Below are 55,463 nucleotides of genomic sequence, written 5' to 3' on the forward strand. Positions count from 1 at the left end.
TTCGCGTACTGGGCGTACGTGGTCGCCCCGGCAGTGCGGCCGGGCGCGGTGCCGGGCGTCGCGGGCCCGGCAAGATCCGGAAGAGACGGCCTAGGTGCCGCGCGGCCTCGTCCGCCCGGCCGGCCCCGCGCAGGGCGGTGACCCCGGCGGCCCGGACCATCGGGAGGCGCCCGCCCAGCAGGGTGTCCACCACCACGTCGTCCGGTCCGGCGGTGGCCATGGTCCGCAGTGCCGCGTCGGTCCACAGCTGGGCCGCGGCCGGGTCCAGTTCGCGGGCGGCCTGCCGCGCGAGCTCCCGTACGCCCGTCCCGCCGGCGGCGACGGCCAGCCGGGCGGCGAGCCGCCGGGCCGGCAGGTCGGTGCCGTCCCGCAGCGCGGCGAGGGCGCCGGGCTCCTCCCGGAGCGCGCCCTCGAACAGCTCCAGCGCCCAGACGCCGTGCTCGCGCCGGCCGAGCCGCAGGGCGAGCGGGGTCAGCCGGACCAGGTGCCCGGCGGGGTCGCCGGCGACGATCCGCAGGAGGATCCGCCGGGCGCGCTCGCGGACCGGCGGGGCCCAGTCGGCGCAGCGGATCAGGACCAGCTCCGGCACCGGGTCGTCCGACGCGATCAGGGCGCCCTCGCGGACCCGTCCGTCGGGGGCGCACAGCCGTGCCTCGATCCGGTCGGCGGCCGGCGGGCGGTACCAGGAGCGGGCCCGGGCGCGCACCTCCTCGTCGAAGGCGGTCCAGGCCTCGGGCCCGTACCCGGCGAGCACGTCGGCGACGGGTCCGTCGGCGGGTCCGTCGACAGGTCCGGCGGCCGGTCCGACGACCTGCCCGACGGCCGGCCCGGATTCCCCGTCGCTCAGCGCCGCCGCGGCCTTCCGGCCCGCGCGCGCGTTCTCCCGTGCACCGGCTCCCATGTGCCCTCCCCGTCTCGTTCGTCGATGGTAGAGGCCGTCATGAATCGCCGCCGCCCTTATTCACGCTGGTCAGCGAGGTCACCCCGCAGTTCGATTGACGAAACATACGGAGTCCTGCATAGTTATGCCTATCGCTGGATGCACCGTGTAAGGAGAACCCCGTGGCCGAGCGCGTCGTACTCGCCTATTCAGGCGGTCTGGACACCTCCGTCGCCATCGGCTGGATCGCCGAGGAGACGGGCGCCGAGGTCATCGCCGTGGCGGTGGACGTCGGTCAGGGCGGCGAGGACCTGGACGTCATCCGCAAGCGGGCGCTCGCCTGCGGCGCGGTCGAGGCCGAGGTCGCCGACGCCCGGGACGAGTTCGCCGACGAGTACTGCCTCCCGGCGATCAAGGCGAACGCCCTCTACATGGACCGCTATCCGCTGGTCTCGGCCCTCTCGCGGCCGGCCATCGTCAAGCACCTCGTGGCCGCCGCCCGCAAGCACGGCGCCACCACCGTCGCCCACGGCTGCACCGGCAAGGGCAATGACCAGGTCCGCTTCGAGGCCGGCATCGCCGCCCTAGGCCCCGACCTCACGTGCATCGCCCCGGTCCGCGACTACGCGATGACCCGCGACAAGGCCATCGCCTTCGCCGAGAAGGCGGACCTGCCGATCGCGACCACCAAGAAGTCCCCGTACTCCATCGACCAGAACGTCTTCGGACGCGCCGTCGAGACGGGCTTCCTGGAGGACATCTGGAACGCGCCGATCGAGGACATCTACGAGTACACCGCCGACCCCGCCCTCCCGCGCGCGGCCGACGAGGTCGTCATCTCCTTCAAGGAGGGCGTCCCGGTCGCCATCGACGGCAAGGCCGTCACCGTGCTCCAGGCGATCCAGCAGCTCAACGAGCGCGCCGGAGCCCAGGGCATCGGCCGGATCGACATCGTCGAGGACCGCCTCGTGGGCATCAAGTCCCGCGAGGTGTACGAGGCCCCGGGCGCGATCGCGCTGATCACCGCCCACCAGGAGCTGGAGAACGTCACCGTCGAGCGCGAGCTGGCCCGCTACAAGCGGCAGGTCGAGCAGCGCTGGGGCGAGATGGTCTACGACGGCCTGTGGTTCTCCCCGCTGAAGCGGGCGCTGGACGGCTTCATCAACGAGGCCAACCAGCACGTCACCGGTGACATCCGGATGACCCTGCACGGCGGCCGCGCCGTCGTCACCGGCCGCAAGTCCGATGAGTCGCTGTACGACTTCAACCTCGCGACCTACGACTCGGGCGACACCTTCGACCAGTCGAAGGCCCAGGGCTTCATCGAGATCTTCGGCCTCTCCTCGAAGATCGCCGCCCGCCGCGACCTCGCCTGATCTGACACCGTAGTACGGACCGTCTCCCCGTCACCTCCGCGACGGGGAGCCGGTTGCACATCCGAAGCCATGCACGTTCTTGAGGAGCAGTAGCTGTGAGCAGCAACAACGGTGGTGACGTCCGGCTCTGGGGCGCCCGGTTCGCCGACGGTCCCGCCGAGGCCCTCGCGAAGCTGTCCGCGTCGGTCCACTTCGACTGGCGCCTGGCCCCGTACGACATCGCCGGTTCCAAGGCCCACGCCCGTGTGCTCGCCAAGGCGGGCCTGCTCACGGCCGAGGAACTCGGCCGCATGATCGCCGGGCTGGACCAGCTCGCGGTCGACGTGGAGAACGGCTCCTTCACCGGCACCATCGCCGACGAGGACGTCCACACCGCACTGGAGCGGGGCCTGCTGGAGCGGCTCGGCGCCGACCTAGGCGGCAAGCTGCGCGCCGGCCGGTCGCGCAACGACCAGATCGCCACCCTCTTCCGGATGTACCTGCGCGACCACGCCCGGATCATCGGCGGTCTCGTCGCCGACCTCCAGGACGCGCTGGTCGGCCTCGCCGAGGCACACGCCGACGTGGCCATGCCGGGCCGCACCCACCTGCAGCACGCGCAGCCGGTGCTCTTCGCCCACCACGTACTGGCCCACGTGCAGGCCCTGTCCCGGGACGCGGAGCGGCTGCGCCAGTGGGACACCCGCACCGCGGTGTCCCCGTACGGTTCGGGCGCCCTCGCGGGCTCCTCGCTCGGCCTGGACCCGGAGGCGGTCGCCGCCGACCTCGGCTTCGAGCGCGGCTCCGTCGGCAACTCCATCGACGGCACGGCCTCGCGCGACTTCGTCGCCGAGTTCGCCTTCGTCACCGCGATGATCGGCATCAACCTGTCGCGGATCGCGGAGGAGATCATCATCTGGAACACGAAGGAGTTCTCCTTCGTGACCCTGCACGACGCCTTCTCCACCGGGTCGTCGATCATGCCGCAGAAGAAGAACCCGGACATCGCGGAGCTGGCGCGCGGCAAGTCGGGCCGCCTCATCGGCAACCTGACCGGCCTGCTGGCCACCCTGAAGGCCCTGCCCCTGGCCTACAACCGGGACCTCCAGGAGGACAAGGAGCCGGTCTTCGACTCCTGCGACACCCTCGAAGTCCTGCTGCCGGCCTTCACCGGGATGATGGCCACCCTCACGATCAACCGGGAGCGGATGGAGGCCCTGGCCCCGGCCGGCTTCTCCCTCGCCACCGACATCGCGGAGTGGCTGGTCAAGCAGGGCGTGCCGTTCCGGGTGGCGCACGAGGTGGCCGGCGAGTGCGTCAAGGAGTGCGAGGGGCTCGGGATCGAGCTCGACGAGCTCACGGACGAGCAGTTCGCGAAGATCTCGGAGCACCTGACCCCGGAGGTCCGCAAGGTCCTCAACGTCAAGGGCGCGCTGGCCTCCCGCGACGGCCGCGGCGGCACCGCCCCGTCGGCGGTGGCGATCCAGCTCACGGAGCTGAAGGCCGACCTGGTCATCCAGCACGCCTGGGCGACGCACAAGAACTGACCGCCGTGCCCGGAGGGGCGGTACGGGCCGCACGGCCCGTACCGCCCCTCCGGCGTTCGGCGATCAGTAGCCGGCGTGCTGCCCGGCCCAGCCCGCCAGCGCGTCGAAATCGGCCCGGACCAGGCCGATCCGCTCGTCGATCCGCAGCAGCAGCGCGTGCGCGGGATGGCGCTGCTCCACGTAGGCGCGGTCCAGGTCCGAGATGTCGTCGTCGATCCAGGCGAAGGGCCGCTCGCCCGCGTACTCCAGGATGTACTGGGTCTTCCAGAACGTGCCCGCCGGTGCGCGCCCGTGCATCCGGGGCCACTCGATCCAGGGCAGCTCGGGCAGGCCCAGGTGCGGGCCTATCCACTCGTTCGCCTCGCCCTTCCACGTGGTCGCCCACACGAGCTCGTACGCCTCCGCGAGCGCGAGCAGCTCCGCCCCGTGGTCCGGATTCAGCCAGACCCGCAACGGCTTCGCGCTCTCGGCGCCGGTCCAGCCCGTCGGGCGCATCCGGTGGGTGCGGTAGCCCTCGGGGCGCCGCTGGGCCTTGGCCGCGTAGGGGTTCAGCGGGCCGTCCACGTCGATCAGCAGCAGGGGCTTCGGGTTCATCACGGCAGGATTCCTTTCGGTGCCCGAGGGGGCACTCCATTTATTAAATGAGACACCGACGTCTCATTCGGGTTATGCTTGTCTCATGGCTATGGACCGTGACCAGGTGCTCCGCGCCGCCGCCGCGCTGCTCTCCCGCAAGTCGACCGCCACGATGGACGAGGTCGCGAGGGCCGCAGGCATCGGCCGCGCGACCCTCCACCGGCACTTCGCCGGGCGCGACGCCCTCGTACGGGCGCTCGAAGAGCTCGGCATCCGCGCGTTCGAGGTGGCCTTCGACAACGCCCGCCTCGACGAGGGCACGGCGATCGACGCGCTCCGCAGGCTCGTCGCCGAAGCGGAGCCCAACGCCGAGCTGCTGGCCTTCCTCGTCACCGAGAACCAGCTCTTCGAGGGAGACCAGGTCAACGAGGGCTGGGCCCGCCTCGACGCCCGCGTGGGCGCCCTCTTCCGGCGCGGCCAGCAGGAGGGCGACATCCGGATCGACCTGAGCCCCGCCTGGCTCACCGAGGCCCTCTACGGGCTCATCGGCACCTGCGCCTGGGCCGTCATGGACGGCCGGGTCGCGGCCAAGGACTTTCAGTACATGATCATCGAGTTGCTGCTCGGTGGCGCACGACGGAGTGTGGAGAAATGAGCCGTACCGAACAGCTGACCCGGACCCCGGGGGCGGAGGGCCGCCGCCGCGGGCGCTGGCTCGCCCTCTCCGTGCTCGTGCTCGCCGTCCTGCTGGTCGCCGTCGACGCCACCGTGCTCGGCCTCGCCACGCCCGCCCTCAGCGAGGACCTGAAGCCCTCGGGCACCCAGCTCCTGTGGATCGGCGACATCTACTCCTTCGTCATCGCCGGCCTGCTCGTCTCCATGGGCTCCCTCGGCGACCGGATAGGCCGCAAGAAGCTCCTCCTCGTCGGCGCGACCGCCTTCGGCGCCGTCTCGGTCCTCAACGCCTACGCCACCAGCCCCGAGATGATGATCGTCGCCCGGGCCCTGCTCGGCGTGGCCGGCGCGACCCTGATGCCCTCCACCCTCGCGCTGATCCGCAACATCTTCCACGACCCCAAGGAACGCAGCCTCGCCATCGGCATCTGGGGCGCCACCGCCTCGGCCGGCGCGGCCGTCGGCCCGGTGGTCGGCGGAGCCCTGCTCCAGCACTTCTGGTGGGGCTCGGTCTTCCTCATCAACCTCCCCGTGATGATCGTCCTGGTCATCGTCGGCATCAAGCTGCTGCCCGAGTCGAAGAACCCGGTCGCCGGCCCCTGGGACCTGTTCAGCGTCGGCCTCTCCCTCGTCGGCATCATCGGCGTGGTCTACGCCGTCAAGCAGATCGCCACCCACGGCCCGGGCTGGGAGGTCTGGGTGGCCGCCGCCATCGGAGCCGGCGCGCTCTACACCTTCGTACGGCGCCAGTTCACGCTGCCGTCCCCGCTCCTCGACATGCGGCTCTTCCGGCACCGCGGATTCTCCGGCGCGGTCCTCGCCGACCTGCTCACCGTCTTCGGCCTGTCCGGACTGGTCTTCTTCCTCTCCCAGTTCCTCCAGCTCGTCCAGGGCCGCGACCCGCTCGAAGCGGGCCTGGCCGAACTGCCCGCCGCCGTCGGCGCCGTGGTCACCGGCCTGGTCGCGGGCAGGTACGCCCGCAAGTACGGGGTACGGGTCATCGTCACCGGAGGCCTCGCCGCCATCGGCATCGCGCTGGCCGCACTGACCGTGATCCACAAGGAGACCGGCTACCCGCTGCTCGGCGCCGCCCTGCTCGTCGTCGGCCTCGGCGCCGGCTTCTCCTTCACGGTCACCGCCGACGTGATCCTCTCCAGCGTCCCCAAGGAGCAGGCCGGTTCCGCCTCGGCCGTCTCCGAGACCGCCTACGAACTGGGCGCCGCCCTCGGCATCGCCCTGCTCGGCTCGGTCGTCACCGGCGTCTACCAGAGCTTCACCGCCCCAGCCTCCGTCTCCGGCCCCGTCGCCGACGCCGCCCACGAATCGCTCGGCGGCGCCGTCGAAGCGGCCAAGTCACTGGACCCGCAGACCGCCCAGCAGATGGTCGGCGCCGCCCAGGACGCCTTCGTGGACGGCCTGCGACTGGCCTCCGGCGTCGGCGCGGCCGTCCTGCTGGCCACCGCGGTGGCCGCCTGGTTCCTCCTCAAGGGGCAGGAGCTCCAGGACGGCATCGAGCACTGACGCCGCGTGGCGGATCGTCAGGGGGTGATGTCCCGCAGGCAGTTGACAGTCCCTCGGCGTGCGGGACACCATCCCGGCGATGGAGATCACCGATCTGACCCCGGCCGAACGCCGCGTACGGGACGCCTTCCCCCTCGGGGAGCGCGTCGACTTCTGCGAGGGCCCCGACGAGGACGCCTCCGAGGGGGCCGGCTGGGGCCCGGAACGGACCGTACGCGCCGAGGTGCTCACCGCCCTGCTGCTGAACGGCAGTTCCGCCAACGGCCAGGTCGCGGGCCTCAACGTCCGGGGCGCGCGGATCACCGGCAAGCTCAACCTCAAGTACGCCGTCGTCGACCACGCGATCCGGCTGCGCGGCTGCTGGTTCGAGCGCAAGCCCCTGGTCTACGGGGCCAAGTTGCGGGCCCTGGTGCTGTCGGACTCCGCGCTGCCCGGACTGACCGGAGCCACCGTCGCCGTCGACGTCGTGCTGCGGCTCTCCTGCTGCCGCATCACCGGGCCGGTGCGGCTCGCGGGCGCCCGGATAGCCGGCGGGCTCTTCCTCACCCGGGCCGTCATCGGCACGCCCGGCGCGGCGGAGTCCGAGGAGCCCCCGCTCCAGTTCAACCACGCCGACATCGGCACCGACGTCATCGCCCCGGGACTCACCGTCCACGGCCAGACCCGCATCAACGGCGCCACCGTCGGCGGCCAGATCAACCTCGACGACGCCCGGCTCCTCGCCCCCGGCGGCACCGCCCTGCACGCCGAGACCCTGACGCTCGGCACCGACCTGCGCGCCATGCGGCTGGAGGCCCGCGGCCGGGTCAACCTCACCGGCTCCCGGATACCGGGCCAGCTCAACCTCGCCTACGCCCGCCTCGTCAACCCCGGCGGGGTCGCCCTGCGCGCGTCGAGCTGCGTCGCCGGCGAGGTGTGGCTGCGCTCCTGCCCGACCGTCCAGGGCGGCGTGAACCTGCGCCGCTCCACGTTCGACCTGCTGCACGTCCCGCCCTCGACCTGGCCCGCGCAGATCCGGATCGACGGGCTCACCTACCGCACGCTCGCCCCGCACCTGCCCGCCGAACAGCGGCTGCCCGCCCTGGAACGCGAGGAGTCCGGCTACCTGCCCTACGCCTACGAGCAACTGGCCGCGGCCTACCGCACGGTCGGCGACGAGGCGGGTGCCCGCACCGTGCAGCTCGCCAAACTGCGCCGGCACCGCCGCACCCTGCCCCGGCACGCCAGGCTCTGGGGACTGCTTCAGGACGCCACCGTCGGGTACGGCTTCCGCCCGCTGCGCGCCGCGGGCTGGCTGCTGGCGCTGCTGATCACGGGGACCGTCGCGTACTGGTTCCACCACCCCCGCCCGCTCAAGGTGGGGGAGTCGCCGGAGTTCAATCCGGTCTTCTACACGATCGACCTGATGCTGCCGATCATCGGCTTCGGCCAGGAGGAGGCCTTCGCGCCGGACGGCTGGTACCAGTGGCTGTCGTACCTGCTGATCGTGACCGGCTGGGTCCTCGCCACGACGACCGCGGCGGGCGTCAGCCGGTCACTGCAACGGCAGTAGGGGCGCTACGCGGCCTTCGCCTTGGTCGCGTACATGTCCACGTACTCCTGGCCGGAGAGCCGCATGACCTCGGCCATCACCGAGTCGGTGACGGCGCGCAGCACGTAGCGGTCGCGGTCCATGCCCTCGTACCGGGAGAACTCCATCGGCTCGCCGAACCGGACGGTGACCCGGCCCGGGCGCGGCATGCCGGCGCCGCCGGGCTGGAGCTTGTCGGTGCCGATCATCGCGAAGGGGACGACGGGGGCGCCGGTCATCAGCGTCAGCCGGGCGATGCCGGTGCGGCCGCGGTAGAGGCGTCCGTCGGGGGAGCGGGTGCCCTCGGGGTAGATCCCGAAGATCTTGCCCTCCTCGAGGATGCGGCGGCCGGTCATCAGGGCGGCGACGCCGCCGTTGGCCCCGTCGCGGTCCACGGGGATCATGCCGGCACCGGTGAAGAACCAGGCCATGGCCCGGCCCTTGATGCCCTTGCCCGTCACGTACTCGTCCTTGCCGATGAAGTGGACCGTGCGGTCGCACACCAGCGGCAGGATCATCGAGTCGATGAAGGTGAGGTGGTTGCCCGCGAGGATCACCGGCCCGGTGCCCGGAATGTTCTCGATGCCCTCGACACGGGTGCGGAACATCAGGCGCATGACGGGTCCGACAGTGGCTTTGATCAGGCGCGTACGGAACAACGTGGGCCCTCCGGCATCGAAAAGCTAGGGTTCTCGCACCCACCACGCGGCGGTAGTGCAGGTGAGGACGATACTCGCGGGTCCGGTCTGATCGCACATCGGGTTCACGAGGTGGATACGCAGTGTTGACGCACGTTTCCGCCATGTTCCGCGGCCGCACCCCCGCCCGCCACCCGCGCTTGCCTACCATCGGCACGCGGATTCGGGCCGCAGGCCCCGGAGATCCCGGGACGCCCGGCTCTTGTCCGAGGGGGAGTGGCACTCATGACGCAGGGTGGGGCAGCACGGCGCACGGTACTGGGCGCGGCCGTCGCGGCGGCGGGCGGAGCCTTCGGCGGACTCGCGGCGGGGGCCGGTCCGGCGGCAGCCGCGGAGAGCGGCCACGGGGGAGGGCAGGGCGGCGGTTACCGCGACCTGCCGGTGCCGACGGTCATCGGCCACCGGGGAGCCAGCGGCTACCGGCCCGAGCACACGCTCGGGTCCTACCAGCTCGCGCTGGACCTCGGCGCCGACGTCGTCGAACAGGACCTCGTGCCCACCAAGGACGGCCACCTGGTGTGCCGCCACGAGAACGAGATCGGCGGCACGACGGACGTCGCCGACCACCCCGGGTTCGCCTCCCGCAAGACCACCAAGACCGTCGACGGGGTAGCGGTCACGGGCTGGTTCACCGAGGACTTCACCCTCGCCGAGCTGAAGACCCTGCGCGCGAAGGAACGCATCCCCGCCCTCCGGCAGCGCAACACCCTCTACGACGGCCGCTGGGACGTCCCCACCTTCGAAGAGGTGCTCCGCTGGGCCGACCGCGAGGGCCGGCGGCGCGGCAAGCGCGTGTGGCTGCACGTGGAGACCAAGCACCCCAGCTACTTCCGCGGCCTCGGCCTCGGACTGGAGGAGCCCCTCGCCAGGCTGCTGCGCCGCTACGGCCGCGACGGCCGGGGCGCCCCGCTCTTCCTGCAGTCCTTCGAACCCTCCAGCATCCAGCGGCTCTCCCGGCTGGTGTCCGCCCCGCGCGTGGTGCTCCTCTCGGCGGCGGGCACCCGCCCCTGGGACTTCGAGCTGGCCAAGGACCCCCGGACCGTCACCGATCTGGTCAAGCCCGAGGGGCTCCGGTGGATCGCCGGCTTCGCCCAGGGCATCGGGCCGACCATGGACCTGATCCTGCCGCGCGACGCCGCCGGCAAGCTCGGCGCCCCGACCACCCTGGTCGCGGACGCCCACGCGCAGGGGCTGATCCTGCACCCCTACACCGCGCGCAACGAGAACAGCTTCCTGCCGGCCGACTTCCGCAAGGGCACCGACCCGACGGCCTACGGGGACGCCTTCGGCGCCTTCAAGGCCTGCTTCGACCAGGGCATCGACGGGATCTTCACCGACCAGCCCGACACCGGACTGCTCGCGGCGGAGGCCTTCCGCCCGGGGCGGGGCGTGAAGGCCTAGGCACCCGCGCCCGTCCGCCGGGGCCCGTCCGCCGGGGCCGGTCCGCCGGAGTCTGACCGTCAACGTCCGACCGGAGCTTCTCGTACGAGTGGGCCGTGCCCGGCGGGGAAACCGCCCGGCACGGCCTTCGCGTCCCGCCCGGCATGGACCTGCTGAAGGCTGATCTCCCCGACCTGTTCGAAACGCTCCGCCCGCTGCTGTCGGCCGAAGCCGCCGCCGAGACCGCGGGCACCGGGGTGGACGCCGCCGACCTGGAACAAGCCGTCTGGGTCAGGCTGCTGGAGCACCCCCGCATCCCCGCCGAACCCGCCGACTGGCTGCGCCGGGCGGTGCGCGGGGAGGCCCGCCGGGCGCGGCGCCGGGCCCGGCGCGAAGTCCCGTACGACCGGCCCTCGGTGCACGGCGGGCCCGGCGCGGGGACCCGTACCAGCACGGGAGCGGAACCGGAAGACGCCCTCCTGCACGGCGAGGAGAACCGGGCGCTGCGATCGGCGGTCGCCCGATTGCCCGGAAGGTGTCCGGAGCTCATGAGGGCACTTCTGTCGCCCAGGGACCTCACTTACCGTGAAATCGCAGGAGAGTTGGGTATCTCACAAGGAAGTTTGGGGCCCGTCCGTTCCCGTTGCCTGGGATGTCTGCGCAGAATGCTGGCCGTAGAGGTTGCGGCTCCCGCCCTGCGGGGAATGGAGCGGTAGACCAGAAGGCCACCAGGTGAGCGGGAGGCATGCGCACATGGGCATGAGCGTGACCATTTCGGCGGCAACTGCCGAGGATGCCGAGCAGATCATCAAGCTGCAGTATCTGGCGTTCCAGAGCGAGGCCGAGCTGTACGGCAACTACCGCATCCAGCCGCTCACCCAGTCCCTGGACTCCCTCAAGGCCGAACTGGCCTCGGACACCGTGCTGGTGGCCCGGCTCGGCGAGGAGATCGTCGGCGCCGTGCGCGGCACCGTCGACGAGGAGGGCACCGGCAAGATCGCCAAGCTCTGCGTGCACCCGCGGCTCCAGGGCCACGGCCTCGGCGCCCGGCTGCTGGGCGCGGTCGAGGCGGCCCTGTCCGGCAACGACGCGACCACCCGCTTCCGGCTGTTCACCGGCCACAAGAGCGAGTCCAACCTGCGGCTCTACCGCAAGGCCGGCTACACCCAGGTCGGCGGACGCACCGCGTCCGACGGCGTCCGCCTGGTGATCCTGGAGAAGGAGGCCAAGGAGGCCACCGACTTCGCGGTCAGCGCCTAGCGCCTGGCGCCTAGCGCCTAGCGCTTGGCCCTGAGCCAGAGCATCCCGGTGATCGGCAGGATCACCGGGATGAACAGGTAGCCCATCCCGAAGTCCGACCACACGGTCGCGTCGGGGAAGGCCTCGGGCCGCACCAGGGTCCAGGTGCCCACGACGAGCACGCCGGCCAGCTCCGCGGCGCAGCAGATCCGCGCCGCCTTGCGGGCCGTCTCCCCGCCGCGCACCAGCGAGTACGTGATGAAGGCGTAGACCAGCGCGGCCACGGCCGACAGCGAGTACGCGAGCGGCGCCCGGTCGAACTCGGTGGAGATCTGGTAGATCGAGCGCGAGACCGCGCCGACGGTGATCACTCCGTAGAACCAGACCAGCAGCACCCCGGGCCCGGTCACCAGTCGCTTGCGCCCGGCCGGCGGGGTGGCGGCGGCCGTGGCGTCCGTGTCGGTATCAGGCACCGGTGTTTCCCCAGATGTCGTAGAGCCGTACTTCGAGGACGGCGAGGACGACCGCTCCCGCGGCCACCGTCACCGAGCCCCATTTGGTCCGCTCGCTCAGCGAGAGCAGCCCCGCCGCCGGGATGGCCGCGAAGGCGCCCACCAGGTAGGCGAGGAAGAGCACCGTGCCCTGGCCGGGCTTCTCGCCGCGGGCGAGCTGGACCAGGCCGATCACCAGCTGGGCCAGGACCAGAACGGTCACCACGGCCATGCCGATGAAATGCCAGTCCTTGGTCGGCTGGTCCCGCCAGGCGGCGAAACCGCACCAGGCGGCGAGGGCGAGTGCGGCCACGCCGATGGCGACCGTCAGGGCGTCGAGCATGCAGCGAGGGTATTACGGGCCGAAAGACCCGATGCGCTCACCCCTGCCCCCGGGCTTTCCTGGAAGGTATGAACCTGCTGCATGGGAAGCTCGGCCCGCAATTCGACGCGCTGCTGTTCGACAACGACGGCACGCTCATCTCCTCGATGGAATCCGTGCACCGCTGCTGGACCCGCTGGGCCCGGGAGTACGGGATCACCGAGGAGGACTTCGCCGCGGTGGAGCTCCACGGCCGCCCGGCCGCGGAGATCATCGCCGACCTCCTGCCCGAGGACGTACGGGCCGCCGCGCTCGCCCGGATCGAGGTGCTGGAGACCGAGGACGTGGCCGGCGGCGTGGTCCTGCTCCCCGGGACCAAGGAGCTGCTCTCGGCCCTTCCCGCGGGCCGCTGGGCCGTGGTCACCTCCGCGACCCGTCCGCTGGCCGAGGCCCGGCTGCGGGAGGTCGGCATCGACTTCCCCGAGATGGTGGCGGCCGACGACATCACCCGCGGCAAGCCCGACCCGGAGCCCTTCCTGCTGGCGGCCGCCCGGCTCGGGGTGGATCAGGCCCGCTGCGCGGTCTTCGAGGACGCCCCCGCCGGCCTGGCCGCGGGCCGCGCCGCCGGGATGACCACCGTGGCCTTGACCACAACGCACCCGGCCGCCGAACTCGACGCGGACGTGATCGTCAGGGACCTCTCGGCCGTGTCCGTACTGGTCGGAGCCGAGGGACTGACCATCGAGACGGACGATCGGTCCTGACCACACCTGTCCGGTATGCGGCCAAAATCCGTCCGCTATTCGGACACCTTTGATCGGTGACGGGGAACGTCTGGTTTACTTGGGCCCATGACCACGACGAGCAGCCGCACCCTTGCGACCGAGGCGACGATGACGCCCGGTGCTCGTTGTATGTGTCGAATGCGCGCCTTCTGAGGGCCCCTGCCCCAGGTCTCACGCCCCGAAGCGAGACCGGCCGAGCAACTCCCGGCACCCCCGTGTGACCCCGGAACGCTCCTGCCCCGCGCATGCGCCGAAGCCGTCGATTTACGTTTTTTCGGCGGGTTGCCCCGTATCGCGTCCCCAGATGTTTGCCCCGTGCCCGGCACCCGCTGCGCCGCGCACTCGACAGCGACGGAAATCCTGTGATCACCACATCGGGCCTCACGAAGGTCTACCAGTCCCGTGGCCGCGAGGTCACCGCCCTGGACGGCGTCGACCTGCACGTCCGCCAGGGCGAGGTCTACGGAGTCATCGGCCAGAGCGGTGCCGGCAAGTCCTCCCTGATCCGCTGCGTGAACCTGCTGGAGCGCCCCACCACCGGCACGGTGTCCGTCGACGGGGTCGACCTCACGGCCCTCGCCGGCCGGGGCCGCCGCGCCGGCAAGGAGCTCCGCGAGGCCCGCAGCCGCATCGGCATGGTCTTCCAGCACTTCAACCTGCTGTCCTCGCGCACCGTCCAGGGCAACATCGAACTGCCCCTGGAGATCCTCGGGGTCTCCGGCCGTGAGCGCTCCCGCAAGGCCGCCGAACTCCTCGACCTCGTCGGCCTCGCCGACAAGGCCAAGTCCTACCCCGGCCAGCTCTCCGGCGGACAGAAGCAGCGCGTCGGCATCGCCCGCGCCCTGGCCGGCGACCCCAAGGTGCTGCTCTCCGACGAGGCCACCAGCGCCCTGGACCCCGAGACCACCCGCCAGATCCTCCAGCTGCTGCGCGACCTCAACCGCCAGCTGGGCCTGACCGTCCTGCTCATCACGCACGAGATGGACGTGGTCAAGTCCGTCTGCGACTCGGCCGCCCTCATGCGGCAGGGGCGGATCGTCGAGGCCGGCAAGGTCACCGAGCTGCTGGCCACCCCCGGCTCCGAGCTCGCCCACGAACTGTTCCCGCTGACCGGGTCCGCGACCACCGCGGAGCACACGGTCATCGACGTCACCTTCCACGGCGAGACCGCGACCCAGCCGGTCATCTCCCAGCTGGCCCGCACCTACAACATCGACATATCGATCCTCGGCGCCGCGATGGACACCGTCGCAGGCCGGCAGATCGGCCGCATGCGCATCGAGCTGCCCGGCCGCTACGAGGACAACGTCGTACCCGTCGGCTTCCTGCGCGAGCAGGGCCTCCAGGTGGATGTCGTGGAAGCGGAGCCGGACGTCGACGGCGAACTGGCCGAGCTGGTCAAGGATGGTGCGAAGTGACCTGGTCCGAAATGCAGCCGCTGCTCACGCAGGGCACCTTCGACACCCTGTACATGGTGTTGTGGTCCGCCCTCGTGACCATCCTGGGCGGACTGCCCATCGGCATCCTGCTCGTCCTCACCGACAAGGGCGGACTGCTCCAGAACCGCGCGGTCAACAAGATCCTCGGCGTGATCGTGAACATGGGCCGCTCGCTCCCGTTCATCATCCTGCTGATCTTCCTGATCCCGGTCACCACGGCGATCGTCGGCACCTTCATCGGCCCCACCGCCATGATCGTCCCGCTCGCGATCGGCGCCATCCCCTTCTTCGCCCGGCTCGTCGAGACCGCCGTCCGCGAGGTGGACCACGGCCTGGTCGAAGCCGTCGAGTCCATGGGCGGCGGCATCCCGACCCTCGTCGGCAAGGTGCTCCTCCCGCAGGCGCTGCCCTCGCTGATCGCGGCCGTCACCACCACCGTGATCACGCTGATCGGCTACTCGGCCATGGCCGGCGCGGTCGGCGGTGAAGGCCTCGGCTCCAAGGCCATCACGTACGGCTTCCAGCGCTTCGAGACCGGCTTCATGGTCGCCACCGTCGTGGTGCTGATCGTGCTCGTCACGGTGATCCAGCTCATCGGCGACGGCGTGGTACGCCTCCTCGCCCGGCGTGGTCGGACAGCCTGAACCGGCCCGGGCCGGACATACACGAACTTTCCCCCAGAAAGCCCGCACTTGTCGTGCTTGGGCCGTCATCCATACAGCAAGACGCAAGAAAGGCACTCTTCGTGCGCAAGAACATCAAGCTCACCGCCCTCGCCGCCACCGTCTCGGCGCTCGCCCTCGGCCTCACCGCCTGCGGCAGCTCCTCGGACCCGTCCTCCACCAAGGCCGACGGCGGCAAGACCGACGAGAGCAAGCCCCTGGTCATCGCGGCGTCCCCGTCCCCGCACGCCGACATCCTGAAGTTCGTCCAGGACAACCTGGCGTCCAAGGAGGGCCTCAAGCTGGAGGTGAAGGAGTTCACGGACTACGTCCTGCCGAACACCGCCACCCAGCAGGGCCAGGTCGACGCCAACTACTTCCAGCACGTGCCGTACCTCGACGACTTCAACAAGAAGAACGGCACCGACATCGTGCCCGTCGTGAACGTGCACCTGGAGCCCCTGGGCCTTTACTCCAAGAAGGACAAGGCCCTCACCGACATCAAGGCCGGCCAGACCATCGCCGTCCCCAACGACCCCACCAACGAGGGCCGCGCGCTCCAGCTGCTCGCCGCGAACAACCTCATCACCCTCAAGGAGGGTGTCGGCACCGCCGCCAAGCTGTCCGACATCACCGACAAGAAGGGCCTGGAGTTCAAGGAGCTGGAGGCCGCCACGGTCCCGCGCGCCCTGAACGACGTGGACGCCGCCGTCATCAACGGCAACTACGCCATCGAGGCCAAGCTCGTCCCCGCCAAGGACGCGCTCGTCCTGGAGAAGGCCGAGGGCAACCCGTACGCCAACATCCTGGCGGTCAAGAAGGGCAACGAGAACGACCCCCGGATCCAGAAGCTCGCCAAGCTCCTGAACTCCGACGAGGTCAAGAAGTTCATCGACGAGAAGTACCAGGGCTCGGTCATCCCGGCCTTCGGCAAGCCGGCCGCCTGATTCCGGCCGCGCCACCGGCCCGGCCCGATCCGGCCGGCCCTCCGGGCCCCGTACGCCCCACCGGTGTACGGGGCCCCGGGCTGCCCGCTTCCGGGCAGCCCGGCCCTGCACATCACCAGGCCGATGCTGCATGCTGTGGCCTACGACCTGCGGCCGCGGCCCGTACACCCCCGGGTACACGGACCCGCGCCACGGTCGCCTCGCATCACGGTCGCACCACGGTCTCAGGCTTGGAGCTGCGCATGACTACCACCTTCCCGGACGTCACCATCAGCACGGACCGGCTGGTGCTGCGCCCCTTCGAGGAAGAAGACGTCACCGCGCTCGCCGAGATGATGAACGACGAACACGTCACCGCCTGGACCTCCGTGCCGCACCCCTACACCCACGCGGACGCGGTCACCTGGGCCACCAGGACCGCCCACACCGAGCGCACCGAAGGCCGCGGCATCGTCTTCGCCGTCACCGAGTTCCTCACCCAGCGGCTCGTCGGCATCGTCCACCTCCAGGACACCGACTGGCGCACCCGCACCACCGAGGTCGGCTACGTCACCGCCCCCTGGGCCCGCGGCGAGGGCTACGCCAGCGAGTCCGTCCGCGCCGTGGCCCGCTGGCTCTTCACCGACCAGCGCTTCGAACGCCTCGAACTGCGCACCGCCGCCGACAACACCGCCTCCCAGCAGGTGGCCCAGAAGACCGGTTGCATCAGTGAAGGCGTCCTGCGCAACGCCTGCATAGTGCGCACCCAGAACCCCGACGGATCCTGGTCCGACACCCGCAGCGACCTCATCGTCTGGGGCCTGGTCCCCGAGGACCTCGACGAGGACGACGACGGCTATTCCGGCTCCGCCGACGGCTACTCCGACGGGTACGGCGACACCTACGGAGACGGATACGAGGACGGCTACTCCGTGGGTTACGCGGAACCCCGCAAGCAGACGCGCGAGGACTACGGCATCCAGCCCGCGCGCGCGAACGACGCGAACGGCTACGCCCTCTTCTCGGACCGGAACTGACCGGACGACCGGGTAGTCTCACGAAGCCCGCCCCCCTCGACGAAGCTCCGCCCCGACCCGGCCGCCGCCGGGCAGGGCCCGCTCCCACACCAGGAGACTGACGACGATGGCCGACCGGGTCACGGTGATCGGCTGGGACGGCTCCCCCCTGACCGCGGCAGCCCGGTCCGCGCTCTCCGCCGCCACCCTGGTGGCCGGCGCCGCCCACCACCTCGCGCTCCCCGAAGTCCCGCCCGCCGCCGAACGCGTGCGCCTGGGCAGCCTGCCCCTCGCCGCCCGCCGGATCGCCGGCCACCGCGGCACCGCCGTGGTCCTCGCCGACGGGGACCCCGGCTTCTTCGGCGTCGTACGGGCCCTGCGCGCCCCGGAACACGGCCTGGAGGTGGAGGTCGTACCGGCCGTCTCCGCCGTCGCCGCAGCCTTCGCCCGGGCCGGGATGCCCTGGGACGACGCCCAGGTCGTCGTCGCCCACAGCCGCACCCTGCGCCGGGCCGTCAACGTCTGCCGCGCCCACCCCAAGGTCGCCGTCATCACCTCGCCCGGCGCCGGCCCCGCCGAACTCGCCCTGCTGCTCGAAGGAGTCCACCGCACCTTCGTCATCTGCGAGGAACTCGGCACCGACAAGGAACAGGTCACCGTCCTCACCTCCGACAAGGCCGCCGACCACAGCTGGCGCGACCCCAACGTGGTCATCGTCATCGGTGGTACCGGACCGGCCGCGACCGCCGCCGAGCCGGCCTGGCTGCTCGGCCGGAGCGCGGCCCCGGCCGCCGGACGGGGCTGGGCCCACCCGCAGATCGACGTCGGAGAAGGCGAGTCCACCCAGCTGCGCGCGGCCCAGCTCGCCCGGCTCGGCCCGCGCCCCGGGGACCTCGTCTGGGACATCGGCGCGGGCTCCGGAGCCCTCGCCGTGGACGCCGCCGCCCTCGGCGCCGCCGTCATCGCCGTCGACGCCGACCGGCACTCCTGCGACCGTACGGCCGCCGCCGCCCGGGCCCGCGGCGTACAGCTCCAGGTCGTCAACGGCCGTGCCCCGCACGTCCTGGAGACCCTCCCCGAACCCGACGTCGTCCGCGTGGGCGGCGGCGGAGCCCCCGTCGTCGCCGCCGTCGCCGACCGTCGCCCCGAACGGATCGTCAGCCACGCCTCCACCCGCGACGAGGCCGAGGCCATCGGACGGGTCCTGGCCGAGGGCGGATACACCGTCGAGTGCGCCCTGCTCCAGTCCGTCGGCCTGGACACCCGTACCTGGACCGAACAACAGCGCAACGTGGTGTTCCTGCTGGCCGCCGAACGCCCCGTTCACCGCCCGGACCGTACCTAGCCACGAGCCCGGGGTAGGCTGGCCGATCGTCACACCGCCCGGACGATTCGGGCACGCGGCTCCGGCTGGACGCGCGACGTGGCGCAGTCCACAGAGGACCGTGGCGGTTATGGCCGACACGGTGGCGAACGGGCAGGACAATACTTACTGGTTGTCGTGCGGGCGTACGTGAGGCCTCGTGGGCGACCGGGCAGTCGAAGAGGCAACACCGATGGGCGAGGGGTACGCATGACTGACACCGGCCAGGTTCCGGGCGAGGGTCTCCCGGACAGCACGGGCATGGTGGATCAGCAGGGCGTCCCCGCCCCGGTTCCCCCGTCCTCCCCGGCGACCGGGAGCTACGCCTTCCAGGACCTCGTGGACCACCCGGCCGGGCCGGAGGACGAGGAACTGCTGCTGATGCCGAGCAGCCAGGGCGCGTGGAGCGACCCCCAGGTCGTCCCGCCGGTGCCCGCCTTCTCGGAGTTCCCCGAGCCCTCCGCCTACGCGGACGGCCCCTACGCCGACTTCGCGGGGGCCCCGGAGTACCAGCAGCCCCACCCGGGCCGGCTCCCGGCCCCGGAGGCGCCGCTCGGCTACGAGACCGCCGGCTACCCGCAGCAGTCCTTCGGCGGGCAGCAGTTCGGGGAGCAGCCGCTCGACGGACAGCCGTTCGACGGGCAGCAGTTCACCGGGCAGCCGTCCTTCCCCGACACCTCGTTCCCCGACGCCTCCTACGCGGACGCCTCCTACGGCGGAGCCGGTGCGCACGAGGCCGGCGGCCGGGATTCCGGTTCGCTCGACCTCAGCGGCCTCGTGGCCCCGCAGGCCACGGCCCAGTCGCAGCCCCCGTCCCCGGCGGCTCCCGCCGCCCCGGCGCCGGTGCGGCGCCCGCTGCACATGGGTCCGCCCGTGCCCGAGGCCACCGGCGGAGTCGTACGGTCCCTCGCGGACCGGGGCCCTGCCGCGGCTCCGGCGCCCGCCCCGGCCCCGCTGCAGGCCCCGGCCGCGCAGGCCGCGCCCGTGCCGGTCCCGGCCGCCGCCGTGCCCGCTTCCCCGGCCGCCCCCGAGCCCGTGCCCGCCCCGGACCACGGCACCCCCGACCACGGCACCCCGGCGATGCAGGTCCCGATGCGCCAGTCCGGGCCGCCGACCACGGGGCCCGAGTACCTGGACTTCACGCAGGCCGGGGCCGAGCAGGTCCAGGTCCAGGCGCAGCAGCCCGTGGAGATCCCGGTGCAGGCCGGGACGCCGTGGGGCGTGGAGCCGGCTCCGGAAGCCCCCGTGGAGCCCGTCGCCGAGCCGCTTGCCGAGCCGGTGGCCGCGGTGGAGCCCGCTGCCGAGGCCGCGGCCGAGCCTGCTGCGGAGCCTGCCGCGGAACCGCAGGCCGGGCCCGTCGCCTTCGCCGGGCCCGAGCAGGTCCTCGTACCGGAGCCCGAGTCCGTGCCCGTGGCGGAGCCCGCGGCCGAGCCCGTGTCCGCCGCCGTGGCCGTCGAGGTCGCCGAGCCGGTCCTCGCGGAGCCCGCGCCGGAGCCCGTGGCCGAGCCCGTCGCCTTCGCGGAGCCCGAGGCCGCCGCCCCGGCGGAAGCCGGTCCCGTGGCGGCTCCGGAGCCTGCGGCCGAGGCGGCCGTTGCCCCCGCCGCCGAGCCGGAGCCCGAGCCGGCCCTGGAAGCCGGGCAGGAGCAGGCGCCGCAGTCCGCAGAAACGGTGGTCCACACCGAGGAGCCGGAGCCCCTGCCCGAGCCCGCCCCCGTCTCCGCCGAGGTCCCCGAGTCCGAGCCGGCCGCCGTCGAGCAGGGCGACGTACCGCCGGCCGCCGGAGAGGCCCCCGAGGCCGGATCCGAGCCGCAGCCCGAGCCGGCGGCCGAGCCGGACACGGAGCCGCAGGCCACCGTCACCGAGGCCCCGGTCACCGAGGCGGCCCCCGGGTACGCCGACGCCGAGCGCGAGGCCGTCCTGCGCGTCATGCGCGAGCGCCGCGACATCCGCAAGGGCTTCCGCCGCGACCCCATCCCGCACGAGGTGCTGCTGCGCGTCCTGGAAGCGGCCCACACCGCCCCCAGCGTCGGCCACTCCCAGCCCTGGGACTTCGTCGTCATCAAGTCCGCGGAGACCCGCCGGACGATGCACGAGCTCGCCGAGCGCCAGCGCGAGGCCTACGCGAAGTCGCTGCCCAAGGGCCGTGCCAAGCAGTTCAAGGAACTCAAGATCGAGGCCATCCTCGACACTCCGGTGAACATCGTGGTCACCGCCGACCCCACCCGTGGCGGCCGCCACACCCTGGGCCGGCACACCCAGCCGCAGATGGCCCCGTACTCCTCGGCTCTCGCCGTGGAGAACCTCTGGCTCGCGGCGCGCGCCGAAGGCCTCGGGGTCGGCTGGGTCAGCTTCTTCGACGAGCGCGAGATGGTCCGCGAGCTCGGCCTCCCCGAACACCTGGAGGTCGTCGCGTACCTGTGCGTCGGCTACGTGGACGAGTTCCCCGACGAGCCCGAGCTCGCGCAGGCCGGCTGGTCGCAGCGGCGGCCCCTCGCCTGGGTCGTGCACGAGGAGACGTACGGGCGCCGCGCGCTGCCCGGCGAGGAGCCCCACGACCTGCTCTCCGAGACGGTCGCCAGCATCCGCCCGCTCGACGCGAAGGCGCTCGGCGAGGCGTGGGAGCGGCAGAAGCGCATGACCAAGCCCGCCGGGGCCCTGGGCATGCTCGAAATCATCTCGGCCCAGCTGTCCGGCCTCTCGCGGGTCTGCCCGCCGCCGATCCCGGAGCCCGCCGCGGTCGCGATCTTCGCCGGCGACCACGGCGTGCACGCCCAGGGGGTCACCCCGTGGCCCCAGGAGGTCACTATGCAGATGGTGGCCAACTTCCTGGGCGGCGGCGCGGTGTGCAACGCGTTCGCCAACCAGGTGGGCGCCGAGGTCTGCGTGATCGACGTGGGCGTCGCCGGGGACCTCCCGGCCACGCCGGGGCTGCTCCCGCGCAAGGTCCGCCCGGGCACGGCCGACCTGTCGGTCGGCCCCGCGATGACCCGCGAGGAGGCGGTCGCCGCCATCGAGGTCGGCATCGAGACGGCCCGCGACCTGGTCGCGGCGGGCAACAAGGCCCTCCTGACGGGCGAGATGGGCATCGCCAACACCACGGTGTCCGCGGCCCTGATCTCGGTCTTCACCGGGGTGGACCCGGGCGAGGTCACCGGCAGGGGCACCGGCATCAACGACGAGACGCACGCCCGCAAGGTCGAGGTCGTCCGCCGCGCCCTGGAACTCCACCAGCCGGACCCGGCGGACCCGATCGGCGTCCTGGCGGCCGTCGGCGGCCTGGAGCACGCGGCCATCGTGGGCCTCCTCCTCGGCGGAGCCTCCCTGCGGACCCCGGTGATCCTGGACGGCGTCAGCGCGGGCGCGGCGGCGCTGGTGGCCCGGGCGATCGCTCCGGAGTCGCTGTCCGCGTGCATCGCGGGACACCGCAGCGCGGAGCCGGGCCACGTGGCCGCCCTCAACAAGCTCGGCCTGCGCCCCCTGGTCGACCTGGACCTGCGCCTCGGCGAGGGCACGGGCGCGCTGCTGGCGCTGCCGCTGGTGCAGAGCGCTGCGCGGGCGATGCACGAGGTGGCGACCTTCGACTCGGCGGGCGTCACGGAGAAGTAGGGCTCGCTCGCACCCCATTCAGCCCCTCCGGCATTTGAAGAGCGGGGGTCCGGGAGCGGAGCCCCCGGTCTCGGGAAGGGGCGGGGCGGGGTAGAGCCCCGCCGGGCCGGGGCGCGCAGTGTTGGCCCCGCGCCCGCGCAGCCACCCCGTCGGGAGCCCGCGCCGGAACGGGCTCGGCGGGGTGATCATGGGGCGGACCCCCCTGGCCTGCGGCGGAGCCGGGAGTGGGCCGGGTCACGGCCCGGCCAGGGCAAAGGCCCCCGAGGCGACCGCCGCGCGGGCGGGTCGTATCGTGGACCCCGGACGGGCCACCGCACGTCACCGCCCGATCAGCCGCTCCAGCGACGCAGCGGCCCGCCGTCACCGCCGCATCAGGAGCCGCAACCGCCATGGGACACCCCGCCTACCCCGTCGGTCTCCGTCTCACGGGCCGCCGCGTCGTCGTGATCGGCGGTGGCCAGGTCGCCCAGCGCCGGCTGCCCTCGCTCATCGCGGCCGGCGCCGACATCGTCCTCGTCTCTCCCTCCGCGACCCCCTCCGTGGACGCCATGGCGGAGACCGGCGAGATCCGCTGGGAGCGCCGCCGCTACGAGGACGGCGACCTGGCCGGCGCCTGGTACGCCCTTGTGGCCACCCGGGACCGGGCCGCCAACGACACCGCCTCCGCCGAGGCCGAGCGCGAGCGGATCTGGTGCGTCCGGGCCGACGACGCCGAGGCCGCGAGCGCCTGGACCCCGGCCACCGGCCGGGTGGACGGCGTCACCGTGGCCGTACTGAGCGGCAACGACCCCCGCCGCTCCGCCGCCGTCCGCGACGCGGTCGTCGAGGGGCTCAGGGACGGCTCCCTGACCGCGGCCCGCCCGCACACCCCGGGCGTGTCCCTCGTCGGCGGCGGACCCGGCGACCCGGACCTGATCACGGTCCGCGGCCGCCGCCTCCTCGCCGAGGCCGACGTGGTCATCGCGGACCGGCTCGGCCCCCGCGACCTCCTGGACGAGCTTCCGCCGCACGTCGAGGTCATCGACGCGGCGAAGATCCCGTACGGCCGTTTCATGGCCCAGGAGGCCATCAACGAGGCTCTCATCACCCACGCCAAGGCCGGCAAGGCGGTGGTCCGGCTCAAGGGCGGGGATCCGTACGTCTTCGGCCGCGGCATGGAGGAGCTCCAGGCCCTCGCCGAGGCCGGCATCCCCTGCACCGTCGTGCCGGGAATCTCCAGCTCCATCTCCGTGCCCGGCGCGGCCGGCATCCCGGTCACCCATCGGGGCGTGGCCCACGAGTTCACGGTGGTCAGCGGCCACGTCGGCCCCGACGACCCGCGCTCCCTGGTGGACTGGGCCTCGCTGGCCAAGCTCACCGGAACCCTGGTCATCCTCATGGGCGTCGACAAGATCGGCCTGATCGCCGAGGCGCTGGTCCGCCACGGCCGCTCCGCCGACACCGCCGTCGCCGTAGTCCAGGAGGGCACCACCGCCTCCCAGCGCCGGGTGGACGCCACCCTGGCTACGGTCGGCGAGACCGTGAAGGCCCAGGAGGTCAGGCCGCCCGCCGTCATCGTCATCGGCGACGTCGTGAAGGTCCACCGGCCCGCCGCCGAGTGACACCCCGGCAGTCCCGCAACCCCGCAGAGCCGTTGGCACCGCACCCAGGACAAGGCAGTATCACCCTGTGGCTGATCTCATCACCGTCGAGGACCCCGACGACCCGCGCCTGCGCGACTACACGGGCCTGACCGACGTAGAACTCCGGCGCAGGCGCGAGCCCGCGGAAGGTCTCTTCATCGCCGAAGGCGAGAAGGTGATCAGACGCGCGAAGGACGCCGGATACGAGATGCGCTCGATGCTGCTCTCCGCGAAGTGGGTCGACGTCATGCGCGACGTCATCGACGAGCTCCCGGCCCCGGTGTACGCCGTCAGCCCGGAGCTCGCCGAACGCGTCACCGGCTACCACGTGCACCGCGGCGCCCTCGCCTCCATGCAGCGCAAGCCGCTGCCCACGGCGGAGGAGCTGCTCGCCACCACCCGGCGCGTGGTCATCATGGAAGCGGTCAACGACCACACCAACATCGGCGCCATCTTCCGCAGCGCGGCCGCCCTCGGCATGGACGCCGTCCTGCTTTCGCCCGACTGCGCGGACCCGCTGTACCGGCGCTCCGTCAAGGTCTCCATGGGCGCGGTGTTCTCGGTGCCGTACGCCCGCCTGGAGGCCTGGCCCAAGGGCCTGGACTCGGTCCGCGAGGCCGGCTTCAAGCTGCTGGCGCTCACCCCGCACCAGAAGGCCTCGCCGATCGACGAGGCCGCCCCGCAGACGCTGGACCGGGTCGCGCTGATGCTCGGCGCGGAGGGGGACGGACTGTCGACCCAGGCGCTGGTCGCCGCCGACGAGTGGGTGCGGATCCCCATGGCGCACGGAGTGGACTCGCTGAACGTGGGCGCGGCCGCGGCCGTCGCCTTCTACGCGGTGGCCAGCGGCCGACCGTAGGGCAAGGGGTGTGTCCTGCCGGTCAGGCCCCGCCGGCCCGCCCTGATCGGCAGGACACCCACCTAGAGCTTCTGGGCCAGCGCGATGCCCAGCGCCACCAGCAGCGTCACCACGACGAAGACGATCAGGCGCTGGCGCATCAGCCGGGGGTCCGGCCGCGACGGCCGCCGCCCGGTGCCCGTCGTCCGGGGAGCCGGGCGGCCGCCCGTGCGTCCGGCCGTGGAGCCGGGTCCCCGCGAGCCGGTGCCGCGGGGCGAGGAGGGACGGGAGTCCGGTCCGCCGCGCTGCCCCTGGCCCGGCGCCTTCCCCTGGCCCGCTCCGGTTCCGGTTCCGGCACGTCCAGGGACCGGGGTGCCGGCGCTACGACGCTCCGTGCGCTGGTCGGCGTACCCCTCGATGTACTCCTCGGGCAGCCGCCCCGTCGGCCGCTCGGTGCGTGCCCGCTGGGCCGGCGGGCGGCTGTCGCCCATTCCGTGCGCCTCGCGGGCCGCGATCTCCTTGAGCCGCATCGACAGCTGGAGCGTGGTCGGCCGCTCGTCGGGGTCCTTGGCCAGGCAGGCCCGTACGAGGGGTGCGAGCGCGTCCGGAACACCCTGGAGGTGGGGCTCCTCGTGCACCACCCGGTACAGCATGACCTCGGAACTGCCGTGCCCGAAGGGCGAGTCGGCGGTGGCCGCGTAGGCGAGGGTGGCGCCGAGGGAGAAGACGTCCGTGGCGGGGGTGACGGCCGCGCCGCGCACCTGCTCGGGCGCCAGGAAGCCGGGGGAGCCGACGGCCGTTCCCACGTGCGTGAGGGTGCTGGCCCCGGTGGCCCAGGCGATCCCGAAGTCGATGATGCGCGGGCCCTTGGGCGACAGCAGGATGTTCGAGGGCTTGAGGTCGCGGTGGACCACCCCTGCCTCGTGGACGGCGACCAGTCCCTCGGAGAGCGCGGCGCCGATGGCGGCGATGGCCGCGGCCGTCAGGGGTCCCTCCTCGGCCACCTTGTCGTGCAGGGAGGGGCCGGGCACGTACTGCGTGGCGAACCAGGGGCGCTCCGCCTCCAGGTCCGCGGCGACCAGGCGCGCGGTGCACCCGCCGCGGATCCGCCGGGCGGCGGAGACCTCGCGGGCGAAGCGCGAGCGGAACTCCTGGTCCTCGGCCAGGTCCGGCCGGATCACCTTGAGCGCGACGCGCTGTCCGCGCCGGTCGGAGCCCAGATAGACGACGCCCATGCCGCCGGCGCCGAGGCGCCGGTGCAGCCTGAACGAGCCGACGACACGCGGGTCCTCGCGCCGGAGCCGCATCATCGCCATGTCCACCCCGCTGACCGGTCGTCCTGTTGACGTGGCACAGCTTACGGACCATCCGGCATGCGCGCTCAGAGGCCGCGCCCTCGCCGGGAGATTCGATTGTCAGTACGGGGCAGTCCACTTGGGGATTCGCCGGACCACCGGTAGGACGCATGTACGGAGCGGGGCGGTTCGGCCAAGGAGCGCCCGGGTCAAGGGAATTGGGGTACGGGCCGGGGTGGCGGGGGAGCGGTGGCCGCGGGGCCGGACGGGCCCCGTCAGTTGATCTTGGGGCTGCCTGGTCGGAGGCCGGACGTGTGCGGTGAGTGACGGAAGTGAGCGAAGTCACTACGCTCCGGTCATCCCCTCCGGGAAGACCCTCAGGGCGGGGGGCGGGTCTCCACCCAGGGGAGTACGCGTGAGGTGGGCTCCTCATCCTCCTGGAGGCCAGGCAATGGGTACGAAGGCATGAGTACAGAAGCCTTTCCCGCACCTAGTGTTGAAGACAAGCGGCGGGTGGAGCACTCGTCCCCCGAGGTCACAAACCCGCCGCTGCCAAACGACAGGGAGAGGACCATGGCGGACATCGCACGGCAGGGACGCAAGGCATTCGCGTTCAACAGCCATGAGTCCGGTCGTCGCCACCCACTGGTGGCCGCGGCCATGGTGCTCCCCCTGGCCGCCCTCCTGCTCTTCCTCTTCGGAGGCTTCGACCAGGTGGTGGCACAGGCGTCGTCCGTAAGCGTGATGCTGGGGCGCTGAGCGGCGCCCCGGGCCCAGGAGAGCGGCCTGGGCCGGGACTGTCACCGGCCGAACCCCGTGGGGACGGGGGAGCGGCCGACGGACGGCAGGTGAAGGGTGCTGCGCGTACGGCTGGGGAGCCGGACGCGCAGCACCCTTTTTCATGCCCGCGCCACCCCTCTTCACGCGCCCCTCGCGCCGCTCGGCGCCAGGGCGCCTCCCGGGCTTCGGGCCGCCGCGCCGGACTCCGTCCGTAGGTGGTCGGCGGTGCCGGTCCGGCGGTGGCCGGGCTTGCCCGTCCGGCGGTACCGCCCCTGCCGCGCCCGCCCGTGCTGCGTACGCTCGTCCCGAGGAGCACCCGCCCGGGGTGCGGAGCGCGGGGAGAGCCGAGGCGTGGTGGCGCTGGAGCGGGTGAGCGCGGCCGAGCTCGCCGCGTACGCGGGCGCGGCGGAGTACGTGCTGCTCGCGGACCGCGACGACGGCACCGTGGTCCGCTGCGGGGACGTCGTGGCCAAGGCGCACGCGGGCGACAGCGACCCCGACGCCCTGGCGGTACGGATCCGCGTGGCCGGTGACCCCGCGCTGGCCGGGGTCCTGCTGCCCCCGCTGCGCGCCGGACTCGGCCTGGTCGGCTCCCGGCCCGTCTCGCTGTGGCCCTACGGTGCTCCGGTCGCCCCGGACCGGCCCGAGGAGGCCCCCTGGGAGCCGGCCGCGGAGCTCCTGGCCGCCCTCCACCGGACCCCGCTCCACCACCTCCCGTACCCGCTCCCCCCGATGCGCGGCCCGGCGAAGCTCGCCCGCGCCCTGCACCGCCTCGACGCGGCGCACCCGCCCGGGGCCCGCGTCCGCACGACCGCCGCTCAGGACCACCCATCGGGGCCCGCTCCGTCGGCGGCCGGCGAGGGGCCCGCGGAACGGCCGTCCGCGGGCGGCGCCTCGGGACGGACGGCCGCCCGGATCCCCGGCCGGCCGGCCGGAGACGTGGACCCCGAGGCCGCGCGGATGGCCTGGCTCGTACGGGCCGCCGCGGCCACCCTCCCCGGGTGGGCCAGGGGGGAGGGTCCGCCGCCCTCCGGCGGGGCGCTCTGCCACGGCGACCTGCACCTCGGGCAGCTGGTCCGCGGCCCGGCCGGGGGCTGGCGGCTGATCGACGTGGACGACCTGGGACTGGGCACGCCCGCCTGGGACCTCGCCCGGCCCGCGGCCTGGTACGCCGCGGGGCTGCTGGACGGCGGGACCTGGCTGCGCTTCCTCGACACCTACCGGGCCGCGGGCGGCCCCGCCGCCGGTCCCGCCGGGAGCGACCCCTGGCCGGAACTCGACCTCGCGGCCCGCGCGCTCACCGTCCAGACGGCCGCGCTGGCCCTCGCCAAGGCCGCCCGCGAGCGGCGCCGACTCGACGACGTGGAGCGGCTGATGGTGGAGGCCTGTGCCCGAATTGCCTCCCTCCCGCCCGACTTGGAGCCGAAGGCTCCGTCGTAGGGTGAGCCGAACGCCACCGGGTACGCATCCGGTGTCGACGCGAACGGCGAGGAGTTGATCCGGTCATGCAGTGTCCGAAGTGTCACGCGATGATGCACACCTACAACCGCAACGGTGTCCAGATAGAGCAGTGCAGCGGCTGCCGCGGCATCTTCCTGGACTACGGCGAGCTGGAGGCGCTGACCCGCCTGGAGTCCCAGTACACCTCGCAGTACGGCCAGGTCCCGCCCCCGGCGGCCCCGCCGGCGCCCGCCCCGTACCCGCAGCAGCACGCGGCCCCCGCGCCCGCCTGGGGCGCCCCGCAGCACGGCGGCTACGGACACGGCCACGGTCACGGCCACCGCAAGGGCGGCTTCGGCCGGATGCTCTTCTCCTCCTGAGGCCGCACACGCGAAAGCCCCGGCCGTGGGAACGGCCGGGGCTTCCGGAATGCTGGTGCGCGATACTGGGATTGAACCAGTGACCTCTTCCGTGTCAGGGAAGCGCTCTCCCGCTGAGCTAATCGCGCGGGGCCACGTTCACGGTGCGAGCACCGCAGGTGGCAGGTGTGAAGCGTACTGCGTGCGCGATACTGGGATTGAACCAGTGACCTCTTCCGTGTCAGGGAAGCGCTCTCCCGCTGAGCTAATCGCGCGGGGATCCTTGCGGACCAGTGGACGATACTGGGATTGAACCAGTGACCTCTTCCGTGTCAGGGAAGCGCTCTCCCGCTGAGCTAATCGTCCTTGGAGGTGGAGACGGGATTTGAACCCGTGTAGACGGCTTTGCAGGCCGTTGCCTCGCCTCTCGGCCACTCCACCATGGAGCAAGCAGGGGGTCCTCGGGAAGATGATCCCCCACCTTTGAGCGGACGACGAGACTCGAACTCGCGACATCCACCTTGGCAAGGTGGTGCTCTACCAACTGAGCTACGTCCGCAGGTCGCCGTGTTCGCTCCGGGGTGTTCCCCCTTCGCTCCCTGGCGACGTGTTGAACTCTAGCGGATTCCCGGGCCAGCTCAAAAACGCGTTTCCGCAGCGTGCTGCCGCCCGATCACCGCCGGTCACCCGGCGGACGCCTCACCGGCGCCGGGGCGTCACCGGTCATAGACTCGCAGCCGTGCACGACCTGCCTCCCCTCGCCCGCTTCGGCGGCCTTCTCGCGACCGATCTCCGAGATGTCACCAGTGATCCCGCCGCTCTGGACTCCACCGGCTTCTGGGCGGTGACGGCCGATTTCGAAGGCCGTCTCGTCTGCGCGCGCTTCGGGGACATACGCCCCGATCCGGTGCCGGCACCCGTCCCCGGGGCCTGGCGCGGCCCCGACGCCGACGAGTGGACCTCCTCCCTCGGCCGCGCCGCGTACACCGCGGGCGTACGCCGCATCCGCGAGCACATCGAGGCGGGGGAGGTCTACCAGGCCAACCTCTGCCGCGTGATGTCCGCGCCGCTCCCCGATCCGGCGGGCGCCGATGTGGACGCCCTCACCGCCCTGCTCGCGCGCGGCAACCCGGCTCCGTACGCAGGAACGATTCGGCTTCCGGCTCACGGCGTCGAGATCGCCACCGCGTCCCCCGAGCTCTACCTGCGCCGCACCGGCCGCCGCGTCGAGTCCGGCCCGATCAAGGGCACCGGCCGCACCGCCGCCGATCTGCTGCCCAAGGACCACGCCGAGAACGTGATGATCGTGGACCTCGTGCGCAACGACCTCGGCCGGGTCTGCGCCACCGGCTCCGTGACCGTCCCCGAGCTGTGCGCGCTCGAGGAGCACCCGGGCCTCGTCCACCTCGTCTCCACCGTCGCCGGAGAACTCGCCGAGGACGCCGGCTGGCCCGAGCTGCTCGCCGCGACCTTCCCGCCCGGCTCCGTCACCGGAGCCCCCAAATCCTCGGCCCTGCGGATCATCGAGGCCCTGGAGACCGCCCCGCGCGGCCCCTACTGCGGAGGCATCGGCTGGGTCGACGCCGACCGGGGCACGGCCGAGCTCGCCGTCGGCATCCGGACCTTCTGGATCGACCGCACCGCCCCCGGCGGTCCCCGGCTGCTCTTCGGAACCGGCGCCGGGATCACCTGGGGCTCCGACCCCGACCGGGAGTGGGCGGAGACCGAGTTGAAGGCCGCCCGGCTGCTGCGGGTAGCGTCGGGAGCCGTCGGTGCGGATGCGACGGGCGTGACAGGTGTGATCGGAGCGCCCGGTACGTCCGGCACGGCGGGTACGACGGAACAGCAGACGGACGAAAGCGGGAGGACCGTACGGTGAGGATCTGGCTCGACGGAGCACTGCGGGACGCCGACGAAGCGAAGGTGTCCGTGTTCGACCACGGTCTCACCGTCGGCGACGGGGTCTTCGAGACGCTCAAGGCGGAGCACGGGACGGCCTTCGGGTTCACCCGGCACCTGGAGCGGCTGACCCGCTCCGCCCGGGGGCTCGGCCTTCCGGACCCGGACCCGGAGGAGGTGCGCCGCGCCTGCGCCGCCGTCCTGGAGGCCAACCCGGTGCCGCTCGGCCGGCTGCGCGTCACCTACACCGGCGGCGTCTCCCCGCTCGGCTCCGACCGCGGCGAGGCCGGCCCGACGCTGATCGTCGCGCTGGCCGGGACCACCCGCCGCCCCGACACCACCGCCGTGGTCACGGTGCCGTGGGTCCGCAACGAGCGCTCCGCCGTGGTGGGCCTGAAGACCACCTCGTACGCCGAGAACGTGGTCGCGCTCGCCGCCGCCCACCGGGCCGGTGCCTCCGAGGCCCTCTTCGCCAACACCGTCGGGCGGCTCTGCGAGGGCACCGGCTCCAACGTGTTCGTCGTCCTCGACGGACAGCTGCACACCCCGCCCGTGGCCTCCGGCTGCCTCGCGGGCATCACCCGGGCCCTCGTCGCCGAATGGTGCGGGGCCAAGGAGACCGACCTGCCCTTCGAAGCGCTGGAGCAGGCGGAAGAGGTCTTCCTGACCTCGTCCCTGCGCGACGTCCAGGCCGTCGTACGGATCGACGGGCGCGAGCTGGGCTCCGCCCCCGGTCCCGTCACGGCCGAGGCCATGCGGATCTTCGACGCCCGCTCCGCCGAGGACACCGACCCCCGCCCCTGACCGGGACCGTACGCATCCTCCGCGCACAAATCCCCTGTGCTTCGGGCCGCAGGGCGGGTAGAACTCGACTGATGACCACCACCCTGCGGCCGAGCGGGCCGCTTCAGCAGAGCACCGGCGGGGCGCGCTCGCGCCCGTACGAGATCCGCGTCAACAGCAGACGCGTCGGCGCCCTGCTGCTCGCCGCCGACACCCCCTTCGGGCCGACGGTCGCCGAGATCCGCGACCTCGCCGTCGAGGAGCCCGACCGCCGGCGCGGCCGGGCCACGGTGGCCGCGCTCGCCGCCGAGGAAGTACTGCGCGGCTGGGGCTGCCGCCGGGTCCGGATCTCGGTCCCGGCCGGCTCGGCGGGCGGTCTGCGGCTGGCCGGCGCCCTCGGGTACGCCGAGTACAGCCGCAACATGGCCAAGGAGCTCCCGGCCGAGCCGCCCGCCCTGTCCGAGGGGGTGGCCGGCCGGCCCATGACGGAAGCCGAGTTCGAGGGCTGGCACGCGCAGGCCCTGGAGAGCTACGCGCAGGGCTGGGTCAGCCGCGGCATGCCGGCCGGGGCCGCACGGACGAAGTCGGTCAACGACCACGCGTCCATGCTCCCGCAGGGGCTGGCCACCCCGGGCGTCAGCTTCTCCGTGCTGGAGGCGGCCGGCGTCCCCGTGGGCACGGTGTGGGTCGCGCCGAACGGCGGGGACTCGTACGTCTACGACGTCGCGGTCGCCGAGGAGCACCGGGGCCGCGGCCACGGCCGGGACCTGATGTTCCTCGCCGAAGGCACCGCCCTCGCCGCGGGCCACCGGGTGCTCGCCCTGCACGTCTTCACCGACAACGTCCCGGCCGTGCGGCTCTACGAGTCCCTCGGCTACCGGACGACCGACGTCAACTACGCCAAGGACCTGATCTAAAGGGCGTCTTGCCGGTCAGGCCGCGCCGAGCAGGCGGTCGGCGATCTCCTCGATGCGCTCGCGCAGGCCCTTCTGGCTCTTGCCGCCGTCGAGGCGCTCGCCGTCGATCACGTACGTCGGGGTGCCGGTCACGCCGATCGCCTTGCCCTCGGCCTGGTCGGCGTCCACGATCAGGATGTGCCGGCCGTCGATCAGGGCGGTGTCGAACTCCTCGGCGTCCAGGCCCAGTTCACGCGCGACCTCGACGAGCACCGGTTCGCCGGCCTTGCCGAGTTCCGCGGTGCGGGCCAGGACGGCCTCCACGTAGGGCCAGCCCTGCCCCTGCTCGGCGGCCTCCTCGGCTGCCTGCGCGGCGGCGAAGGAGTGCTTGTGCTTCTCCAGCGGGAAGTGGCGCAGCCGGATGTCCAGCCGGTCGCCGTAGCGGGCCCGCAGGGCGCGCACGTCGTCCAGGGCGCTGTGGCAGTCCGGGCACTGAAGTTCGCACCAGACGTCGAGGATCACGGAATCGGTCATACGGACAGTCTCCCAGCCCGCGGGGACGCGCACGGACCGGGACCTGGGGAGGAGGCGGGACCCGGAGATGTCCCGGAGATCCGCCCGCGGAGGGCTCCGGCCGTGGCCAGGGCGAGGGTCGCCGGTGCAGGATGGATGGGGACAGAACGCCCGGCCCGCCGGCCGGGTCCGACCGACCGAACCGCCCCTGGAGGCCCCGCATGCTCGCCGAGACCATTTGCTCCGCGGTGTCCGCGGCGGGCCTGGGCATCGCCGCGCTGACCGCCTACCGCAAGCGATTCCTCGCGGCCACGCGGATCGCGGCGTACTCGCTGGTGCCCGTCGGCCTGGTGATGACGGGCGTCGTGGCGTGGGCGACCGGGATCGTCTTCAAGCCGACCGTCTGGGCCGGCTTCGCCGTCCTGGGACTGGCCTGGCTGCTCTTCGTGACCACCCGCGCGATAGAGCGGCGCGGGGCGGGCGCGGCGGAGGGGGAGGGGAGGCGGAAGCCGCCGAAGGCCGCCAAGGGCCGCCCGGCCCGGGAGGCCGTCGCCCCGGCCGCATCCGCGCCCTCGCTCGGTGACGGTGCCCGCCCGCGGCAGGCCCCGGCGGCCGCCCCCGCCGAGGACTTCTCCGACATCGAGGCGATCCTCAAGAAGCACGGCATCTGATCCGGCGGGACCCTGTTGCACGGCCCGGTGCCTCGCGGCAGGCGATCGCGGTGATCGGGGCCGGGAACCACCTGATCTGACGGGATCCGGTGAACTCGGGCGTGCCGTCTGGCGTGTTGAGGGGTGCGGGCGGGCCCGTTGGGCCATCATCGCCCCGACATGCCCGACACAACATCGGGTGAGCCCGCCGTTCCCGCGCCGGCCACCGTCCCCGTCGCCGAGGAGCCGAGAGGCTGCCTCTTCGCGCTCTCCCAGCCGCCCCTGATGATCTTCCTAGGCGTGATCGGCGGCCTGCTGCTGCTCGCCGCCGTGCACGATCTCTTCCTGCTCTGAGCCCGGCTCCGCGCCCAGCTCCGATTTGCGCCGGGCCCGGTACGCCGCCACGTGCAGCCGGTTCCCGCAGGTACGGCTGTCGCAGTAGCGCCGGGAGCGGTTGCGGGACAGGTCGACGAAGGCCCTGCGGCAGTCCGGGGCCTCGCAGCGCCGTAGCCGCTCCTGCTCGCCCGAGACCACGATGAAGGCCAGCGCCATGCCGCCGTCGGCCGCCAGGTGATCGCCCACCGAGGCGCCCGGGGCGAAGTAGTGCACGTGCCAGTCGTAGCCGTCGTGGTTGGTCAGCTGCGGGGTGGTGCCGGCGGTCGCGACCAGCTCGTTGATCAGCACGGAGGCCGCGCGCGAGGTGGGCGCCGCGAAGACCTGGGCGAACTTGCCGCGGACGGTGCGCACACCGGCGAGATCGCGGGCGCTGAGCTCGCCGACGTCGCTGATCGCGTACTCGTGGACGAAGCCGCGCAGCGCGTTCACGTCCGCCAGGCCGTCGGACTGCTCGGTCTCGGCCGAGGTGTTCACCAGCGCGACGACGACGTCGAGCGCGCGACGGGTGTCGTGGGGGATCTGCACGGGGTCTCCCTGAAGGGCCGGGCCTGCGGTGACGGTCTGCTGCCGCCGCTGGTGGCCGACTCTAGCGGGTCACCCCACAGCGCACCGGCGCCGTCCACGCGGGTGGCTTCCGCATGAACAGCGCCGGCACTTCCGTATGTGGTTGTCCGCCGTGCACCGTCGCCCCGAGTCGGACGGTGTCGTACGGCCCCCGGGCTCAGCCGGGGGAAGGTTCCCTCTGTAGGCCTGGCTCAGGATTCGGCCAGGATGTGGGAGAGCTCCTTGTCGAGGTCGAAGTGCCGGTGCTCGGTCCCGGGTGGGACCGCGGCGTCCGTCCGCTTGAGGAACGACTCCAGTGCTCGGGCGGGTGCTTCGAGCAGTGCTTCTCCCTCCGGTGAGCTCAGGGCGATGCAGACGACCCCCTGACCGTGGCTACGGGACGGCCAGACACGGACGTCGCCGGTACCGGTGGGCCGGTGAAGACCCTCGGCGAGGAGGTCGCGGGCGAATACCCACTCGACCGTCTCCTCGGCGCCGGTGTGGAAGGTGGCGTGCACGGCGTAGGGATCGGCCGTGTCATACCGCAGGCCCGCGGGAACAGGCAGTGAGGACTCGCTCGACACAACGAGGCGCAGGTGCAGCTCGCAGCTGACCGTGGTGTTCATAAGCGCCAGGGCCTTTCGCTCAGTGTGCGCTCGGGGATTCGCACGTCGGCGAAATCGACATGCCACCTACGGTGCCGTTGTAAACCCCTCTGACCGTTTTGCGGACCTCTGGGTCCCTCGAACGGCGGATCCAAACCATCATTCACGTGTGCTGAGACCTCCGGTAGATTCGAGCCCATGAACACGGGGAGTGACCGCGAGACCAACGAGTCCGCAGCCGAGTCCGCAGCCGAATCCGCCGCCGCACCGGCAGCGGGATCCACGGCCGAATCCGCCGCCGAGGAGGCGCCGCACGTCTCCAAGGCTCCGGACTTCATCAAGGCCCGCCGGACCCTGCACCTGAGCTGGCAGGTCGGCGTCTTCATCGTCGGCCTCGCCGTCATCGGCGCCGGTATCGCCATGCTGGTGCTGCCCGGCCCGGGCTGGGTCGCGATCTTCGCGGGCCTCGCGATCTGGGCCACCGAATTCGCCTGGGCCCACTTCGCGCTGCGCTGGACCAAGCGCAAGGTCAGCGAAGCCGCCCAGAAGGCCCTGGACCCGAAGGTCCGCCGCCGCAACCTCATCCTGACCGGCATCGGGCTCGTGATCGCGGGCGCCCTCATCGGCTTCTACCTGTGGAAGTACGGGCTCGTCCTGCCCTGGCACCTCAAGGACCAGTGAGCCCGTCCGGCCATGGCGGAGAGCACCGCTGACATGCGGTAATGTTTGCGGTGCGTCCGGGCGATTAGCTCAGTGGGAGAGCACTTCGTTCACACCGAAGGGGTCACTGGTTCGAACCCAGTATCGCCCACCCGGACCAGAGGCCCGGAGACTTCACCGTCTCCGGGCCTCTGGCGTTCCAGCCGTACTTTTTCACCCGTGCGGCCCCGGCTCCGGCCCCGCCGGGCTACCTCAGCCGGCCGATGGCCTCCCGCAGCCGGCGGGCATCGCGCAGCCGCTTCTCGTAGGTGGCCCCCACCGCCAGCAGCAGCACCCCCGCCAGGGCCGGCGGCAGCCAGCGCGGCAGCGCGTCCACCACCTGGACGACGTACGGGGTCAGCTCGTGCAGGGCCACCGCCGCCAGCGCCGCCCCGCCCAGCAGCAGCGGCGCCCGGAGCCGGCCGCGGGCGCCGGCCAGGGTCACCCCGAGCGCGGCCGTCCCCAGCAGCAGCGGCCGCAGCCAGTGCGGGTCGCCCCACACCGCGAGGGTGCTCGGCAGCAGGGTCGCCGCCAGGCCCGGCCCGTAGGCCGTCCAGGACCCGGCCAGCGGGTCGCGGCGCCGCCGCAGGAACCCCACGGCCAGCGCCGCCGCCGTCACCGGCAGGGTGTACGCCTCGGGCACCGTCACCTCCGAAGCCGCCAGCCGCACCCAGGTCGCCGCGAGGAACAGCACCCCGGCGGGCCAGCCGGCCGCCGAGCGGCGCTCGGGCCGCACCGCCGCCCCCGCGCACACCACCCCGGCCAGGGCCAGGACCAGGGCCAGCACCGGGGCGTCCCCGGCGGCCAGGGCCGGCGCGAGGAGCCCCGAGGCGGCCGCGGCCACCTCGGCCGGGACCCGTACGGAGCCCAGCCGAGGCCCGAGCGCCGCCACCGCCGCCGGGACCACCAGCACCGGCGGCGCCCACCAGGCCACCGGCCACTCCAGCAGGGCGCCCAGCGCCACCGCGAGCAGCGCGGCGTACCCGACGGCGAGCGCCGCGGCCCCCGCGCGGACCCACGCCGGGGCGGGCCGGTACGCCGCTCCCGCCGCACCGGCGGCCCCCAGCAGGCCGAGCACCCCGAAGGTCGCCAGCCGGCCGTCCAGGGCGGCCACGGACACGTTCAGGGCCCCCACCAGGGCGCACAGCCCGGCGGCGATGCCGGTGATTCCCGTGATCCCCGTGATCCCCGCGAGGCCGCGGCCGGTGGCCGCGGTGGATCCGGAGCCCGCAGGGCCGATGCCACCGCCGGGGCCGCCGTCGGCGCCGGGCGCGGATCCGGAGTCTGCGGGGCCGATGCCACCGCCCTGCGCGGATCCGGAGCCCGCAGGGCCGCCGTCGCCCACGGGCGCGGTCCCGGCGGGCGCCTGTGCGGCCTTCGCGGGGGCATCGGCGGCCGACGGCCGCGCCGTGGAGCGCAGCGCGAGGAGTCCCGTGGCCAGGGTCACCGCGAGCTGGGCCGCGAACACCGGGCCCGGGGCGCCGCCGAGCACCACCGGGGCCGTGAACAGCGCCGCCCAGGCCAGGACCACGGCCGCCGCCCCCGGCTCCGGGCGTCCCGGGAGCACCCGGACCAGCCACCACGCGGCTCCGGCCGTCAGCAGCAGACCCACCACCGGAGCGAGCCCCGGGCCGTCGGCTGCCGCCGGAGCGGGCGTCGTCACGGACCAGACCTCCTCCAGCACCCGCAGCCGGCCCACCAGCACCGTCGCCACCCACGCCAGGGAGACCACCGCCTGCAGGACGGCCACCCCCGCACCGGCCAGGGCCAGGCCGCGCCGGACCGGCTCCGGGAGCGCGGGCACCCGTAGGGCCCCCAGCAGGGGCAGGGCCACGGCGAGGTACACGACCGCCGCCCAGGAAGGGCTCAGCTCCGGCCGGAACGGGCCGGCCACCGCCGCCACCGCGGCGACGCCGCCCGCCGCGGCGAAGGCGGTCCGCGGACCGGAAGCCCGCCACGCCACCACCAGGGCGAGCGCCGCCACCGCCGCCAGCCGCGCCGAGGGCGCCAGGGCCGCGCCCGCCGATTGCGCCGCCGCGGACTCGGCCAGACCCGTCAGCAGCGCGGCCCCGCCCGTCACCGCGCCCGCCGCCCCCGCCCAGCGGGACCAGCGCCCCGGCCGCAGCAGCACGAGCCCCGCGTCCAGCGCCGCCGTCCCCAGCAGGGCCCAGCCCATGTCCCGCCCTGCCGACCCGGCCGCCGCCGCCAGCGGCAGCGGGAGCTGCGCCGTCAGCAGGGCCGCGGGGACCGGGATCCGCAGCGCGGGCAGGGAACGCCCGTAGCCGGCCCACACCGCCGCCAGCACCGCGGCGGCAGCGGCCGCGTACGCAGTGCCGTCCACCTCGGGCATGCCGACGGCGTACAGCGCGTACGCGTCCAGCACCGTCAGCAGCAGACCGACGGCGGCCACCGCCTCGGCGGTCGAGCGCAGCCCCCGGCGCAGCAGCACCACCGGGGCGCCCAGCGCCGCGGCCGTCACCACGCCGAGCACCGCGCTGCGCCCGGCGATCCCCAGGGAGCCCCAGCTGACCAGCGTGAACGCCAGTGCCGCGACCGCCAGCAGTACGGCGCCCAGGACCAGCAGCACGTTCTGCGCACTGGGAGCCGAGGCCTCCGCACCCTGCGCGGGCACCGGCGGACGGGCCTGCGCACCCCACGCTCGGGGCGCCTGGGCGCCGAGCAGCCAGGCACGCCGGCTCAGCAGGAAGTGGCGCCGGGCGTCGAGTTGGACCAGTTCGCGGTCGATGAGCACGAGCTCCTCGGCCGGGGGCAGCGGGTTGTTCATGGTTCGGAGTGTGGCGCCCGTCACCCCGTCAGGACATGGGTGCGCGTACTCATCTCCGGGTGAGTTCGGGCTGAGTACCCGATGGGCGTCCGCGCCGCGCGCAAGACTGGAGGCATGGACCGAAGCAGCCGTACCGGCAGCCCCGGCGCCGCACGGGGCGGCCGCCCCGTCGCCCCTGCCGCCCCCGCCAACCCCGCCGACCGGTGGACCCGTTACCGCTTCCGCAGCGTGTGGGACCTCGACGCCGCACCCGCCCGGGTCTACGCCGTCTTGGAGCGCCCCGAGTCCTATCCCCTGTGGTGGCCCCAGATCCGCGCGGTCGCCCCCGCCGCGGACGGGAGCAGCGGCACCGCCTTCATCCGCTCCGCCCTCCCGTACACCCTGCGCGTGAGCGCGGCCGAACTCCTGCGGGACCCCGTGCGCGGCATCCTGGAGGTCGCCCTGCTCGGCGACCTGGAGGGCTGGGCACGCTGGACCGTGCGCCCGCGGCCCGGCGGAACGCGGGCCCTGTACGAGCAGGAGGTCGAGGTGCGCCGCCCCCTGATGCGGCTGCTCGCCTTCCCCGGACGGCCGGTGTTCCGGCTCAACCACACCCTGATGATGCGGGCCGGGAGGCGCGGTCTCGCCGCCCATCTGGCGGGCCGGCCGGAAGCGGTTTGAACCAGCCCCGAGCCTTCTGTATTGTTCACACCGTTCCCGGGCGATTAGCTCAGCGGGAGAGCACTTCGTTCACACCGAAGGGGTCACTGGTTCGATCCCAGTATCGCCCACCGGGACAGGCCGGTCCGTCTTATGACGGACCGGCCTTCCGCATGTACGGGCCCTTCGCGGCGTACGGGTACGGACTCCTCACGCCGCCGCGGGCAGCTCCGGCCGCAGCGGCCAGTGCGGATCCACCGACTCCGGTGTGCCCTGCCGGGCGAACCAGGCCTGGAGCCCCCGCGCCTGCGCCGCGTGCCACACCTGCTGGAGCGTGTGCAGCTCCGCCGGCGAGAGCCGCTCCAGCCGGGCCGCGAACCTGCGCCCCACGGCCCGGACGAGCTCCAGGGACGCCAGCGCGTCCGCGCCCGCGTCGTGGGCCCCCTCCAGCTCTATCCCGTAGTGCGCGCACAGGTCCGTGAGCGTCCGGCGCCCCTTGCGGTACCGGTCCAGGTGCTTGTCCAGCACCCGCGGATCCAGCACCGTCAGCGGCCGGTTGTCCAGGTACCGGGACAGCGAAGACGCCCGGTGGCGGCGCAACTCCCGGTCCAGCAGCGTCAGATCGAACGGTGCGTTCATCACCACCACCGGCCGGCCCGCCACCTGCTGCTCCCCGAGCGCGCGGGCTATCTCCTCCACCACCGGCGCGGGCCACCGGCCGTTGCGCTGAAGGTGCTCATCGGTCAGACCGTGCACTTCCGTGGCCCCCGGGGGTACCGGGATGCCGGGATTGACCAGCCAGCGCGTCGAACGGATCCGGCCGCCCGCGCACTCCTGCACGATGAGCGCGGCGGACACGATCCGGTCGCGCTCCACGTCCACCCCGGTCGTCTCCGTGTCGAATGCGGCCAGCGGGCCCTCGTACCAGCGTGTCATGGCGAACTCCTCGTCACCCGTCGGCAGATGGCCCCTCCCGGGCATCGCGCCCCAGGTCCCGCCATCCTTGCCCCGAAACGGTGATACCCGGGCCGTTTGCCCCGTACGCCGTTTGCGGGACTCCTCCTGCGGAGACAACTCAGGTGGGGGACCGCACACATGACCGGTCGTCAACCCCGACACCCTGACACGCACCCGACGCGGCCCGGCACGGCCGCCTCGAACGGGACAGCCCGGAAGGCATGGGGAGCCGGCCATGGCGCTCGCGCAGCCCGAACCGGGCGGGGTGCTCGCGGGGCAGATCGATCCGCGGACCGACCCGCGGAGCGGACCGCTGCGCGGCACGCTCGCCACCACCGCCTGCATGGAGACCCTCCAGGTGGGATACCTGCACGCCGTCGTCGCCGCGGCGGGCTGCTCGCTGTCCCAGCCCTTTCCCGACAACGGCATCGACTGGCACGTCAGCCACGGCGCCCCCGAGCACGTCATCGACGACGAAGTGACCATCAAGATCCAGCTCAAGGCGACCTACCAGATACCGCCCAGACCGGCCGGACCCAGCTTCGGCTTCACCCTCGACAACGAGCACCTGGTCAAGCTGGCCCGCTCCCCGGTCGCCGTGCACAAGATCCTCGTCGTGATGCTCGTCCCGCGGGAACGCGACCAATGGCTGAGCGCCGGACACGACCGGCTCGACCTGCGGCACTGCTGCTACTGGACCAATCTCGCCGGGCACCCCGTGACCGGCCGGCGCCGGACCACCGTACGGATCCCGACCACGCGGATCTTCGACGACCGGGCGCTCTGCGAGATCATGACCCGGGTCGGGTCGGGAGGGACACCCTGATGAACTGGCAGTCACCGCACCTGGAGCCGCTCTCCGCACCGGAGTTCGCCGCGCAGGCCCCCGATCCCGCGCAGGTCGATCCGCTCGTGCTGGGCGCCCTCCTGCACCGGCACGGCTGGCTGCGCCGCGGCGGCGCCGCCGGGCGGTACGGGCGCTGGACGCCGCCCGCCCCGTACGGCACGGGCAGCGGCGGCACCAGCCTCCTCGTCCCCGAGAGCCGGGCCTTCCCCGACTGCGCCGACCTGCTCGAAGAGGCGCTCACCGCCCTCTCGCGCAGCTCACTGCCGTCGGCGCGCGAGGTGCTGTACGGGCTCAGCGTGCCGAGCGACGAGATCCGCTGGGAGCGCGAGATCCCGCGCGGGGCGTACGGGCTCCGGGGCGAGGCCGACTGGACGGTCCAGGAACAGCTCCGCTCGGCCGCCCGCCAGCTGCTCCTCGCCGGGGCGCTGGCCGACCGGGCGCGGGCCGGGTACTACGGAGCCCGGCACCGCGGCCAGGCGGAGCGGGCGCTGGACGGGATCCTGGTCGGGCCGGCTCCGGGCGGCCGGCGGCTGACCGCGTACGTCCCCGTCGACGGGGGCCGGGGCACCGTGATCCGGCTGCACCACGCGCTGCACGCCGCCCGGGAGGCCGTGGACTACCAGCGCGCCACCGGCGGCATGGAAGCCTTCGACGCGGCGGTCGAGGCCGGGGTCAGCCGGGAGCTCGCCGAGGCGCTGATCTCGCTGGTCCGCGGCTCGGAGGGGGCCCGGGTGGCCCTCGCGTGGGCCCCGGCGGCAGGGGTCCCCGCGGGGTGCGCGGCCCGGCCGGAGCCGGTGGAGTTCTCGCCCGGCGACCTCCCCGTGCTCCGGGACGCGGCCGCGCGGTACACGAGGGACGAACCCGCGGTGCCGGTCAGGGTCGCGGGAGCGGTGGTCCGGATGCGCAGGTCCGCCCCGGGTGGTGGGGGCACGGTCCGGCTGCGGGTCCTGGCCGGGGCGGAGATCCCGTACGTCCGGATCGTGCTCGACGAGGAGTCGTACCGGGTGGCGGGCCACGCGCACCTGGTCGGACTCCCGATCCGGGTCAGCGGCCGGCTCCAGCGACGGGGCGGCTTCCGCCGTCTGACGGATGCGGCGGACGTCCGTCCGGTCCCGCTGGACGAGGTCGAGCGGGACCGGCTGATGAAGACCCTGGACGAGTCCCTCGACGCGGGGGACGTGCTGCCGTCGGACGACTAGGCCGTCTCTTTCGGATCTTGCCGGGCGGCCGCGCTAGACGTGCAGCTCGGCGGGGAAGCCCGTCCAGCACAGCTCCGGGGGCAGGTGCCGCATGTCGTTGGAGACGAGGACGGAGGCGGGCCGGTCCGGTGCGTACCGGATGACGGTGAGGGCGGCGTTGGCCTGGTTGAGGCCGAGCCAGCGCCACCGCGGGGCGTCCATGGCCTCCCGGACGAGCCAGGAGACCAGGAAGGCGTGGGTCACGACCAGCTCGTGCCGGTCCTCCCCGCCGTCCACCGGCCCGGTGAACAGGTCCAGCGCCCGCCGGGCCAGCGCCGGTCCCTGCTGCCGTTCCTCCTCGGTGACACCGGAGAGGAAGCGGAGGAAGAGGTCCGCGGAATCCGCCGGGAGCTCCTCGCGCGCCGGTACGTGCGGAACGTAGTCGCCGGCCACGTCCGAGGAGTGCAGGGGGACGTCCTCCAGCTGCTCGCCGATCAGGCGCGCGGTCTGTTCCGCCCGGGGGAGCGGGCCGTGGTGCACGGCCGCGAGCGGGACCGCGCGCAGCCGACGGCCGAGCAGCACGGCCTGGCGCCGGCCGCTCTCGGTCAGCCCACCCTCCTCCGAGACCGCCTCGCCGTGCCGCACCAGATAGAGGTGACGGGTGGCCGTACCGGTCATCACATGCTCCTCCGCACCATCAAAAGATCTTGTGCATCCGGGGACGCCGCCACCTCCCGCGGCGGTTCCTCCGCCCCCGGCGGTAACCGTTTAGCGGCGCGGCCCATCCGCTCGGTACGATTCAGACGCGCAGTGATCCGCTCGCGCACCCCCTGAGTCAGGAGCAGACCGGTGTCAGACGTCCGTGTGATCATCCAACGCGATTCCGAGCGGGACGAGCGCGTGGTGGCCACGGGCACTACGGCGGCAGAGCTCTTCGCCGGCGAGCGCACCATCGTCGCCGCGCGCATCGCGGGCGAGCTGAAGGACCTCGCGTACGAGGTGAAGGACGGCGAGACCGTCGAGCCCGTGGAGATCTCCTCTCCGGACGGCCTCGACATCCTGCGCCACTCCACCGCGCACGTCATGGCCCAGGCCGTGCAGGAGCTGTTCCCCGAGGCCAAGCTGGGCATCGGCCCGCCGGTCCGGGACGGCTTCTACTACGACTTCGACGTCGCGAAGCCCTTCACCCCCGATGACCTCAAGGCCATCGAGAAGAAGATGCAGGAGATCCAGAAGCGCGGCCAGCGCTTCGCCCGCCGCGTCGTCACCGACGAGGCGGCCCGCGAGGAGCTCGCGAACGAGCCCTACAAGCTGGAACTCATCGGCATCAAGGGTTCGGCCTCGACCGACGACGGCGCGAACGTCGAGGTGGGCGGCGGCGAGCTGACCATCTACGACAACTTCGACGCCAAGACCGGCGACCTGTGCTGGAAGGACCTCTGCCGCGGTCCCCACCTGCCCACCACCCGCAACATCCCCGCGTTCAAGCTCATGCGCAACGCCGCCGCCTACTGGCGCGGCAGCGAGAAGAACCCGATGCTCCAGCGCATCTACGGCACCGCGTGGCCGTCGAAGGAGGAGCTGAAGGCCCACCTCGACTTCCTCGTGGAGGCCGAGAAGCGCGACCACCGCAAGCTCGGCACCGAGCTCGACCTGTTCTCCGTACAGGACGAGATCGGCTCCGGCCTGGCCGTCTTCCACCCGCGGGGCGGGGTCATCCGCCGCACCATGGAGGACTACTCGCGCAAGCGGCACGAGGAAGAGGGCTACGAGTTCGTCTACACCCCGCACGCCACCAAGGGCACCCTCTTCGAGAAGAGCGGTCACCTGGACTGGTACGCGGAGGGCATGTACCCCCCCATGCAGCTCGACGGTGGTACCGACTACTACCTCAAGCCCATGAACTGCCCGATGCACAACCTGATCTTCGATGCGCGCGGCCGCTCCTACCGCGAACTGCCGCTGCGCCTCTTCGAGTTCGGCACCGTGTACCGGTACGAGAAGTCCGGCGTGGTGCACGGCCTGACCCGCTCGCGCGGTTTCACCCAGGACGACGCGCACATCTACTGCACCAAGGAGCAGATGGCGGAGGAGCTCGACCGCACGCTGACCTTCGTGCTGAACCTGCTCCGCGACTACGGTCTGACCGACTTCTACCTGGAGCTGTCGACCAAGGACCCGGAGAAGTTCGTCGGCTCGGACGAGGTCTGGGAGGAGGCCACCGCCACCCTTCAGGCGGTCGCCGAGAAGCAGGGCCTGCCCCTGGTGCCGGACCCGGGCGGCGCCGCGTTCTACGGCCCGAAGATCTCGGTCCAGTGCCGTGACGCGATCGGCCGCACCTGGCAGATGTCGACCGTGCAGCTCGACTTCAACCTGCCGGAGCGCTTCAACCTGGAGTACACCGGCCCCGACGGCACCAAGCAGCGGCCGGTCATGATCCACCGTGCGCTGTTCGGTTCCATCGAGCGGTTCTTCGCCGTCCTGCTGGAGCACTACGCGGGCGTCATGCCGCCGTGGCTCGCCCCGGTCCAGGCGGTCGGCATCCCGATCGGCGACTCGCACATCGAGTACCTGCAGGAGTTCGCCGCCGAGGCGAAGAAGAAGGGCCTGCGCGTCGAGGTGGACGCCTCCTCCGACCGCATGCAGAAGAAGATCAGGAACCAGCAGAAGCTGAAGGTCCCCTTCATGATCATCGTCGGTGACGAGGACATGGCCGCGGGCACCGTCTCCTTCCGCTACCGCGACGGTTCGCAGGAGAACGGCGTCCCGCGGGACCAGGCGCTGGCGAAGCTCGTGGACGTCGTGGAGCGCCGCGTCCAGGTGTGACCGCAGTGGCCTCGTGACCGCCGTGCGTCGGCCAGGAGCCCCCGGGGACCTCAGGTCCCCGGGGGCTCCTGCTCGTCCTGGCGGCGGAACACCTGGAGCATCCAGGAGGAGAACGAACCCGTCACCGCGCCCAGCAGCGCCAGGCCGCCCGCCATCATGAAGGCCGCGATGATGCGGCCCATCGGGGTGACCGGTGCCATGTCCCCGTAGCCCACCGTGGTCAGCGTCTCGCACACCCACCACACCGCGTCCCCGAAGGTGTGGATCGTGGCTCCCGGGGCCCGGCGCTCGAAGTGGTAGACCCCGAGCGCGCCCGCGAACCCGAGCAGCCCGGCCGACAGGCCGGCGTACGACATCACCCGCGCGTACAGCCCCTGGCGCGGGCGCTTCTGCCGGGCCTGGATCGCGTCGTGGACCTTGACCATGCGCAGCGGCCGCAGGATCGGCAGCAGCACGATCAGGGTGTCCAGCCAGTGCACGCGGACGAAGCGCAGCGGCCGCATGCGGCTCAGGAACAGCCGGGCCACGTAGTCCACGACGAAGCAGGCCCAGGTCAGTGCGACCACGATGAGGCCGATGTCCCGCCACAGGGGGTGGGCACGGTAGGCCAGTACGGAGACGGCGTAGGCGGCGAGGAAGAGCAGCGAGGCGTAGAACAGCGGCAGCTCCGTCCGGCGCTCCCAGGCCTGGTCACCGGTCTCGGGTGCATGGTTCATGGGGCCAGCATCGCGTCCCGCGCACCGGTGTTCGCCCCGGCGACACGCCGCTCGGGGCCAAGGTCATATGCTGCATCCCATGACGATTGAGCCGGAGCAGCAGATCGGTGTGGGCACGCAGGACGCGTTCCAGCGTCTGTGGACGCCCCACCGGATGGCCTACATCCAGGGGGAGAACAAGCCGACCGGGCCGGAGGCCGGGGACGGCTGTCCCTTCTGCGGGATTCCGGAGATGTCGGACCAGGACGGGCTGGTCGTGGCCCGGGGCGAGCACGTCTACGCCGTGCTGAACCTCTACCCGTACAACGGCGGCCACCTGATGGTCGTGCCGTACCGGCACGTCGCCGACTACACGGACCTGGACGCCGCCGAGACCCTCGAACTCGCCGACCTCACGAAGCGCGCGATGGTCGCGCTCCGCAAGGCCTCCGGCGCGCACGGGTTCAACATCGGCATGAACCAGGGCCAGGCCGCCGGCGCGGGCATCGCCGCGCACCTGCACCAGCACATCGTGCCCCGCTGGGGCGGGGACACGAACTTCATGCCGGTCGTGGGCCACACCAAGGTGCTGCCCCAACTCCTCGCGGACACCCGCCAGATGCTGGCCGACGCCTGGCCCACGGACTAGACCGGACCCGCCCCAGGGCGTCCCGTGCGCACGCCCGCGCGGGCTGATCGGCGCGGGCTCAGGCGTCGTAGACGTCGGCCTTGCGCGGTGCGGCGTCCTGGACCAGGCCGCTGACGATCATCGAGCGGTTGGTGAAGCGTTCGGTGTCGACCCCGTTCTCCTCCAGGACCCGCACGGCGGCCGTGTGCACCGCCCGCAGGACCGGGGTCGCGGCGCGCATCGCGTCGTCCGCCATGAAGCGGTGGCGCCACGGCTGGCCGGCCCAGACGTGGCGGACGCCGAAGGGTTCCGGGAGGACGAGCTTGCCGCCCAGGAAGTCCAGGAGCGGCGGGTACCAGGTGAGGGGCGCGCGCACGGTCAGGCGTACCACCTCGCTGGTGTCGACCACCGGCCGCTTGAGCTCCACGGTCTCCCAGAAGCGGACCGATTTGGCGACCTCGTCCACGGGTGCCGCCGACTTGGTGGTGAACAGGCCGTGGACCGGGCCGAGCGCGTGCCCGGTGACCTCCACGCGCAGGGTCTTGTAGAGCACGGTGACCGTGACCAGCATGGTGATCACGAGCTGGCCGTCCCAGAGCGGGTACTGGATGCCGAGGTAGTGCCGGTTGCCGGCGCTGAACTGCTGCTCGTTGCAGATCCGGGTGATCTCGTGCGGCTTGACCAGGAAGGTGTCCACGTCCGCCCCGCTCGGGCGGGTCACTTCCTTGGCGCCCTCGCCGACCGGGGAGACGATCCAGTGCATGATCGAGGCGGGCGGCAGGCCGCCGGTGTGCAGGGGGCCGCGTTCCAGCTTGCGCAGCTGGGTGTCGATCGCGCGTATGACGTCCCAGCTGCGGAACGGGTGGATCTCGGAGCCCTCGTTCTTGGGGACGAGCTCCTCGGCCATCTGCCAGCTGCCCCAGCGGGTGCCCATGCCGAGTATGCCCTTGGGGCCCGCGTAGAAGACGGCGTTGCTGCGGTCCTCGGCGGTGAGCTTGGCCAGGGAGTGGCGCAGGTCCTCGCGGGCCTTCTCGTCCGGGTTGCCGGGGACGGCCTCCGGGATCTTGGCGGCCACCCCGCCGCCACCCGCGAGGAGTCCGTCCCAGCGGGAGCGCAGGTCTTCGGCGGTGGCCTCGCAGAGCCGCCGGGCGAGGAACCAGCCGACGACCGGGGCGATGACCATGGCGCGGGCGTAGAGGCCGAGGAAGCCGGTCATGGGGAGCTTGAACATGAGGAAGGCGACCGCCAGGCCCACGCCGACGAGGAGCGCCGTGCCCAGCCACGAGGCCCCCTTGCTGTCGGAGGACGACAGGGCCTTGCGGACCCAGAACAGGCCGAGCCACAGCAAGAGGCCGGGGAGGAACAGCACCCCGCAGACGAGCATGATCATGCGGAGCTTGCGGTCGCGCTCCTTGCGGATGCGGGAGGCGGCCAGGCAGTGCTCGACGACGGTCTGCGGGTCGGCGCCGAAGGACTGGATGAGCGGTTTGCGGCTGGCCGGGATGGTGCGGGCCTCGACGGCGCGGCAGAAGGCCTCGCCGAGATTGGGGGCCAGCAGCGAGATCTTCGCGGGTTTGACGACGGACTCGTGGTACTCGTTGTTGGCCTTGAGTATCTCGTCGAGCTTGGTGTCGCGTCCGCCGTCCCGGTAGGCGGCGGAGGCGAGGGCGTTGGTCGCGGCGGTCTGGCCGCCGCCGCCCTGGAGCGGGATCTGTGCCCCGGGCCTGAAGTCGAATCCGTCGTCCGCCACCGCTGCCCCCATCACTGTGCGTCGTGCTCGTGTGCGGGCCTGCCCGCTCGGTCCGGATGCGTGCTCTGCCTGCTTGGTCTACCCGCTCGCACGGCCCGCCGCACGCGCGGACGAGCCTATCGGCCGATTCCTCCCCGTGGTCATGGGACAGGTAAATGCCGCCCATCGCAAGCGGGTTGGACGGGCGGCCGGGGTGACGGTATGTCAGTCAGGTTCCCTTCTCGGGCTGTTCGCGCAACTTGTCCGCTATCTGAGGCGGCATCGGCTCGTGCCGTGCGTACGTACGGCTGAACAGCCCCGTGCCGTGCGATACGGAGCGCAGTTCCACGGCGTACCGGCCGATCTCGATCTCGGGGATCTCGGCCAGGACCCGGGTCCGGCCGGTGCCCGCCGCGTCGGTGCCCACGACGCGGCCGCGGCGGCCGGCGAGATCGCTCATGACGGGGCCGACGTACTCGTCGGGCACGAGGACGGCCAGCTCGGCGACCGGTTCGAGGAGCCGGACGCAGGCCCCCGCGGCGGCCTCGCGCAGGGCGAGGGCGCCCGCGGTCTGGAAGGCGGCGTCGGAGGAGTCCACCGAGTGGGCCTTGCCGTCGAGCAGGGTGATGCGTACGTCGACCAGCGGGTAGCCGGCCGCGAGCCCGCGGGCGGCCTGCGCCCGGACGCCCTTCTCCACGGAGGGGATGAACTGGCGCGGAACGGCTCCGCCGACGACCTTGTCGACGAACTCGATCCCGCTGCCCGGCGGCAGCGGCTCCACCTCGATCTCGCAGATGGCGAACTGGCCGTGCCCGCCGGACTGTTTCACGTGCCGTCCGCGGCCGCCGGCCTTCGCCCCGAAGGTCTCGCGGAGGCTGACCTTGTGGGGGACCGGGTCGACCTGGACCCCGTACCGGGCGCGCAGCCGTTCGAGGGCGAGGTCCTGATGGGCCTCGCCGAGGCACCACAGGACGAGCTGGCGGGTGTGCGGGTTCTGTTCGAGCCGCATGGTCGGGTCCTCGGCGACCAGCCGGGCCAGGCCCTGGGAGAGCTTGTCCTCGTCGGCCTTGCTGTGGGCCTCGATGGCGAGGGGGAGCAGCGGGTCGGGCATCGACCAGGGCTCCATCAGGAGGGGGCCGTCCTTGGCGGAGAGGGTGTCGCCGGTCTCGGCCCGGGTGAGTTTCGCCACGCAGGCCAGATCGCCGGCGACGCAGTGGGTCAGGGTGCGCTGCTGTTTGCCGAAGGGGGAGGTCAGGGCGCCGATCCGCTCGTCCACATCGTGATCCTCGTGCCCGCGGTCGGTCAGCCCGTGCCCGCTGACGTGGACCGTCTCGTCGGGGCGCAGGGTGCCGGAGAAGACGCGGACGAGCGAGACGCGGCCGACGTAGGGGTCGGAGGAGGTCTTCACCACCTCGGCGACGAGCGGTCCGCCGGGATCGCAGGTCACCGCGGGGCGGGCCGCGCCGTCCGGGGTGGTGACGCCCACGGGGGCGCGCTCCAGCGGGGTGGGGAAGCCGCCGGTGATCAGTTCGAGGAGCTCTACGGTGCCCAGGCCCTTGCGGGCTCCGTCGGCGGCGGGGGCGGCCATCAGGACGGGGTGGAAGGTGCCGCGGGCGACGGCCCGCTCCAGGTCGTCGACCAGGGTCTTGAGGTCGATGTCCTCGCCGCCGAGGTAGCGGTCCATGAGGGTCTCGTCCTCGCTCTCGGCGATGATCCCCTCGATCAGCCGGGCGCGGGCCTCGGTGATCAGGGCGAGCTCGCCGGGGTCCGGGTCGCGTTCGACGCGGTCGCCGGAGGTGTAGTCGTAGACCCGCTGGGAGAGCAGTCCGAGCAGTCCGGCCACCGGGGCGTGGCCGTCGGGGGCGGCGGGGCCGTGCAGGGGCAGGTAGAGCGGGCGCACGGCATCGGGGTCGTCCGCCCCGAAGGCATCCCCGCACACGGTGGTCATCTGCGTGTAGTCGGCCCGGGCGGCTTCCAGGTGGGTCACGACGATGGCGCGCGGCATGCCGACGGCGGCGCATTCGTCCCAGACCATCCGGGTGGCCCCGGAGAGCCCGTCGCCGTCCTCGGCGGCCGAGACCACGAAGAGGGCCGCGTCGGCGGCGCGCAGTCCGGCCCGGAGCTCTCCGACGAAGTCGGCGTAACCGGGGGTGTCCAGGAGGTTGATCTTGATCCCGGCCCACTCCACGGGGACCAGGGAGAGCTGGATGGAACGCTGGCGGCGGTGCTCGATCTCGTCGTAGTCGGAGACGGTGGCGCCGTCCTCGACGCGCCCGGCCCGTTTCACGGCGCCGGCGGTCAGGGCCAGGGCTTCGACCAGGGTGGTCTTGCCGGACCCGCTGTGGCCGACCAGCACGACGTTCCGTACGGAGGCCGGGTGGTCGGCCGCCGGTGCTCTTCCGGCGGCTCCGGATTGGTGTGATGCGGCTCCCACGATGCTCGTGCCTCCCGACGTGGAGGGGATGGAGGGGAATAGCCCCCTTCGAGCTTTGCACTGCCGTCACACCGCGTCCATACGTCGTACCTCGGGCGCGGGGGAGGGCGGCTTCCGGACCTCCCGCGGAACGTGGCGAACGGCCCGAGAACCGGCCACGTCGTGTGAACCGGTGGGTGCGCGGCGCCGATGACCCGGGGCCCTGGCTACGATGGGCCAGCCGGTGGCCGTGGTGGCCGTGCGGCCCAGCGACCCTCCGGGAAGGCCATGCTGAACAAGTACGCGCGTGCATTCTTCACGCGTGTTCTCACGCCATTCGCCGCTTTTCTGCTCCGGATGGGAGTGAGTCCCGACGCGGTCACCCTCATCGGCACGGCCGGAGTGGTGGCCGGAGCCCTGGTCTTCTTCCCCATGGGCGAGTTCTTCTGGGGCACGATCACCATCACGCTCTTCGTCTTCTCCGACCTGGTGGACGGGAACATGGCCCGCCAGGCCGGCGTCTCCAGCCGGTGGGGCGCGTTCCTCGACTCCACCCTCGACCGGGTGGCCGACGCGGCGATCTTCGGCGGACTCGCGCTCTGGTACGCGGGCACCGGGAACAACAACGCCCTCTGCGCGGTCGCCATCTTCTGCCTGGCCAGCGGCCAGGTGGTCTCGTACACCAAGGCCCGCGGCGAATCGATCGGCCTGCCGGTGGCCGTCAACGGGCTCATCGAACGCGCCGAACGCCTCGTGATCACGCTGGTCGCGGCCGGTCTGTCCGGGCTGGAGACCTTCGGGGTCCCCTCCTGGATCGGCCTGCTGCTGCCGATCGCGCTCTGGGTGGTCGCGGCGGGCTCGCTCGTGACGCTGATCCAGCGCGTGGTGACCGTACGGCGCGAATCGGCCGAGGCCGACGCCACCGCGGCCGCTGCCGCCGCAGGTGCTCCCTCCGAAGGCGGTACGCCCTGATGGGCAAGGCACAGGACAAGCTGGTCGACGGGCTCTACGGACTCGGCTGGGCCGGGGTCAAGAAGCTGCCCGAGCCCGCCGCGGCCGCCCTCGGACGGCGGATCGCGGACTTCACCTGGAAGCGGCGCGGCAAGAGCGTGCTGCGCCTGGAGTCGAACCTGGCCCGGGTGGTGCCGGACGCCACGCCCGAACGGCTGCGCGAGCTGTCGCACGCGGGCATGCGCTCCTACATGCGGTACTGGATGGAATCCTTCCGCCTGCCGACCATGGCCAAGGAACGATTCAGCGCCGACGTGGAGATGAAGGACGAGCACATCCTGCGCGAGGCACTGGCCTCCGGACGCGGAGTGGTCGTCGCCCTCCCGCACCTGGCCAACTGGGACCTCGCCGGCGCCTGGGCCGTCACCCACGTCGGAGTCCCCTTCACCACCGTCGCCGAGCGGCTCAAGCCCGAGACCCTCTACGACCGCTTCGTCGCCTACCGCGAGAGCCTCGGCATGGAGGTGCTCCCGCACAACGGCGGCGCCGCCTTCGGCACGCTCGCCCGGCGCCTGCGCTCCGGCGGGCTCGTCTGCCTGGTCGCGGACCGCGACCTGTCCGCCTCCGGGGTCGAAGTCGACTTCTTCGGCTCGGCCGCCCGCATGCCGGCCGGCCCGGCCCTGCTCGCCCAGCAGACGGGCGCCGTCCTGCTCCCGGCCACCCTGTACTACGGGAACGCGCCGAAGATGTACGGCCGGATCCACGCCCCCGTGGAGGTGCCCGGGAAGGGCACCCGGCAGGAGAAGACGGCCGCCATGACGCAGGCGGTCGCCGACGCCTTCGCGCAGGGCATCGCCGAGCACCCGCAGGACTGGCACATGCTCCAGCGGCTGTGGCTGGACGACCTGGACACCAGCGGCCGCGACGGCCGGCCCGAGGAGCGCTCCGCGTGAAGATCGGCATCGTCTGCCCGTACTCCTGGGACGTCCCCGGCGGGGTCCAGTTCCACATCCGGGACCTGGCCGAACACCTGATCGGCCTCGGCCACCAGGTGTCGGTCCTGGCCCCGGCGGACGACGAGACCCCGCTGCCCCCGTACGTGGTCTCGGCGGGGCGGGCGGTGCCGGTGCCCTACAACGGGTCGGTGGCCCGCCTCAACTTCGGCTTCCTGTCGGCGGCCCGCGTACGGCGCTGGCTGCACGACGGGGTCTTCGACGTGGTCCACATCCACGAGCCGACCTCCCCCTCGCTGGGCCTGCTGACCTGCTGGGCGGCGCAGGGCCCGATCGTCGCCACCTTCCACACCTCCAACCCGCGCTCCCGCGCCATGCTCGCGGCGTACCCGATCCTCCAGCCGGCGCTGGAGAAGATCAGCGCCCGGATCGCGGTCAGCGAGTACGCCCGGCGCACGCTGGTCGAGCACCTGGGCGGCGACGCGGTGGTCATCCCCAACGGCGTCGACGTGGACTTCTTCGCCAAGGCCGACTCGAACCCGGACTGGTCCGGCCAGACCCTCGGCTTCATCGGCCGCATCGACGAACCGCGCAAGGGCCTGCCCGTCCTCATGGCGGCCTTCCCGCGGATCGCCGCGCAATGCCCGGACGTACGCCTCCTCGTGGCGGGCCGCGGCGACGAGGAGGAGGCCGTCGCCTCCCTCCCGCCCGAACTCCGCACCCGGGTCGAGTTCCTCGGCATGGTCTCCGACGAGGACAAGGCGCGGCTGCTGCGCAGCGTCGACGTGTACGTGGCCCCGAACACGGGCGGCGAGAGCTTCGGCATCATCCTGGTCGAGGCCCTCTCCGCCGGGGCGGCCGTCCTGGCCGCCGACCTCGACGCCTTCGCGCAGGTCCTGGACCAGGGGGCGGCGGGGGAGCTCTTCACGAACGAGGACCCCGACTCCCTGGCGACGGCGGCGATCGCCCTCCTGCGCGACCCGGCCCGCCGCGAGGAACTGAGCGTGCGGGGCTCCGCCCACGTACGCCGCTTCGACTGGTCGACGGTGGCGGCGGACATCCTGGCTGTCTACGAAACGGTCACCGACGGCGCGGCCGCCGTAGCCGAAGACGAACGCGTCCCCCTCCGCACCCGCCTGGGCCTCACCCGAGACACGTAGCCCGCCCCGGCTGCGGGTGTGCCGCTGCGCGGCGCGGAGTCCCCTACCCGCCCTTCGCCCGTTCCCCGGGGCTCCGCCCCGGACCCCCGCTCCTCAAACGCCGGAGGGGCTGGAAGATCCAGCCTCGCCGGCGTTTGAGGCGCGGGTCCGGGCAGAGCCCGGGGAACGGGCGAAGGGCGGGTAGGGGACCCCGCCCCGCAGGGCAACCCACCCGCACCCGCCCACCGGCCCCGCGCCGGGACGGCGGTGGCGGCAGCCCCGACCCGCCCACCGCCGGACGGAGTCCGGCGCAGCGGCGCGAAGCCGGTGAGGCCCGCCAGGGCCGCACCGCGCGAGCGGCGCGTTCAAAGGTAAAGTCGCGGCCCGTGATCGAAACCCTTGTCTGGATTGCCCTCGGCCTCGGCCTCGTCGGGGTGTACCTCAGTTGGACCGCCGGCCGTCTCGACCGGCTGCACTCGCGGATGGACGCCGCACGGGCCGCGCTCGACGCGCAGCTCGTCCGGCGGGCCTCGGTGGTGCTGGAGGTGGCGACCTCCGGGGTGCTGGACCCGGCTTCCTCCCTCGTCCTGTACGAGGCCGCGCACGCCGCCCGCCAAGCGGAGGAGGAGCACCGCGAGGTCGCCGAGAGCGAGCTCAGCCAGGCGCTGCGCGCGGTGTTCGCCGACGTGGGGCAGGTGGACGCGCTCAAGGCGGCCCCGGGGGGTGCGGAGGCGGCCGAGGAGCTCGCCGCGGCGGTCCGGCGGGTGCCGATGGCGCGGCGGTTCCTCAATGACGCCGTCCGCGCGGCCCGGGCCCTGCGCAGGCACCGCAAGGTCCGCTGGTTCCGGCTGGCGGGCCACGCACCGTTCCCGCTGGCCTTCGAGATGGACGACGAGCCTCCGGTGGATCTGGCAGAGCGGCCTTAACTTGTACCCAATGGCCAAATCGCAAAGGGCCACCGGCTGCACATTGGCCCTTGCCGTGGACTGGTCGAGGAGGTTTCCTCGGTCCAGTACCACCAGATCGCCCTGGCGATCGCCAGTAGCGCCTGAATCTTCCTTTCGAGTGAGGTCAATCCGTGAGCACGCTTCCCTCCACCCCGCAGTCCGCTGAGTCGGCGATCGGCACGTCCCGCGTCAAGCGCGGCATGGCCGAGCAGCTCAAGGGCGGCGTGATCATGGACGTGGTCAACGCCGAGCAGGCGAAGATCGCCGAGGACGCCGGCGCCGTGGCCGTCATGGCCCTGGAGCGGGTTCCCGCCGACATCCGCAAGGACGGCGGCGTCGCCCGGATGTCCGACCCGAACATGATCGAAGAGATCATCGAGGCGGTCTCCATCCCCGTCATGGCCAAGTCCCGCATCGGCCACTTCGTCGAGGCCCAGGTGCTCCAGTCCCTCGGCGTCGACTACATCGACGAGTCCGAGGTCCTGACCCCGGCCGACGAGGTCAACCACTCCGACAAGTGGGCGTTCACCACCCCCTTCGTCTGTGGCGCCACCAACCTGGGCGAGGCCCTGCGCCGCATCGCCGAGGGCGCGGCCATGATCCGCTCGAAGGGCGAGGCCGGCACCGGCAACGTGGTCGAGGCCGTCCGTCACCTGCGCCAGATCAAGAACGAGATCGCCCGTCTGCGCGGTTACGACAACAACGAGCTGTTCGCCGCCGCCAAGGAGCTGCGCGCCCCGTACGAGCTGGTCAAGGAAGTCGCCGAGCTCGGCAAGCTCCCGGTCGTGCTGTTCTCCGCCGGTGGCGTCGCCACCCCGGCCGACGCCGCGCTGATGCGCCAGCTCGGCGCCGAGGGCGTCTTCGTCGGCTCGGGCATCTTCAAGTCGGGCGACCCGGCCAAGCGCGCCGCCGCCATCGTGAAGGCCACCACCTTCTACGACGACCCGAAGATCATCGCGGACGCCTCCCGCAACCTGGGCGAGGCCATGGTCGGCATCAACTGCGACACCCTCCCCGAGTCCGAGCGCTACGCCAACCGCGGCTGGTAGTCATCACCATGACCACCCCCGTGATCGGTGTCCTGGCACTCCAGGGCGACGTACGGGAGCACCTGATCGCCCTGGCCTCGGCTGACGCCGTGGCCAGGCCGGTCCGGCGCCCCGAGGAGCTCGCCGAGGTCGACGCCCTGGTGATCCCCGGCGGCGAGTCGACGACCATGTCGAAGCTCGCCGTGCTGTTCGGCATGCTGGAGCCGCTGCGCGAGCGCGTGCGGGCCGGGATGCCGGTCTACGGCACCTGCGCCGGCATGATCATGCTCGCCGACAAGCTGCTGGACGGCCGTGAGGACCAGGAGACCCTGGGCGGCATCGACATGATCGTGCGCCGCAACGCCTTCGGCCGCCAGAA

General features: G+C 72.8%; 50 protein-coding genes, 7 tRNA genes and 2 pseudogenes (1 of these 59 running past the window's edge). 39 read left to right on the plus strand and 20 right to left on the minus strand.

What is annotated here, in order from left to right:
- Positions 1-901 (minus strand): annotated as a pseudogene (locus ACIA8F_RS25275) (hypothetical protein); the annotation flags it as partial.
- A 161-nt stretch (positions 902-1,062) separates the two neighbouring features.
- Between ACIA8F_RS25275 and ACIA8F_RS25280 the strand changes: the two are divergent.
- Positions 1,063-2,256 carry an argininosuccinate synthase gene (locus ACIA8F_RS25280; protein WP_399382062.1) on the plus strand — a complete coding sequence of 398 codons (1,194 nt, stop codon included), beginning with the start codon at positions 1,063-1,065 and terminating at the stop codon, positions 2,254-2,256.
- Between the two features lie 95 nt (positions 2,257-2,351).
- Entirely contained in the window at positions 2,352-3,782 is a 1,431-nt protein-coding gene (gene argH / locus ACIA8F_RS25285) for an argininosuccinate lyase (protein WP_399382063.1), read from the plus strand.
- Between the two features lie 63 nt (positions 3,783-3,845).
- Here argH and ACIA8F_RS25290 read toward each other — a convergent pair whose 3' ends face one another.
- Positions 3,846-4,376: an HAD domain-containing protein gene (locus ACIA8F_RS25290; protein WP_399382065.1), complete on the minus strand. Its 531-nt coding sequence runs from the start codon at positions 4,374-4,376 to the stop codon at positions 3,846-3,848.
- An 85-nt stretch (positions 4,377-4,461) separates the two neighbouring features.
- On the opposite strand from ACIA8F_RS25290, the gene ACIA8F_RS25295 reads away from it, so the two are divergent.
- From ACIA8F_RS25295 to ACIA8F_RS25305, 3 genes are all read left to right on the plus strand, one after another.
- Positions 4,462-5,013: a TetR/AcrR family transcriptional regulator gene (locus ACIA8F_RS25295; RefSeq protein ID WP_399382066.1), complete on the plus strand. Its 552-nt coding sequence runs from the start codon at positions 4,462-4,464 to the stop codon at positions 5,011-5,013.
- Complete coding sequence (locus tag ACIA8F_RS25300) at positions 5,010-6,554, plus strand: MFS transporter (protein ID WP_399382068.1); 1,545 nt, start codon at positions 5,010-5,012, stop codon at positions 6,552-6,554. Before ACIA8F_RS25295 ends, ACIA8F_RS25300 begins: the two co-directional genes overlap by 4 nt.
- 79 nt (positions 6,555-6,633) lie before the next feature.
- Complete coding sequence (locus tag ACIA8F_RS25305) at positions 6,634-8,106, plus strand: membrane-associated oxidoreductase (RefSeq protein WP_399382070.1); 1,473 nt, start codon at positions 6,634-6,636, stop codon at positions 8,104-8,106.
- Between the two features lie 5 nt (positions 8,107-8,111).
- On the opposite strand, the gene ACIA8F_RS25310 is transcribed toward ACIA8F_RS25305, so the two are convergent.
- Positions 8,112-8,732, minus strand: a complete 621-nt coding sequence (locus ACIA8F_RS25310) for a 1-acyl-sn-glycerol-3-phosphate acyltransferase (protein ID WP_267756847.1) — start codon at positions 8,730-8,732, stop codon at positions 8,112-8,114.
- Between the two features lie 315 nt (positions 8,733-9,047).
- On the opposite strand from ACIA8F_RS25310, the gene ACIA8F_RS25315 reads away from it, so the two are divergent.
- The 3 genes from ACIA8F_RS25315 (at position 9,048) to ACIA8F_RS25325 (ending at position 11,462) form a co-directional block, all read left to right on the plus strand.
- Entirely contained in the window at positions 9,048-10,223 is a 1,176-nt protein-coding gene (locus ACIA8F_RS25315; protein ID WP_399382071.1) for a glycerophosphodiester phosphodiesterase, read from the plus strand.
- Between the two features lie 143 nt (positions 10,224-10,366).
- The gene (locus ACIA8F_RS25320) at positions 10,367-10,918 is read left to right on the plus strand and encodes a sigma-70 family RNA polymerase sigma factor (RefSeq protein ID WP_399382073.1); all 552 of its coding nucleotides are present in this window, start codon (positions 10,367-10,369) and stop codon (positions 10,916-10,918) included.
- A gap of 37 nt (positions 10,919-10,955) precedes the next feature.
- Positions 10,956-11,462: a GNAT family N-acetyltransferase gene (locus ACIA8F_RS25325; RefSeq protein ID WP_383954763.1), complete on the plus strand. Its 507-nt coding sequence runs from the start codon at positions 10,956-10,958 to the stop codon at positions 11,460-11,462.
- A gap of 17 nt (positions 11,463-11,479) precedes the next feature.
- On the opposite strand, the gene ACIA8F_RS25330 is transcribed toward ACIA8F_RS25325, so the two are convergent.
- Complete coding sequence (locus tag ACIA8F_RS25330; protein WP_383954761.1) at positions 11,480-11,914, minus strand: hypothetical protein; 435 nt, start codon at positions 11,912-11,914, stop codon at positions 11,480-11,482.
- Entirely contained in the window at positions 11,907-12,275 is a 369-nt protein-coding gene (locus ACIA8F_RS25335; RefSeq protein ID WP_399382074.1) for a hypothetical protein, read from the minus strand. Before ACIA8F_RS25335 ends, ACIA8F_RS25330 begins: the two co-directional genes overlap by 8 nt.
- A gap of 68 nt (positions 12,276-12,343) precedes the next feature.
- On the opposite strand from ACIA8F_RS25335, the gene ACIA8F_RS25340 reads away from it, so the two are divergent.
- The 9 genes and pseudogenes from ACIA8F_RS25340 (at position 12,344) to ACIA8F_RS25380 (ending at position 24,532) form a co-directional block, all read left to right on the plus strand.
- Positions 12,344-13,018 (plus strand): HAD-IA family hydrolase, encoded by a 675-nt coding sequence (locus ACIA8F_RS25340; RefSeq protein ID WP_399382076.1) that lies wholly within the window; start codon positions 12,344-12,346, stop codon positions 13,016-13,018.
- Positions 13,019-13,401: 383 nt separating this feature from the next.
- Entirely contained in the window at positions 13,402-14,457 is a 1,056-nt protein-coding gene (locus ACIA8F_RS25345) for a methionine ABC transporter ATP-binding protein (protein ID WP_399382078.1), read from the plus strand.
- Positions 14,454-15,122, plus strand: a complete 669-nt coding sequence (locus ACIA8F_RS25350) for a methionine ABC transporter permease (protein ID WP_399382080.1) — start codon at positions 14,454-14,456, stop codon at positions 15,120-15,122. The genes ACIA8F_RS25345 and ACIA8F_RS25350 overlap by 4 nt, the downstream gene beginning before the upstream one ends.
- Before the next feature lie 101 nt (positions 15,123-15,223).
- Positions 15,224-16,087, plus strand: a complete 864-nt coding sequence (locus tag ACIA8F_RS25355) for a MetQ/NlpA family ABC transporter substrate-binding protein (protein WP_399382081.1) — start codon at positions 15,224-15,226, stop codon at positions 16,085-16,087.
- Positions 16,088-16,329: 242 nt separating this feature from the next.
- A pseudogene (locus tag ACIA8F_RS25360) lies at positions 16,330-16,950 on the plus strand (GNAT family N-acetyltransferase); the annotation flags it as partial.
- A gap of 259 nt (positions 16,951-17,209) precedes the next feature.
- A complete protein-coding gene (gene cbiE / locus ACIA8F_RS25365) occupies positions 17,210-18,427 on the plus strand; it encodes a precorrin-6y C5,15-methyltransferase (decarboxylating) subunit CbiE (RefSeq protein WP_399382082.1) in 1,218 nt (405 codons plus the stop codon).
- A gap of 228 nt (positions 18,428-18,655) precedes the next feature.
- Positions 18,656-22,051, plus strand: a complete 3,396-nt coding sequence (gene cobT, locus ACIA8F_RS25370; RefSeq protein ID WP_399382084.1) for a nicotinate-nucleotide--dimethylbenzimidazole phosphoribosyltransferase — start codon at positions 18,656-18,658, stop codon at positions 22,049-22,051.
- Positions 22,052-22,440: 389 nt separating this feature from the next.
- Entirely contained in the window at positions 22,441-23,652 is a 1,212-nt protein-coding gene (cobA, locus tag ACIA8F_RS25375; protein WP_399382085.1) for a uroporphyrinogen-III C-methyltransferase, read from the plus strand.
- A 67-nt stretch (positions 23,653-23,719) separates the two neighbouring features.
- On the plus strand, positions 23,720-24,532 hold the full coding sequence (locus ACIA8F_RS25380) for a TrmH family RNA methyltransferase (protein ID WP_399382086.1): 813 nt from the start codon (positions 23,720-23,722) through the stop codon (positions 24,530-24,532).
- 62 nt (positions 24,533-24,594) lie between these two features.
- On the opposite strand, the gene ACIA8F_RS25385 is transcribed toward ACIA8F_RS25380, so the two are convergent.
- Positions 24,595-25,827 (minus strand): serine/threonine-protein kinase, encoded by a 1,233-nt coding sequence (locus ACIA8F_RS25385; RefSeq protein ID WP_399382087.1) that lies wholly within the window; start codon positions 25,825-25,827, stop codon positions 24,595-24,597.
- 552 nt (positions 25,828-26,379) lie between these two features.
- Between ACIA8F_RS25385 and ACIA8F_RS25390 the strand changes: the two genes are divergently transcribed.
- The 3 genes from ACIA8F_RS25390 to ACIA8F_RS25400 all read left to right on the plus strand — a co-directional run bounded on the left by ACIA8F_RS25390 (position 26,380) and on the right by ACIA8F_RS25400 (position 28,406).
- Positions 26,380-26,565, plus strand: a complete 186-nt coding sequence (locus ACIA8F_RS25390; protein ID WP_266876567.1) for a hypothetical protein — start codon at positions 26,380-26,382, stop codon at positions 26,563-26,565.
- Between the two features lie 381 nt (positions 26,566-26,946).
- Entirely contained in the window at positions 26,947-28,026 is a 1,080-nt protein-coding gene (locus ACIA8F_RS25395) for a phosphotransferase family protein (RefSeq protein ID WP_399382247.1), read from the plus strand.
- Between the two features lie 65 nt (positions 28,027-28,091).
- Positions 28,092-28,406: a zf-TFIIB domain-containing protein gene (locus ACIA8F_RS25400; RefSeq protein WP_383954988.1), complete on the plus strand. Its 315-nt coding sequence runs from the start codon at positions 28,092-28,094 to the stop codon at positions 28,404-28,406.
- Positions 28,407-28,459: 53 nt separating this feature from the next.
- On the opposite strand, the gene ACIA8F_RS25405 is transcribed toward ACIA8F_RS25400, so the two are convergent.
- The 5 genes from ACIA8F_RS25405 to ACIA8F_RS25425 form a co-directional block, all read right to left on the minus strand.
- A tRNA-Val gene (locus ACIA8F_RS25405) sits at positions 28,460-28,534 on the minus strand.
- 54 nt (positions 28,535-28,588) lie between these two features.
- Positions 28,589-28,660: transfer RNA gene (locus ACIA8F_RS25410), tRNA-Val, on the minus strand.
- Positions 28,661-28,679: 19 nt separating this feature from the next.
- Positions 28,680-28,751: transfer RNA gene (locus ACIA8F_RS25415), tRNA-Val, on the minus strand.
- Position 28,752: 1 nt separating this feature from the next.
- Positions 28,753-28,826: transfer RNA gene (locus ACIA8F_RS25420), tRNA-Cys, on the minus strand.
- Between the two features lie 45 nt (positions 28,827-28,871).
- Positions 28,872-28,944 (minus strand) — tRNA-Gly (locus ACIA8F_RS25425).
- A gap of 180 nt (positions 28,945-29,124) precedes the next feature.
- On the opposite strand from ACIA8F_RS25425, the gene ACIA8F_RS25430 reads away from it, so the two are divergent.
- From ACIA8F_RS25430 to ACIA8F_RS25440, 3 genes are all read left to right on the plus strand, one after another.
- Positions 29,125-30,264 (plus strand): chorismate-binding protein, encoded by a 1,140-nt coding sequence (locus ACIA8F_RS25430; protein WP_399382089.1) that lies wholly within the window; start codon positions 29,125-29,127, stop codon positions 30,262-30,264.
- Positions 30,261-31,088 carry an aminotransferase class IV gene (locus ACIA8F_RS25435; protein ID WP_399382091.1) on the plus strand — a complete coding sequence of 276 codons (828 nt, stop codon included), beginning with the start codon at positions 30,261-30,263 and terminating at the stop codon, positions 31,086-31,088. The genes ACIA8F_RS25430 and ACIA8F_RS25435 overlap by 4 nt, the downstream gene beginning before the upstream one ends.
- A gap of 71 nt (positions 31,089-31,159) precedes the next feature.
- On the plus strand, positions 31,160-31,984 hold the full coding sequence (locus tag ACIA8F_RS25440; RefSeq protein WP_399382092.1) for a GNAT family N-acetyltransferase: 825 nt from the start codon (positions 31,160-31,162) through the stop codon (positions 31,982-31,984).
- 15 nt (positions 31,985-31,999) lie between these two features.
- Here ACIA8F_RS25440 and ACIA8F_RS25445 read toward each other — a convergent pair whose 3' ends face one another.
- A complete protein-coding gene (locus ACIA8F_RS25445; RefSeq protein WP_399382094.1) occupies positions 32,000-32,497 on the minus strand; it encodes a DsbA family protein in 498 nt (165 codons plus the stop codon).
- A gap of 200 nt (positions 32,498-32,697) precedes the next feature.
- On the opposite strand from ACIA8F_RS25445, the gene ACIA8F_RS25450 reads away from it, so the two are divergent.
- Both ACIA8F_RS25450 and ACIA8F_RS25455 read left to right on the plus strand, forming a co-directional pair.
- The gene (locus ACIA8F_RS25450) at positions 32,698-33,147 is read left to right on the plus strand and encodes a hypothetical protein (RefSeq protein WP_399382096.1); all 450 of its coding nucleotides are present in this window, start codon (positions 32,698-32,700) and stop codon (positions 33,145-33,147) included.
- 159 nt (positions 33,148-33,306) lie between these two features.
- Complete coding sequence (locus ACIA8F_RS25455; protein WP_383955000.1) at positions 33,307-33,480, plus strand: hypothetical protein; 174 nt, start codon at positions 33,307-33,309, stop codon at positions 33,478-33,480.
- Here ACIA8F_RS25455 and ACIA8F_RS25460 read toward each other — a convergent pair.
- Together ACIA8F_RS25460 and ACIA8F_RS25465 are read right to left on the minus strand one after the other, a co-directional pair.
- On the minus strand, positions 33,421-34,047 hold the full coding sequence (locus tag ACIA8F_RS25460) for a CGNR zinc finger domain-containing protein (protein ID WP_399382099.1): 627 nt from the start codon (positions 34,045-34,047) through the stop codon (positions 33,421-33,423). The genes ACIA8F_RS25455 and ACIA8F_RS25460 overlap by 60 nt on opposite strands.
- Positions 34,048-34,277: 230 nt before the next feature.
- On the minus strand, positions 34,278-34,691 hold the full coding sequence (locus tag ACIA8F_RS25465) for an SsgA family sporulation/cell division regulator (protein WP_030011909.1): 414 nt from the start codon (positions 34,689-34,691) through the stop codon (positions 34,278-34,280).
- Positions 34,692-34,868: 177 nt separating this feature from the next.
- On the opposite strand from ACIA8F_RS25465, the gene ACIA8F_RS25470 reads away from it, so the two are divergent.
- Together ACIA8F_RS25470 and ACIA8F_RS25475 are read left to right on the plus strand one after the other, a co-directional pair.
- Positions 34,869-35,351 carry a TIGR02611 family protein gene (locus ACIA8F_RS25470; protein WP_399382100.1) on the plus strand — a complete coding sequence of 161 codons (483 nt, stop codon included), beginning with the start codon at positions 34,869-34,871 and terminating at the stop codon, positions 35,349-35,351.
- Between the two features lie 58 nt (positions 35,352-35,409).
- Positions 35,410-35,481, plus strand: a tRNA-Val gene (locus ACIA8F_RS25475).
- A gap of 96 nt (positions 35,482-35,577) precedes the next feature.
- Here ACIA8F_RS25475 and ACIA8F_RS25480 read toward each other — a convergent pair.
- Positions 35,578-38,154 (minus strand): SCO7613 C-terminal domain-containing membrane protein, encoded by a 2,577-nt coding sequence (locus ACIA8F_RS25480; protein WP_399382102.1) that lies wholly within the window; start codon positions 38,152-38,154, stop codon positions 35,578-35,580.
- Between the two features lie 114 nt (positions 38,155-38,268).
- Here ACIA8F_RS25480 and ACIA8F_RS25485 point away from each other — a divergent pair, with 114 nt between their 5' ends.
- Entirely contained in the window at positions 38,269-38,814 is a 546-nt protein-coding gene (locus ACIA8F_RS25485) for an SRPBCC family protein (RefSeq protein WP_399382104.1), read from the plus strand.
- 38 nt (positions 38,815-38,852) lie between these two features.
- Positions 38,853-38,924, plus strand: a tRNA-Val gene (locus tag ACIA8F_RS25490).
- 79 nt (positions 38,925-39,003) lie between these two features.
- Here ACIA8F_RS25490 and ACIA8F_RS25495 read toward each other — a convergent pair.
- Positions 39,004-39,729: a 3'-5' exonuclease gene (locus ACIA8F_RS25495; RefSeq protein WP_399382106.1), complete on the minus strand. Its 726-nt coding sequence runs from the start codon at positions 39,727-39,729 to the stop codon at positions 39,004-39,006.
- A gap of 256 nt (positions 39,730-39,985) precedes the next feature.
- On the opposite strand from ACIA8F_RS25495, the gene ACIA8F_RS25500 reads away from it, so the two are divergent.
- Together ACIA8F_RS25500 and ACIA8F_RS25505 are read left to right on the plus strand one after the other, a co-directional pair.
- Complete coding sequence (locus ACIA8F_RS25500) at positions 39,986-40,576, plus strand: DUF4365 domain-containing protein (protein WP_399382108.1); 591 nt, start codon at positions 39,986-39,988, stop codon at positions 40,574-40,576.
- On the plus strand, positions 40,576-41,796 hold the full coding sequence (locus ACIA8F_RS25505) for a hypothetical protein (RefSeq protein ID WP_399382110.1): 1,221 nt from the start codon (positions 40,576-40,578) through the stop codon (positions 41,794-41,796). Before ACIA8F_RS25500 ends, ACIA8F_RS25505 begins: the two co-directional genes overlap by 1 nt.
- A gap of 33 nt (positions 41,797-41,829) precedes the next feature.
- Here the strand turns inward: ACIA8F_RS25505 and ACIA8F_RS25510 are convergent, their stop codons facing one another.
- Positions 41,830-42,453: a histidine phosphatase family protein gene (locus tag ACIA8F_RS25510; protein WP_399382112.1), complete on the minus strand. Its 624-nt coding sequence runs from the start codon at positions 42,451-42,453 to the stop codon at positions 41,830-41,832.
- Between the two features lie 171 nt (positions 42,454-42,624).
- Between ACIA8F_RS25510 and thrS the strand changes: the two genes are divergently transcribed.
- Positions 42,625-44,601: a threonine--tRNA ligase gene (gene thrS / locus ACIA8F_RS25515; protein WP_399382114.1), complete on the plus strand. Its 1,977-nt coding sequence runs from the start codon at positions 42,625-42,627 to the stop codon at positions 44,599-44,601.
- Between the two features lie 50 nt (positions 44,602-44,651).
- Here thrS and ACIA8F_RS25520 read toward each other — a convergent pair whose 3' ends face one another.
- Positions 44,652-45,317 carry a potassium channel family protein gene (locus ACIA8F_RS25520; protein WP_399382116.1) on the minus strand — a complete coding sequence of 222 codons (666 nt, stop codon included), beginning with the start codon at positions 45,315-45,317 and terminating at the stop codon, positions 44,652-44,654.
- Between the two features lie 67 nt (positions 45,318-45,384).
- On the opposite strand from ACIA8F_RS25520, the gene ACIA8F_RS25525 reads away from it, so the two are divergent.
- Entirely contained in the window at positions 45,385-45,945 is a 561-nt protein-coding gene (locus ACIA8F_RS25525) for an HIT domain-containing protein (protein WP_266876549.1), read from the plus strand.
- A 58-nt stretch (positions 45,946-46,003) separates the two neighbouring features.
- Here ACIA8F_RS25525 and ACIA8F_RS25530 read toward each other — a convergent pair whose 3' ends face one another.
- Positions 46,004-47,674 carry a hypothetical protein gene (locus ACIA8F_RS25530; RefSeq protein WP_399382118.1) on the minus strand — a complete coding sequence of 557 codons (1,671 nt, stop codon included), beginning with the start codon at positions 47,672-47,674 and terminating at the stop codon, positions 46,004-46,006.
- 208 nt (positions 47,675-47,882) lie between these two features.
- Positions 47,883-50,087, minus strand: coding sequence for an elongation factor G-like protein EF-G2 (locus ACIA8F_RS25535; protein WP_399382120.1), 2,205 nt, complete (start codon positions 50,085-50,087; stop codon positions 47,883-47,885).
- A 267-nt stretch (positions 50,088-50,354) separates the two neighbouring features.
- Between ACIA8F_RS25535 and pgsA the strand changes: the two genes are divergently transcribed.
- From pgsA to pdxT, 6 genes are all read left to right on the plus strand, one after another.
- Positions 50,355-51,038: a phosphatidylinositol phosphate synthase gene (gene pgsA, locus ACIA8F_RS25540; protein ID WP_399382122.1), complete on the plus strand. Its 684-nt coding sequence runs from the start codon at positions 50,355-50,357 to the stop codon at positions 51,036-51,038.
- Positions 51,038-51,970 carry a phosphatidylinositol mannoside acyltransferase gene (locus ACIA8F_RS25545; protein WP_399382124.1) on the plus strand — a complete coding sequence of 311 codons (933 nt, stop codon included), beginning with the start codon at positions 51,038-51,040 and terminating at the stop codon, positions 51,968-51,970. The genes pgsA and ACIA8F_RS25545 overlap by 1 nt, the downstream gene beginning before the upstream one ends.
- A complete protein-coding gene (locus ACIA8F_RS25550) occupies positions 51,967-53,130 on the plus strand; it encodes a glycosyltransferase family 4 protein (RefSeq protein ID WP_399382125.1) in 1,164 nt (387 codons plus the stop codon). The genes ACIA8F_RS25545 and ACIA8F_RS25550 overlap by 4 nt, the downstream gene beginning before the upstream one ends.
- A gap of 365 nt (positions 53,131-53,495) precedes the next feature.
- Positions 53,496-54,035, plus strand: a complete 540-nt coding sequence (locus ACIA8F_RS25555) for a hypothetical protein (protein ID WP_383955482.1) — start codon at positions 53,496-53,498, stop codon at positions 54,033-54,035.
- A gap of 152 nt (positions 54,036-54,187) precedes the next feature.
- Entirely contained in the window at positions 54,188-55,105 is a 918-nt protein-coding gene (pdxS, locus tag ACIA8F_RS25560; protein WP_030294529.1) for a pyridoxal 5'-phosphate synthase lyase subunit PdxS, read from the plus strand.
- 8 nt (positions 55,106-55,113) lie between these two features.
- On the plus strand, positions 55,114-55,463 hold the 5' portion of the coding sequence (gene pdxT / locus ACIA8F_RS25565; RefSeq protein ID WP_250744713.1) for a pyridoxal 5'-phosphate synthase glutaminase subunit PdxT. It continues 241 nt past the right edge of the window; the window shows 350 of its 591 coding nt (coding positions 1-350); the start codon lies at positions 55,114-55,116; its stop codon lies beyond the right edge, outside the window.

The sequence above is a fragment of the Streptomyces sp. NPDC051563 genome (genome assembly GCF_044454225.1).
In the GTDB taxonomy this organism is placed as follows: Bacteria; Actinomycetota; Actinomycetes; order Streptomycetales; family Streptomycetaceae; genus Streptomyces.

Bases quoted from the DNA above. Each gene is read 5' to 3' on its own strand.
- ACIA8F_RS25335 (WP_399382074.1), bottom strand. From the start codon at position 12,275: ATGCTCGACGCCCTGACGGTCGCCATCGGCGTGGCCGCACTCGCCCTC.
- ACIA8F_RS25385 (WP_399382087.1), bottom strand. From the start codon at position 25,827: ATGGCGATGATGCGGCTCCGGCGCGAGGACCCGCGTGTCGTCGGCTCG.
- cbiE (WP_399382082.1), top strand. From the start codon at position 17,210: ATGGCCGACCGGGTCACGGTGATCGGCTGGGACGGCTCCCCCCTGACC.
- ACIA8F_RS25450 (WP_399382096.1), top strand. From the start codon at position 32,698: ATGCTCGCCGAGACCATTTGCTCCGCGGTGTCCGCGGCGGGCCTGGGC.
- ACIA8F_RS25470 (WP_399382100.1), top strand. From the start codon at position 34,869: ATGAACACGGGGAGTGACCGCGAGACCAACGAGTCCGCAGCCGAGTCC.
- ACIA8F_RS25500 (WP_399382108.1), top strand. From the start codon at position 39,986: ATGGCGCTCGCGCAGCCCGAACCGGGCGGGGTGCTCGCGGGGCAGATC.
- cobA (WP_399382085.1), top strand. From the start codon at position 22,441: ATGGGACACCCCGCCTACCCCGTCGGTCTCCGTCTCACGGGCCGCCGC.
- ACIA8F_RS25440 (WP_399382092.1), top strand. From the start codon at position 31,160: ATGACCACCACCCTGCGGCCGAGCGGGCCGCTTCAGCAGAGCACCGGC.
- ACIA8F_RS25495 (WP_399382106.1), bottom strand. From the start codon at position 39,729: ATGACACGCTGGTACGAGGGCCCGCTGGCCGCATTCGACACGGAGACG.
- ACIA8F_RS25505 (WP_399382110.1), top strand. From the start codon at position 40,576: ATGAACTGGCAGTCACCGCACCTGGAGCCGCTCTCCGCACCGGAGTTC.
- ACIA8F_RS25320 (WP_399382073.1), top strand. From the start codon at position 10,367: ATGGACCTGCTGAAGGCTGATCTCCCCGACCTGTTCGAAACGCTCCGC.
- pgsA (WP_399382122.1), top strand. From the start codon at position 50,355: ATGCTGAACAAGTACGCGCGTGCATTCTTCACGCGTGTTCTCACGCCA.
- ACIA8F_RS25455 (WP_383955000.1), top strand. From the start codon at position 33,307: ATGCCCGACACAACATCGGGTGAGCCCGCCGTTCCCGCGCCGGCCACC.
- ACIA8F_RS25480 (WP_399382102.1), bottom strand. From the start codon at position 38,154: ATGAACAACCCGCTGCCCCCGGCCGAGGAGCTCGTGCTCATCGACCGC.
- ACIA8F_RS25445 (WP_399382094.1), bottom strand. From the start codon at position 32,497: ATGACCGATTCCGTGATCCTCGACGTCTGGTGCGAACTTCAGTGCCCG.
- ACIA8F_RS25400 (WP_383954988.1), top strand. From the start codon at position 28,092: ATGCAGTGTCCGAAGTGTCACGCGATGATGCACACCTACAACCGCAAC.
- ACIA8F_RS25310 (WP_267756847.1), bottom strand. From the start codon at position 8,732: ATGTTCCGCACCCGTGTCGAGGGCATCGAGAACATTCCGGGCACCGGG.
- ACIA8F_RS25465 (WP_030011909.1), bottom strand. From the start codon at position 34,691: ATGAACACCACGGTCAGCTGCGAGCTGCACCTGCGCCTCGTTGTGTCG.
- ACIA8F_RS25315 (WP_399382071.1), top strand. From the start codon at position 9,048: ATGACGCAGGGTGGGGCAGCACGGCGCACGGTACTGGGCGCGGCCGTC.
- ACIA8F_RS25545 (WP_399382124.1), top strand. From the start codon at position 51,038: ATGGGCAAGGCACAGGACAAGCTGGTCGACGGGCTCTACGGACTCGGC.
- ACIA8F_RS25520 (WP_399382116.1), bottom strand. From the start codon at position 45,317: ATGAACCATGCACCCGAGACCGGTGACCAGGCCTGGGAGCGCCGGACG.
- ACIA8F_RS25295 (WP_399382066.1), top strand. From the start codon at position 4,462: ATGGCTATGGACCGTGACCAGGTGCTCCGCGCCGCCGCCGCGCTGCTC.
- ACIA8F_RS25485 (WP_399382104.1), top strand. From the start codon at position 38,269: ATGGACCGAAGCAGCCGTACCGGCAGCCCCGGCGCCGCACGGGGCGGC.
- ACIA8F_RS25390 (WP_266876567.1), top strand. From the start codon at position 26,380: ATGGCGGACATCGCACGGCAGGGACGCAAGGCATTCGCGTTCAACAGC.
- ACIA8F_RS25290 (WP_399382065.1), bottom strand. From the start codon at position 4,376: ATGAACCCGAAGCCCCTGCTGCTGATCGACGTGGACGGCCCGCTGAAC.
- cobT (WP_399382084.1), top strand. From the start codon at position 18,656: ATGACTGACACCGGCCAGGTTCCGGGCGAGGGTCTCCCGGACAGCACG.
- ACIA8F_RS25340 (WP_399382076.1), top strand. From the start codon at position 12,344: ATGAACCTGCTGCATGGGAAGCTCGGCCCGCAATTCGACGCGCTGCTG.
- ACIA8F_RS25525 (WP_266876549.1), top strand. From the start codon at position 45,385: ATGCTGCATCCCATGACGATTGAGCCGGAGCAGCAGATCGGTGTGGGC.
- ACIA8F_RS25510 (WP_399382112.1), bottom strand. From the start codon at position 42,453: ATGACCGGTACGGCCACCCGTCACCTCTATCTGGTGCGGCACGGCGAG.
- ACIA8F_RS25300 (WP_399382068.1), top strand. From the start codon at position 5,010: ATGAGCCGTACCGAACAGCTGACCCGGACCCCGGGGGCGGAGGGCCGC.
- ACIA8F_RS25305 (WP_399382070.1), top strand. From the start codon at position 6,634: ATGGAGATCACCGATCTGACCCCGGCCGAACGCCGCGTACGGGACGCC.
- ACIA8F_RS25325 (WP_383954763.1), top strand. From the start codon at position 10,956: ATGGGCATGAGCGTGACCATTTCGGCGGCAACTGCCGAGGATGCCGAG.